The sequence below is a fragment of the Peribacillus kribbensis DSM 17871 genome (assembly GCF_000430765.1).
Classification (GTDB): Bacteria; Bacillota; Bacilli; order Bacillales; family DSM-1321; genus Paraperibacillus; species Paraperibacillus kribbensis.
In genome coordinates, this window is the sequence record NZ_AUMQ01000029.1 from 1 (window position 1) to 57,671 (window position 57,671).

The window sequence follows — 57,671 nt, forward strand, 5'->3', positions numbered from 1 at the left end:
CTCCCGCAGCTGTTGAAGCTCCTTTTCATGTTGTTTCTTTAACTTTTCCAGCTCGCCGGGAGTCATATAGTTTTCTTTGTTGACCTGTCTATTTGCTTTCTCTTTGTAGGCACTCGCCCACTTTCTAATGGTTGAGTAGGGGATCTCAAGCTCGAAAGCAAGCTCCTTGGCGACCCGCCCCTCTTCAACAATTAGTTTCGCAACATACTCTTTATATTCATGATCAAAATGTTTCCCCATAAGAACACGTCCTCTTTAAAGTTAATTCAAGTATATGAATTACCGTTTTAACGTGTCCACTTTTGAGACTAACTCAACAAGCCCGCATAATCCACAGTATTTGCCATGATGACCTCAAGCTCCTCTTCACTTGCTTAAAATGAGATGTCATGCTTTTCCTCAGCTCAAACAGCTCTTCGTGGTATTCTCCTTTAATGGATGGGACCAGGAAAACCCCGTTAAAAAAGAGATCATAGATCCTTTGGGGATTAAATAAAAATGGAGACCAGCAGTGAAAGCTAATCTCCATTGCTTGCGTGAGTATTTGCGATTAGCCGGGAGCGGATTATTTGACTGTTACACTGGTTTTGTTTTCTAAATCTGCGCCATTTGATTCAATGACCTGCTTAAACCAGTCAAAGCTTTGCTTTTTGTATCTCTTTAAATCTCTCAAATCAATCTCGCCGCGGTTTACATAGACGAAGCCGTACCGCTTTTCAAACTGGCCGCCGGAGCTGATGATATCGGTTGAGCCCCATGTCAGATACCCAAAGACGTCTACTCCTTCTTCCATGGCAAGCTTCACCTGCTTGATGTGCTCACTTAGATACTCAATGCGGTAATCATCTTCAACCGTGTTGTTTTCGTTCAGTTCTTCCCGGACGCCGATTCCATTTTCCGTAATGAAGATCGGCAGCCTGTATCTTGCATACATATCTTTCAGGCATACTCTCAGCCCAATCGGGTCAATCGCCCAGCCCCACTCATTGGTCTCCAAGTTAGGATTTGGCGTAACACCGGAAATGAGCCGCTTTTCATCTGTTTTTTCTGCGCTGACTGTCTGGCTTTGATAATAGCTGATGCTTAGATAGTCCACGGTGTTTTCCTTCAGCAGTTCTGCATCGCCCTCTTCAAAGACTGGCATAATGCCTTTTTTCTTTAGATTGCTGGTAACATAGGTAGGATATTCTCCATGCGCGAAAACATCAAAATAGAAATCTGCCAGAAGCTCCTTCGCTTTCAAGTTGGCTATTGCATCCTCCGGCTTGCACGTATTCGGGTAAGTCGTCATATAGGTGACCATTCCTGCCATCTGGCCCCCCGGCACGAGTTCATGCAGGGATTTAACCGCTTTCGCATGGGCGACAAAGGCATGATGAGTCACCTGGTATCTCAGTGCTTCTTCATTTTCAACACCCTTAATGTCCACACCCCAGAAATCCGGGTTTGTCAGGACGAGGTTCTGTTCGTTAAAAGTCAGCCAGTATTTCACCTTTTCTCCGTAGCGTTTAAATACGGTTCTTGCATAACGGCCGAATAAATCGACTACTTCCCTTGAGGCGAATCCATTATATTTTTTCTGCAGTGCAAGCGGCAGGTCGAAATGGTAAAGAGTGATGACCGGCTGGATGCCATTTGCGAGCATTTCATCAAATAGATCATCATAGAACTTCAGGCCTTCCTCGTTGGCTTCCCCTTCGCCATCCGGGAAGATTCTGGACCAGGAGATGCTTGTCCGGTATGCGTTAAAGCCCATCTCCTTAAACAGGGCAATGTCTTCCTTATAGCGGTGATAGAAATCGACTGCGGTTGTCCAGTCAGATTGCCCTTCCTTCACAGGACGTGCATCGACGATCGAAGGTCCTTTCCCGCCTTCATTCCAGGCACCTTCCGTCTGAAAAGAGGTAACGGCTCCTCCCCACAAAAATCCTTCCGGAATGATATTTCCATTTGTTTTTTCCATTTCCCTACCTCTCTCGCATCGCTTTTATAAAGTCACAACTTTCGGATTTTCTCCCTGGATTCCTTTTTCAAGGATTTCAAGAACTGTAAGGATTTCCTCATTACTTACTAATTTGTTTTTCCCGTGAATGATGGTTTCATAGAGTTCATCATAGATTCTTCCGTAGTCTCCCTTTGGTGTAGGGATTACTTCTTCCTCCACACTTTCAGCAATGCTTAAAACTCCAAAGTTTTCTTCAGGATCTAAACCGAAGCCCGGTTCATCAGGGGACATTCCCGCTTTTAAGCACTCTTCCTGCTTATCGATCCCATATTTCACAAAGCTGCCCTTTGTTCCGTGCAGGATGAATGTAGGATAAGGCGTTTCCACTAAATGACTGGTTTTCACAATTGCTTTAAATCCTTTGTAGAAAAGCTCCACATGATAATAATCATCCGGATTATTTGGGTTCCGGATCGATCGGATGTCGTAATATACCTTTTCAGGACGCCCGAAGAGAGATACCAACTGGTCGATGGTATGGACGCCGAGCCCGAAGAAGTCGCCATCATAGGATTTTCCTTTATGCTCCTGGAAATCGGGCCTGAAATAATCAAAGTGAGATTCGATTTCGACGATCTCACCTGCTCCTTTATGCTGAATCACCTTTTTCAATGCGAGGAAATCGCTGTCAAATCTTCTATTTTGAAACGGCATTAGAATTAATTGATTCTTATCCGCAAGATGAATAAGCTCTCTTGCTTCTTCCAGGGTCGTGGTAAAAGGTTTTTCCACCAGTACATGCTTCTTATTCTCGAGGCAGAGCTTTGCCAGCTCAAAATGAGAGGCATGGGAGGTGCAGATTGAGACGAGCTGGATATCCGGGTCATGCAGGATTTCATCCAGCTTGTCCGTGAATACAATGCCAGAGTCCAGATATTTGCTCTCTAAATCCCGCTTCCTTGTTCTGGAATAGATCATTTTGACCTCAAGGCGGTCCCTTAGCAGAACATATGGCAGATGATACCTGTTGGCGCTTTTACCAAATCCGATAAAACCTACTTTTAATATCATATTTTCCTCCATACCGACTATGAGATTTATTCAAATTTTTTACCAGATTGGAACAAAGCCATTGATTTCTTCTAAAACAGAGTTAATTTCTTCTATAATGGACCCTTCAAGCTGGATATCTACTGCTTTGACATTCTCTTCAATCTGCTCAGGGCGGCTCGCTCCAATAATGGCCGAGCTCACCCCAGGCTGTCTAAGGACCCATGCAAGGGCCAAATGGGAAAGCTCTGCCCCCATGTTTTCAGCTATGTTTTCAAGCTTTTGAACCCTGCTTAACACCTCGTCGTTCAAATAGCTGTTGATCCAGGTATTGGTGTCTTTGTTTGCTGCTCTTGTCCCTTCAGGCACCGGCTGCCCCGGCTTATATTTCCCTGTTAAGATCCCCTGTGCAAGAGGTGAGAAGACCACCTGGCCAAGTCCCTCTTTTTCCGATACTGGCAATACTTCTTTTTCTATATAGCGGACAAGCATATTATAAATCGGCTGATTCGAGACGAGAGGACGAAGATTCTTCTGCCTGCTGATATGCGCCGCATCGGTAATCTGTGCAGCTGACCACTCACTGACTCCTGCATATAAGATCTTTCCCTGTGAGGTCAAATCATCAAGGGCCCTCAGCGATTCCTCTACAGGGGTTTCCGGATCGTAACGGTGGCATTGATATAAATCAATATAATCCGTGCCCAGTCGTTTAAGGCTGGCTTCGCATTGCTCGATGATGTGCTTTCTTGACAGCCCCCTGTCATTCGGGCCCTTCCCCATCGGAAAATAGACCTTGGTAGCCAGTACATAGCTTGAACGCGGGTATTCTTTTAACGCCTGCCCCAGCACCTCTTCAGCCGCACCTTTATTATAGGCATTGGCTGTATCAAAGAAATTGATTCCGAGGTCATAAGCTTTATGTACACAGGCGGCCGATTTTTCCTGTTCAACAGCCGTCCCATATGTCAGCCAGCTTCCTAATGCGATTTCACTGACTTTTAATCCTGAACTTCCAAGCTTACGATACTTCATGTGCGTCTCTCCTTGTTCAATTTTTATATAAAAGATGGTTTCCGCACCAATGGAGAAATAATCCACTAGTGCGGAAATTCAGATTGTAAAACGCTTTCAACTCTTATTATATAATGTTTTTAAAATATATCTATTACTTTTAAATAAAAGTATAGACATTTAGATAAAAAGACTCTTCAGAGATATTAACCGATTACATTACTAAGTTATTGTAAGCGGTGATTTTCCTTGATACAATTTTATCAACGTTACTTACGAAAGGGTTTTCACAAGAGCCCATCATCCTTTAGGAGGAATAAAATGAGTAATTATATGGTTTTTGATGCAGGCGGAAGCAAAGTGAAATATGCGGTAATTAATCATCATGGAGATTTTTTAACAAAGGGCGGCCTCCCTTCTTCCCCTCATGATTGGGAAAAGTTCAGCAGCGATATCATTGCAGTCACTCTTGAAAATCAGGAGAAATACAATGTTGAGGGTATAGCCTTCAGCTGTCCTGGAGGAGTGGACAGCGACACTGGAATCATCGGAGGTGCCAGTGCCCTTCCATGTATACATGGTCCAAATTTCAAAGAGTTTTTCGGCCTTGCAACCGGACTCCAGGTTGAATTAGAGAATGATGCAAACTGCGCTGCGCTTGGCGAGGTCTGGAAAGGTGCCGCCAAAGACAATCAAAATGTCCTTTTTACGATCATCGGGACAGGGATCGGGGGAGCCATCATCAAGGACCGTAAAATCCATAAGGGGGCCAACCTTCATGGAGGGGAAATCGGCTATATGATCCTTCAGGTTATAGAGGAAGATGGAAGCCTGGACTTTAAAACCTTCAGCCAGCTGGCTGCAACAGGGGCCCTCGTCCGCAATGTAGCCAAAATGAAAGGAGACCCTGTTGAAGAATGGAACGGGCAGATGATTTTTGAGGCCTCTGAAGCTGGCGACGAGGACTGCAGGAGGGCTATTGAGCGGTTCTACCTCTCCCTGGCTCATGGAATCTACAATATCCAGTATGTGTATGATCCTGAGAAAATCATTATCGGGGGAGCCATCTCAAGCCGCGAGGATCTGCTTGATCAGATTAATGAACGGCTTGATCAGATTCTCGGCTCAATTGGAAACGCAAAAGTCCGTCCTGTCATTGAAGCATGCCACTTTAAAAATGATGCCAATCTGCTTGGAGCCCTGTATCATTTCCTCCAGCGGCAGGTTTACGCTGCCGAAAGTGCCTGAAGTAGAAATTAGACTGGGAACAATGTCATTCCCAGCTTTTTTCTACTTTAGTTTCCTTACCGAACTGCCATATGAAATTTTTCCCTTTTATAAAGGTTCTGCCATATTTCTTATGTGGGTTCTTTAATTTTCCCCTAATAAACGTAACGGCTGTCTTTGACATTTCCTCCATATCCACTTCTACGGTTGTCAGCTGCATATTTGTCAAAACCTGAGTAGATGACCAATGTTCCTATACAGCTATCAATGAAATATACAAAGAGCAGATTCCGTTGTGGTTTTATCTTCTCCTTCTTTTTAAGGATGAGATACAATCAGCTGGCAATTTCCATCAATCTCGAATCCCCCCAGCCCTGCCGGGAGAATGAAGTGAGTTCCTTTATAAAGGGAATGATTTTCACCGTTATAGACGAGTGTTCCTTCCCCATCAATTACACTTAGAAGCAGGTATTGATCCTCTGCGGAGAAAGCTGCTTTCCCCTGGATTACCCACTTATAGACTGAAAAGAACTCTGACTCTACAAAAGTAGTAATCTCTGCATGATCATTTTGAACAACGGATGGCTTGCTTTTGGCATCCTTATGTGGAATTGTTGTCACTTCAATCGCTTTATCTAAATGGAGCTCCCTGAGGTTCCCCTGGTCGTCTTTCCGGTCGTAATCATAAACCCTGTACGTAGTATCCGAGCTCTGCTGCGTTTCTAGGACCAGTGTGCCTTCACAGAGCGCGTGGATCGTCCCGCTCGGCACGTAGAAAAAGTCGCCCGGCTTGATTTTCACGCGGCGCAGCAGGCCGTCCCAATCTCCATCATCTACCTTCTTTATCAGCTCTTCCTTTGTGCCGGCATTATGCCCAAAAATCATGTAAGCGTCATCTTTACAGTCGATGATATACCAGCATTCGGTTTTTCCTAGCTCTCCATTCTCATTGACCTTTGCATAGCTGTCATCTGGATGGACCTGGACGGATAAATCCATATTGGCGTCCAGGATCTTGGTCAAGAGCGGGAATGCTTCTCCGTCCGGATTGCCAAACAGTTCAGGATGCTCCTTCCACAGCTGATCAAGTGTCACGCCGGCATAAGGGCCATTTTCCACTGCGGACGGCCCGTTCGGGTGGGCGGATATGGCCCAGCACTCTCCTGTTTTATCAAAAGGGATCTCATAGCCAAATTCTTCTTTCAGGGCATTCCCTCCCCAGATTCGATCTTTAAATACGGGTTTTAAAAATAACGGCTGCACCACAAGGACCTCCATCTGTGTATTATTGCTTTTGATAGTTCAATGTCTTTTCTTTCTCTGACAATGCTTCCTGGGCGAGCATGAGGGACCCTGTTATCCCTGCACGGTCAGAAAGACCCGGGGAGACGATATACTCGGACAACTCTGGCATGGCTACATATTCATTCATCATTTCTGTTAGATATTTATGGACGGAAGGAAAAATCTGCTTTTGATTCATCACTCCGCCGCCAAGGATGACTTTTTGAGGTGAAAGAACCAAAATATACTGCATCAAAGCCTGTGCGATATAATAAGCTTCCAAATCCCACACTTCAGGACGGCCTGCAAGCTCTATGCCTTTCGCTCCCCATCTTTCCTCGATCGCCGGCCCTGCAGCCAACCCTTCAAGACAATCGCTGTGGTACGGGCATTTTCCCTTATAAGAGTCATCAGGATGACGGCGGACCAGAATATGCCCCATCTCTGGATGGGACAGCCCCTGGACAAGCTTTCCCTGGACAATGGCTCCCGCGCCGATTCCTGTCCCAATCGTCATGTACATGCAGCTGTTAAGGCCCTTGGCCGCTCCAAGCTCCAGCTCACCGAGTGCAGCGGCATTCACGTCCGTATTAAAGCCTACAGGTACAGGAAAAGCCTCCTTCACAGCCTGCACAAGTCCATAATGCCTCCAGCCGGGTTTTGGCGTAGAGGTAATATATCCATAGGAAGGGCTTTCAAGATTGATATCTATCGGGCCAAAAGAGCCTATCCCGATCGCTTCTATATCATGTTTTCGAAAAAAATCGATTACCAGAGGCATGGTCTCCTCAGGCACCGTCGTGGGAATCTGTATGGAATCCAAAATAGTACCTTCCTTATCTCCTACAGCACAGACAAATTTCGTTCCGCCTGCTTCTATTGCACCAAGCATGTTCCTATCCCCTCTCTTAATTTCTTACATTGACCGTCGTCACTTCGAACTTATCGTATCGGTGTCTTGAAAAGGAGTATTCGAAGGGAACTCCGTTATTTAAAAATCCGACATGCTCTACCTCAAGGATCGGATCGTCATGCTTACATTCCAAGTGCTCCTGGTCGAGTTCATCCGACTTGCATGCCCTGATTTTCCTGTGGGAGCCCGCTATCGTTAATTCAAGCTCCTTCAGAATATATTCATAAATCGAGGAGTGGAGAATTTCATCATTCAATCCTGGAATCATGTTTGTCGGCATATAGGTCTTCTCAAGAACATAGGGTTCTCCCTCCACGAGCCTCAGCCTCACTAAGTAATAGACGGGTGTTTTGGTATCAATGGCCAGATGTACCGCAACCTCTTCTGTCGGAAACTGGACTTCAAAGGTAACAACCTTGCTTGTGATTGTTTTATCAGTGATCAGCCTGGATAAGCCGAGCACCTCATTGCTCACAACATTGACCCGGCTATCCCGGATGGCGGATTGGACGATAAAGGTGCCATGCCCTCTTTTGCGGTAGAGAAGCCCTTCCATAACCAGAATATCGAGCGCCCTTTTCATGGTCATCCTGCTGCATTCAAACTCCTTCGCCAAAGATTTCTCATCCGGGATCGGCTGATCGGGATTATAATGTTTTTCCTTTATCCGATGTCTCATTTCCGCAGAGATAGCTTCATATTTGTTCATGAATGGACCACCTTAAAAATTGATTGATTATTCTAACTAAATTATAATCGAAGAGGCTGTTAAATTTATACAGGTTATTTTGCAGGCTATTATAATTTTCCCCATTATTATTATCCTCCTTGGCAGTTTAGCAGTTTAAGGGTTTTATAAAAACGCTTACATTTTTTATTTTAATTAAATAATTATAGATGTCTAGACATTTATTAAAGATTTTTTACTGATGGTTCCAGGTGTTTATATTCACGGACTGCCTGTCCTGTTGTATTGCTGAAGGCATCGATGGTGAAAAACATAAAAAAAGACTGCCTCATATTAAGAGACAGCCTGATCGTCATTTTCATTGTTTCCAAAAGGCTCTTTGTTCCAAAGCCACAAAGTTTGCGAAAATAGTAAAAAGAGAGAATCAATATTGCTTATACACATATTCTTCTGCTGGTTTTGAGATATGCTTCCATGAATCCACCTGCAGAACAGGAACATTTTTTTGGAACGGCTGATAATAAACCGTACTTAGTTTTCCGCTTGCCTGTATCCATTGATCATTCGGCATATTCATGTTCTTTGGAAATTGCACCATCATTCCATATACCCCGGAATCAGCCAGGCAGTGAACGATTCCGAAGAGGAACAGGAATAGCTGATCTGGCTGAAGGTCTTTATTATTATACGAAAAGCCCTGGAATTCAATGGTCTTCCCCATGAATTCGCCTGGATAATTATAAATCAGCTCCATGACCTCGAGATAATTTTTATCATTGATGACAACGGAATCGTCCTTGTCAAAATGCTTCAATGATTTATTCATCCTCGCCGCATAGTCCTCGCTTCCATAGTAGTAACTGGTGTTCGGCGCCAGGAACTGATGGATGCTGGACGGATCTTTGTCCTGAAGGATTGGAAAATTAAATCCCTTCGCTTCGATGGCATTAGAATTCAGCGTGGCAATCGGGATAAACAACACTGAAAAAATAGGAAAAACCATCAGCACCGTAGACCAAAGCTTGCCGTACCAGGTTTTTTCGCCATGGCTGTGATCGTGGCCGTGGTCATGATCGTGGTCATGCTGATGATCATGTTCGTGATGATGACCATGGCTGTGGTTTGGATCGCCGCATTGACAATGTACATATCCCTCTTCCCCATCTTTATCCTTCTTTGAAGTGAGATACCACTGATACAAGGTTAAAAAGAATAAAACAAACATGGCAAACAGAGAAATATTCGCATATCTCATATTAATATATTTAGAGATATGCCCTGTAGCATGCAGGTGCATAAATATAAAAGCAAACCCTATTAATATAAACACTCGTGTCATACATCTGCTTCCTTTCCAAACTGCTTTTTCCGGATCCTGTTTCTTTATTTGTTATCAAACTTTCCCCCGGCCAGAGTCCTCAGTCCATTTAGAACAGGAGAACAGCCCCGGCGAAGGTAACAATGACCGTGTACATCAACAGCATAAGTACCAGCTTATTCTTAAATGTGCCAAGGAGCATTAAAAGGTTCTTGATATCAAAAATCGGTCCGAAAACTAAAAAAGCTACAATGGATCCTGTACCAAACGTGCTCCTGAAAGAGGACGCGATAAAGGCATCTGCTGATGAGCAGATAGAAAGAATGAAAGCGAGAACCATCATTAACAATACAGCGCTGACTTTGCCATGGCCGATGGAAACCAGTGTAGACGTCTTAATATAAGTCTGCATGGCCGCAGCAATTAAGCCGCCCATGATCAGATACTTACCAACGGAAAAAAATTCGCCGATCGAATGCTCGATCATAGCATCAAACTTCGTCTTAAAACTTACCTTTTTCAAGTTCATGTTTGGGGCAGCGGCATGCTTTAAGCCATTATCCTTAAACTGGAAAGACAGAGCGACACTGGTGCAGAAGGAAACCAGACAGGACAGGCCGCAGCGGTACGCTACCATCCGCCAGCTGTTTCCAAATGCCGCGTATGTGCTTATGACAACGACCGGGTTAATGACCGGGGCTGTCATCATGAAAGCCACACCAGCAGGCATGGGAACTCCCTTAGCAATCAAGCGCTTTGTTAACGGAACAATTCCGCATTCACACGCAGGGAATAAAATCCCCAAAAACATCGTTACAATAATCGAAAGATAACGGTTCTTCGGGATGATTTTTGCCAGCATCTCCTCTGTGACAAAAATCTGAATCACACCAGAAATCAAAACCGCCAGCAATATAAATGGAATAGCTTCAATTAATATACTAATAAAAACCGTATTCATCTGTAAAAAAGATTGACTCATCTCAAAAACTCATCTCCAAATTTACAACGTACACTCAAAAACTGCTTAACTAGTATATCAGAATTACAAAAACTAAAAAAGCATGCCTCCAAGAATACCTTCCTATTCTTAACTTATCCTTAATACCGGGGGAAATGGGGAGGGACCCTTGTTTCTTATTTAGTTTGTATACAAATTATATTTACACAAATAATAATTAGGAGTATACTTATTAGAGTTTGATACAGGAGCTGAGTGTGCAGATGTTAAAGGATGATATTGGATTTACGGCTTCTTCGACAAGTAAGCTGATGAGGGGGCAGGTGAATGTTGTTCTTAAGCCTTACGGGATTACGGCTGAGCAGTGGACAGTGCTGAAGCATCTTTCGTTTGAGAAGCATTTGAATCAAAAGGACTTATCCCAGAGGACAGATAAGGATCAGGCAACACTGACAAAGATTCTGGATTTGCTGGAGCATCGCGGACTTGCTGCGAGGATTGTCAATCCTGATGATAGAAGATCTTTTCTCGTGGAAATTACCACTCAGGGAAAAGAGCTCGTCCAAACCGTGCTTCCTCTCATTGAAACCATATATGAAGATATTCTTCACGGACTTTCTTCCGCACAGCTTGATGAATTCATGAAAATCATGAAACAGATCCAACAAAATATCAAGCATATACGCGAAGAGAAAAGCCGTAAATGATTACGGTACATTATACTTAATTAGAAAGAAGGAAATACAAGTTGATACAACAAGAAAAAACAAAATTATGGACCTGGCAGTTTACCATTATTATTTTGACCACTTTTATCTTTTTCTTGGGTCTCCAGGCACTGATGGGCGGTTTTCCGGCATTCGTTACCGGAATCACACATGTACCATCAAAAGGAGGCCTCATGACAACTGCCTTCATGCTTGCAGCCATCATCACCCGTCCATTCATCGGGATTCTGATGCATAAACTGAACATCAAAAAAACTCTCATTATTACGCTTTTGTTTGTAATAATTACAATCGTCCTAAGCTTTGGGATGGAGTCATTTCCGGCCCTGATTCTTCTAAGAATCCTGCAGGGTATGGGATTCGGGATTATTACGACACTGCTCGCCACCCTGGCAACGAATTTAATTCCCTCTGAACGGTTAGGGGAAGGAATTGGGTATTTTGGTATGGCGACGAGCCTAGGCACTACCTTTGGGCCTATGATTGCCCTGACGGTGGTCCATTCATTTTCATTTCAAAACCTGCTTCTGTTTACATTCATCCTGATCATTATCGCAGTACTGGGCAGCTTTTTTATCAAAAGCAGGAAGAATGACCCTGCGGTTCGCCCCGTACAGGGAAAAAAATCAGTATTAGATTATGCCTTCGAGAAACAAGCCCTTCTGCCATGCTTATTAGTGTGTTTGTTTTACATTACATTCTCAGGGATTGTAAACTTTATTGACGGCCTTGGCAGTGAATATCATTTTGGCGGAAAAGTCTCTTTATTTTTCCTTATTATAGCCGGCATGATGATTCTTACCCGGCCGCTCTCAGGAAGAATTTATGACAGACATGGACATAAATTCCTCATCTATCCTGCCAGTGTTTCCGGAATCATAGGATTAATCCTGCTGACACTGACTCACAGCTTCCCTATGCTGTGTGCTTCTGCCCTATTTTATGGGGTAGCCTACAGCGTTATGCAGCCAACCTTCCAGGCATGGGCGGTCAGCCGTGTAAGCCCTGATAAAAAGGGAACCGCCAATGCCATGTCCCTAAGCTTCATGGACCTTGGAATGGCCATCGGCGCCGGTACACTCGGAAATCTTGCAAGCTTTGTTGGATATAATGCGACATTCGGCTACTCAGGAATTTTACTCTTACTTTTGCTCGGCATTTATTTAGCCGGCCATATTGCAGCTTCTGCTGTTAATAAATCTATGAAAACAAGCGCATAATTCAAAGAGGCTGTCTCAAGGGATCAGATTCCATTCATTGAATAGGATGGAATCTCTGACCCAATGAGGCAGCCTTTTTTCGTTAAGAAAAAAACAGAGTCTATTAAAAGCCATAAGAAAAGACAGCCTATCAAGACTGTCTTCCATCTACCCCTATTGTTCAGCAGGTTTTGCTGTTTTTACTGCCCCTGGCTCGGCAGAGTGATTTTTTATAAAGAAGGAGCTCAACAGAGCCGCAATGCTTCCCACAAAACCAAAGATAAACAGGCGGTGAATTCCGGTCATGTAATCATGCGGGACACTCGTCAATAAAGCACCCATAATGGTAACACCAATGGCGGTGCCCATATTCCGGCAGAACATAAAGAAAGACGTGGAGATTCCCTTTTCATGTGCACCCACCAGCTGCTGCGATCCGATCATGCCGACAGTAGATAGCAGGCCGAAGGATAGTCCCTGAATAATCATAACGAAGAACACATAAACAAAGCCTTCGTTCTTATTCAGCAGCAGGAGGAAAATCCCCGATATCAGAAGCAGGATATTCCCAATGATTAATAAGATGCGATAGCCGTATTTTAGAATCCACTTTCCTGCCGGAACAGCTGCGATCATCCATCCGATCGCGGAACCCAGCAGTGCAACCCCGCTGACGAACAGTGACAGGCCGGCTATTTTTTGCAAGAACAGAGGGATAAAGCTGGATGCTCCAAACAAGGCCAATGTCCCAATAAAAGCATTGATATTGATCCAGGAAATGGTTTTATTTTTAAACATGCCAAGCGGGACAATCGGTGATACCTGCCGTCTTTCCCAGAAATAAAACACAATGATAAGCAGGATTCCCGCTGCCCCATAGATCACCCTATTGCTTTCCACGACGGTTACGAGCAGGATGAAGGTGATTCCGGCTGCAAACAATAGGGCTCCAAAATAGTCCACACGTGCCTTCTTTGGTTCATACTTTTCCTTATAAGGAAGCAGGGTGAAAAACGAGATCAGGCAGATTGGAAGATTGATGAAGAAGATCCATCTCCATGTCATATATTCTACAAAGAACGCTCCCAGAAGAGGAGCCAATATGGCGGATAGCCCCCACATCCCGGTGAAGAGCGCCTGGATCTTCCCTCTTTTTTCTACCGAAAATAAATCTCCTGCAATGATGGCAGGAAACGGCATCATAAATCCGGCCCCTATTCCCTGGATGGCACGGAAAATGACAAGCTGCACCATCGTCTGGGATAATCCGCAAAGAAGCGAGCCGACTAAAAATAGAAGGATACCCGAAGCGAATACCCGCTTCCTTCCGAACATATCCGACAGTCTCCCGGCAACCGGGGAGAGGATGGTGGTTGTAATCATATAGGCGGCAAATGCCCATGCATAAAGACCAAATCCGCCTAATTCCTTAGCAATGGCAGGCATCGTCGTATTCATGATTGTCGTATCGATCGATGCCACCAGCATCGCAAGGACGATACTGACTAAAACGGTGTTACGGCTTTTCATCTATTAATCCCCTTTTTTTCAAATTGAACATGTAATTATATCACAGCATCTTGCAGGAACTAAATAGAATGTACTGTTCTTTTCCTTAAATACATACCATGATGTGCCGGATAAAGGAGCTTTTTTTTGCCACACACCGGTCAACAATTTCAAACCCGGCTTTCTGTATCATTTCATCAATGAGATCTGTAGAAATTATGACCGTTCTCGATGAAAAACGCCGTGCCTCCTTCAGAATGGAGAACTGGTCCTCTGGTGTTGCCTTTGTAAAGAGATTATAGGGAAGGTCAATGATGGCTGCATCATAAAGTTCTTCCACCTCAGAAATCGGTCCGGTTGTCACTTCCCCTTCCAAACCAAAATAAGCAAGATTTTCACGCGAACCATCCGTCACGAGCGGATTGATGTCCCTGCCCACCATATCGATGCCCATGGAACGGGCTTCCACCAGCACAGTCCCTATTCCGCAGCAAGGGTCGATTGCCTTCTTCCCTTCCGGATGCGGAACAGCAATATTGGCACACGTCCTCGCGACACGGGTGCTCAGCGCCGTAGAATATTCCCTCGGTTTTTTTAGGTGGCGGAGCCATATTGCTTCACTCTTGGCATATTCCCCAAAATACCACCGTCCCTCGAAGGGGATGATCCCAAAGATTCTGTCTGGGTTTTTCAGATCTGCTTCTCCCTCTATCACCCAGCCGATATCCCGTTCTGCCTTTATCCGCTCCTTAAATCGGTATTCTCCATCGTACACTTTCGCAAAGTCAATTCGGAAGGTTTCTGTTCCAAGATGTAAAGAAGCGGCCTGCTGGACAATATCCTCCACCGTTTCCCCCTCAAATATAACAGCGATCCGTTCTTTCATAAAAGGGCTTCTGCTCGGGTCGATTTTGACCTGGCTTTTAATCATATTCTTTTCGCTGTCTTCCCCAAAGAATGAACGCATTTCCAAATGACATAAAGAACGTTCTTCTTCAAAGCAGACAAAAGTATAAATATAGTGCTGATTCACAATTTCCCATCCTTTATAAGACCCTGAGGCCTTTTATCTCGTCTTACTCTACCATCTTCTTCTTCCCAGTGTAAAGGCAGGGAAGGAGGCGTTCCAGTTTTTTAATATAAGCGCATATGTGATTATAGGAGCGGCTCCTGAGGAGAAAAGAGGGGAAAAATAGAGGCAGGCAAGAGATCACGATACCTTCCTTTAACGCACGTTCACATTTATCATCACACTTGCTCATCCATTTCATATGCAAAAAGTTCCACAGGTTATCACTGACCCATTTAGTCATTCTAGATTTTAGAGTCACTATCAAGGAGGTATTTCGGCCCACAGCAGCCAGGATTAAAGGAAGGCTAACTGCCCTTTTTCATAAGCAGCATGAGGCGCATACTCTCCTTTTGGAAAAATAAACGTCCAGGGCATACTCACTTTTTGGGGGATTGTAAGCGAAGGCAGAGTGAACATATAATCGGCAATGGTTTCGCCTTGAACGCTGTAAACTAATCTTGCCTGCTGAAAAGTCAGTTCATGTTCTGTGAAATTATGGACTAATACCGATACCAGGAGTGCCTCTTTATGATTGATTGCCTCCTGTATCGGGGAGCAAAGAATGCCAAAGTTGTCCAAATCTTTTGTTTCCTCGAAGATTCGTTCAATATTCTCCCGGTCACGGGGAGCTAACGCTTTGTCCCAGGATGCTTCAAATTGTAATGTTTGCATGATTAAAAACCACCTCTCGAGGGTTAAGTGTATCATAAATGAGAGAAAGACTTGGATATATTGAAAACCATTTAAATTTAAAAAACAACTATCCTTTAGAAAAGAGCAAAAAAAATAAACACCCTTTTAGGATGCTCTAAGACCTGTTCCAAAAGGATGTCTTTTACCTTTACTGCACTTTTATATTGCTGGGTTTACTTTTGTTATTTGACGCATCAACTGCATAAAGGGTTAGAAGAGTACCCGCTTTTTGCTTTGGAATGGCAATTTTAAAGTTTCCTGCGGATGCTGCTTTTCCTGAAGCAATCTTTGATGTACCTTTGTATACTAAAACACTTGCGCCCTTCTCGGCATGTCCTGTCACATAAACAGAGCTTACCGTAACCTTATTTATAGAAGGCGGAGACGGCGGCTGTTTGTCCAGCACCTTTACCCCAAGGCTCGTATAGCGGACTCCTTTGGCGGTAGTTTCGATTACCTTTATTTCCTTCCCTGCTGTCTGCTTTGGAATGGTGATTTTGTATGTTCCCTTTGAATCCGCCTTGCCCTTCTTAATGTATACGCCATTCGAGTAGACTTTCAGCGTGCTCTTTGGGATAGATTTTCCTGAGACATATATGGAAACATTGCTAATGGGCTGCAAGGACGGTACATAAAGTACTTTTTTTATAGAAGCGCTGCCCATATTCCCTGCCCGATCTGTCGCCTGGACGGAGATACTGCTGCCTGCCGCTTGTTTAGGGATCGGGATGGAAAACTGGCCCATTGAGTTTATTTTTCCTGAAGCGAGATACTTTCCATTCTTAAAAACTTTTACAGCAGAGTAAGCTTCCGTTTTTCCACTGACCGAAACAGATTCAGTATAAATGGCTGCAAGCACTGGAGCGGCAGGTTTTTTTCTGTCAATCACAAACTTGATGGATTTGTTTGATGATGACGGGCTGATAGAACTTGGCTGCCTCAACGGAGAAAGATTATATCCGCTGGGTGTTCTGACTCCGCTTGTACTTACCTGATAGGAGCCGTCGGATGTTACGGTTGCGGCAGATGAAAGATTCTTCACTGTTTTCCCGTCTGATAAGCTTATTGTACTGTTGGACGGTACTCCAATCTTCACATTTTCATTAAAATAAGCTGTGTCGGTAACCGGACCTGGCGGCTGCTCGTCGTTTACTGTTAACCATCTATAAGAATTATAATAGTAAGTCCCTGTGTTTGAATTCATCACAGGAAAACGCAGGCTCGGCACTGAGTATGTGAGTAAGTAGATGCCATTTACATTAGAATCTACTGAACCCTTCATTACTATATCCTTTGTCCTGTCCCCCTCCGCATTTGAAAAGGCTCTGACACCCTCCATCGGATTAAAGGCAGTCCCTCTCTGGAGAAGCCTCGATTGTACCCCTGTATAAAAAGGCAGGATCTTTACAACCGGCAAAGAAGAACTGGGGTTTATGAAGGTTGAATTGCTGACGTGGTCTTCTAAATAAATTTGACTCATATAATACAGGCCCTCTGAAGCATAAGCAGGAACCTCCAGCTTTCCTTTCCATTGCTTATTTGTGCCTGCTTCTTTAAGATGGCCCCAAAAATGATCACTTGAAAGCAGTGAATCCTTGCGTGTGAATGATGCAGTTACATCGCTAATTCCGGAGCCGGCGTCCTCTCCATTTACAACCACGTCTAGTGAATCTCCGGGGTAAAGCTCCTTCTGTCCGACACTGGCAGAAGCGAATACCGGGCCTGCATTATCCGTAATCCCCCCTGATACTGTCAATTGAGCTTTCGCAAGCAGGGTTTCGCTTTTGGCCCAATAACTAATTTCATTTCCCGCTTTATCAGTGAGAGAAATATAACCGATATCATACAGTCCATTCCGGGCATTCTTTGGTATGGTTATTTCAGTTTCAAAATTCTTAGTTGATGTATTGTAGTAAAAGTTCCCGAAAAAAGGGTAATTATCTGTTTCAATATGCCTAAAACTCATAGAACCATGGGATAAGCCGCTTTCATCCTTATACCCTATAGACACGATTACCTTGTCACCCGGCTTTGCTGAAGATTTACTAAGCTTTACGGCTGTTAGGTCCGGTGCAGAAGTATCCGTTCCTCCGTCCATCATCCGAAAGCGCAAATCGGAGAGCAAAGACGATCCGCTCCCATACGAGCAGCTATTTCCAGCTTGATCATACAAGGTTATATCTCCTATATTCCAGTCTCCCTGAAGTAAATCATCAATACGATAGGAAAACTCATAGGTATTATTCCCGACATAAGGCATCATGGAGTATATGGTCCGGCCCGAACTGTGGCTTAAAGTGATGTCCGCATCCGGGGCAGGGCCGGATTCAACATCATCCTCAATCGTAAATCTCATTTTAATGGTTTCCCCGGTGTGGAATTCCTTCTGGTTGATGGAGGCTGACTTAAGAATAAGGGGGGTGGTATCACTATCGGCACTTGCAGGAACAACGCCCGCCAGGCATAAAGCGAGCATAAACATAACTATTAAACTTTTTCTTACCATTCATCAAAAACCTCTCTTAGAGTATATTTATTTTTTTGCTTCATTTTAATAGAAAAACAGGAAAAAATATATGAAAATAACAAAAAAAGGTAGTAAACAATTTATTCCAATTTTTCTTTACTATTCATTCTGGCCACACGCTAAAGAGAGCGGATAAACTGAACTCCGCTCCCTTTCCCTTTCCATCCTTTTCGGACTCCTTCTTACAATCCGCTTTCTCGTAGATAATCCTCAAGTCTGATCCCGGATTTTTGGGCTGTCCGGGGACAGCTCATATTATGGTCCATTACTTTTTTGTTAATACTTTTGATGGTGCGCTCTATATTGTATGTATCATCAAACAGGGTTAATTCGTGCTTTAAATGGTCAATTTCACGCCCGAGCTCTACCCATCTGGGCAAAAAACCATTATCCTTCAGGACTTTATTCAGCTGCCTCTCTGGATTATAGGTAAGATCCGGATCGAGAGCCATTCCCTTCCCTTTCACGGTTTCAAACTGCCCTTCCCTTTCTGCCCTCCTAACAATGGAAGTGATATGATCCTCATAATCCCAAGTGAATTTGCTTATAGATTGATCGCCCATTGCAATATTCTTCGCAGTTTGATTTTTCCTCATTTCATCAAAAGCCATTTTACCACCCCTTTAGATATATTAATCTTCAGAAATGCCAGTTTATGGACCCTTAGCTGTATTTTAATGGTAAGCGATGGCTGATGAGGGAGCAATGGAAAACAGAAAAAAAGCAATGGAACCCCATTGCTTCTAACACAAAATTCATTTTTCCGTCTAAAACCGCCGGCTGTTATCCTGTTTTTTTGTGTGTCCCTGGTACATAAAATAATGAGCAAACACCTTATTCCACTTGTCTTTTTCTTTTTTATTCAATGATAATAATTCACCCAATTTAATAGCATTTATTTTTAAGTTCATGGCGGCACACTCACTTTTCTATTTACTATTTATAAAATCCTTGGGGTGTGAGACAAGCTGTTTCTGCAAATTTCCTGCCAATTCGTTCTTCTGGTTTACTCACTCTGCTGCTTTTGTTTTTCCAGCATTTCACGCATTTTCTTTAAATACTCAGGAGCATCCATGGACTCGGATGTCTGCAGTTCGATAATCGCTAATTGATCCTGCTGTTCTGCTGCTTCAATGGCGCTGTCCAGTTCGCCCATTGTCTTGACGGCGGCCGTATAGGCCTCTCCGCCAAACACTTCGGTGAGCTTCGTATAATTCCATAATGGAATATCATTATAATCTTGTTTTTCTATTTCAACCTGAACATTAAGGTACTTTTCAATGGTATATCCTTGATTGTTCAGGACAAAAATAATGGGTTTACAGCCATTGGCCAGCATGGAGCTGATTTCCTGCACGGTGAGCTGCAGCGAGCCGTCACCTGTAAACAGGATGACCCGGCGGTCTTTTGCTGCGACCGAAGCCCCAAAGGCCGCGGGAGTAGCATAGCCAATGCTCTGCCATCCACCCTGGGCTATATAATCCGCACCCTTCGGAAGCCTGATCTGTGACATGCCATATGTGAATGTCCCCGTTTCTACCACTAAGATGTCTTGACTTTTAAGCATTTTTTGAATTCTTGGATAGTAATATTTTGCTTGGATGGGTTCCTCTTGAAATTCGGTAACTTCTTCGTATGGAAATCTGGCCGGTTCAGGTGCTTCCTGGGTGAATTTGATACCTGCAAGTGCCTCCAGCATATCCTCCGCCATCAGATTCATATATTGCGCTGCGCCAATCTTTGTAAATTCCGGGTGGATATCGATCATCCTGGCAGAATCCAGGCTGGCAGTGTACTTTGCCATATTCATATCCGATCTTATAAGCCCCACTGAAATGATTACATCTGCTTCTTCTACAATCCTGCGGACATTTTCATCGCCAAACTCCCCGCTGTATACTCCAATAAAAAACGGATGTGTTTCATCAAACCCTCCTTTTCCCTGCATGAGGGCCGCTACCGGGGCATTCATGCCTTCCGCAAGCTCCTTCACCTTTCCTCCCAGCCTTTTGCGGTAGGCCATATTATCTGTTAAAATGACCGCATTTTTTGCTTGACTTAACAGAGCCTGTGCATGCTCTCCCGCCTGGTGTAAAGAAGCGCTGCTGGTCGTCTTGGCGTCCTCCTCTGCCTCTAGATGAGGGACCACCTTCTCTGTGACCTGATCAATGGCCATCACCAGATAGACAGGCTTTTGGTGTACCTTCGCCATGTTGATAGCTTTCGGGATTTCCAGTGCAGCATTTTCAGGAGTCACCTTTGCAGAATAAATGGTGATCTGTTCATACATCCTGTGAAACACGTCAAAGTCGCCGTCCATCAATGTATGATGAAGCAGTTTTTTCTCCTGCTGTTCCTGCGATTTCGGAGAGCCTGCAATATGTATCAAAGGCACGTTTTCACTGTAGGCCCCTGCTACAGAATTGCAGGCGCTCATTTCCCCGACCCCAAAGGTTGTAATCATCGCCGACAGCCCTCTCAGCCTTGCGTAGGCATCAGCAGCATAGCCTGCATTCAGCTCATTCCTGCCATTTATAAATTGGATATCTTCATATTTTTCAAGCGTATCGAGGAGGGAGAAGTTAAAATCACCGGGAACGCCGAATATTTCCGTAACCCCTTCATTCTTTAAGCAATCAAAAAGAAATTCTCCCACCGTTTTGTTTTCCAGCTCCATCTTTTGATTCATTGCCACTTTCCTTCACCTCTCGAGCATAAATTTATTTCCAATTTGTTTATACCCTTCCTGATTTCATTTAGACGTTTTTTTGAGAAATTTGCCGGATGACAAAAGGCAGCCCCTGATGATCAGGTCTGCCTTTAATCCCACTGTTACCCGTGAGCAGGTTTATCCAGGGAGTCTTTTAATTCCTGCCTATAGGAAAGCCAGTAGGCCATCGCTACAAAAACAGCGCCTCCGATTGCATTGCCAATAAAAACCGGAATGAAGTTCATGATGAAGTCCCCCCATGTGGCTCCCCCGCCAAAGATGGCAGCCGGGATCACGAACATATTGGCGACAACGTGCTGGAAGCCGATGGCGACAAAGCCCATGATCGGGAACCAGATGCCGAGGATCTTGCCGCTCATTTCCTCTGCCCCATAGGCAAGCCAGACCGCAAGCCCGACCAGCCAGTTGCAGCCCACAGCGGAAACCATTGCCTGAATAAAGTTATCATGAATCTTCACCTGTGCAATGGCAATGGTTTTATGGAGATACGGTCCATTCTCAGTAAGGCCTACTACATGCCCAAAAAAGTAAGCGACAAATAATGCACCTATAAAATTAGCAATGGTAATGATGACCCAGTTTTTGACCAGGCTCCCAAAGGAAACCTTTTTTGCAAGAAACGCCATCGGCACTGCCATCATATTCCCTGTAAGCAGCTCACCCCCTGCCAAAACGATCAGCACAAGGCCCAGCGGGAATACCGCAGCCCCAAGGAACGCACCAAAAGTTCCCCATTCCTTTGGAAGATCTGCCGTGACACGAATATCAAGAAGAAAACCTATAGAAATAAATGCACCCGCCAAAAACCCGAGAACCATCATGCTCACGAACGGGATTGAAACCTTCTTCGTCCCAGTTTGGACTGCAATTTCAGCTATCTGCTTCGGACTATGATACGCCATTTTCACAACCTCCTAATATCTGCCTGTTTACTATTACCCAAAATAGTAAAAATATAAGTCTCCTTGAAGATATTAACTATATTCACTATTTTCAAACCTCTTTATTTTTTGGAAATCTGTCCCCGGTTCTCCATTATTCCCTGTGCTGGACAAATAAAAAAGGCTGAAACTGAAAGCGTTTCAGCCCCGGGAAATGGGGACGGATCCCACTTCCCTTTTCCCCTTCAAGGAGAGCACGATCGATAAGATCGGAAGGATCCAGAGAAAGACTGCATAAGGCAGGTATGCACGGAGGGGGACATTCAGGACGGTGCTGCACATGATGGCCAGTACACTCCAGGGAACCATGGCCGGGAAGAGCATGGTAGTGTCCCCCATCAGCCGAGAAAGGCGGGCTTTGCCATAGCGGTTCTGCCAGTGGGGAAGGAAGGATCTTCCTGTCAGAATGATGGGCAGGGTCTGGTTTGCAGCGATACAGGATATAAGCAGGGACAACGCGACAACTTTTAAACTATCAGTAAAGTATGTTTTCGAGGCCTGCAGCCATTTATCAAGATACGGCTGTATCACATTCATTTCATCGAGGATTCCATTATAGGCTCCCGCGAAGACAATGAAGATGAGCAGCCAGTACATATGGCTCAATCCCCCGCCTAAGCCTTCGATCCCAAACCAGCAGCCCTTAACGATTGCAATGAACGAAACACCATTTATTAAGGCAATGACAGAAGCGGCAGCAATTCCTGCCATAAAGGCCTTGACAATCCCAGCCCTGAATAGCACTATAGCCATCAAAACTAGAGGCGGCACAAAAGGAAGGAAGGAAAGCTTCCCTGTATGGTGATCAATAGACAAGGTATGCTGGATGCCCCACTTCATATCCATCCCCGCATAAAACAGGATCCCTCCTGATACAGCCAGGAGAGTGGTAAAAAACATCGCCCTCTGCTGATCTCTGACCGATATTTCAACTGTGTGCGACAGGAGCTGGTGTGCGCTTGAAAAGGGAGAAGTCCGGTCCCCCACAAAGGCACCTGAAATAAGCGCCCCAGCTGTTATAGCAGCAGGCAGATGAAGAAGAAGCGCTGAACTGATGATAGGAACCCCTATCGCACTCAGGGTTCCGACAGAGGTACCGAGCAAAAGCGAAAATACCATGGCCGCTATAAACGTTAAAACAAAAAAATGCCCGGGGGTAATCGATTCCAGCGTCACCGCTACCATCTGGGAGATGGTACCCGACAGCTGCCAGGAAGGCAGGAGAAAACTGACGAAAAGCAGAATCAAAATGACCACCCTGGTTTTGGAAGCACCTCTCACACACATGGTCAGAATTTTCCCCGCCCCGGCATTTTTCTTTAAAGTAAAGAAAATTAATGCCGCAAAGCCTGGCAAAAACCCAAGTGCAAGGGGAAACTTGCCGATAACAGAGGCAGCTACCCCCGCCAGGGTGATAAAGATTACTAAAAATACTTCCGTTCCTCTAAACTCCATCTCTTCATCTCCTGAAAAGCATTTAAACATCTTCATTCTATTATAGTTCCAGACCTCCAGAGACTAAAATCTTTTTCGCAAAAATTCTAAAAGTTGCAGGAATGATCTTCGATAACTAGAAGTAATATTAGAACTAATCGACCGTACTCTTTCATAAGAACGATCCTCCACCCCCGCTTTGTAACACCCAGCCCTAAAAAAACATCTCCATTTTAATTATAATTATTATAAATAAATATTGATTTTTAAGTGAAAAATGCTATCATTTATCCATAGCACAAAAAAACAGATAAAGGCGGGGAATGTGAATTGAGTACAAATAATAGACTGACAACCAGCTGGGGAGCACCAGTCGGTGACAATCAAAACTCTCAGACTGCGGGACAGAGGGGCCCTACATTAATTCAGGATGTTCATCTCCTGGAGAAGCTTGCGCACTTTAACAGAGAGCGTGTGCCTGAGCGGGTTGTCCATGCAAAAGGTGCGGGTGCACATGGGTATTTTGAAGTAACCAATGATATGTCAAAGTATACAAAAGCGAAGCTGTTTCATTCTGAAGGAAAACGTACACCTATGTTCATCCGTTTTTCTACAGTTGCCGGTGAACTGGGTTCTGCAGATACAGTACGCGACCCAAGGGGCTTTGCTGTCAAGTTTTATACCGAAGACGGAAATTATGATATCGTCGGCAACAATACACCGGTATTCTTTATCCGGGATGCCATTAAATTTCCTGATTTTATACATACACAAAAAAGAGATCCCAGAACACACTTGAAAAATCCTGACGCGGTGTGGGACTTCTGGTCCCTTTCACCTGAATCCCTTCATCAGGTGACCATCCTCATGTCTGACAGGGGAATTCCTGCGACCCTCCGACATATGCACGGCTTCGGGAGCCATACCTTTAAATGGGTCAACGAGCAGGGGGAAGGCGCATGGGTTAAATATCACTTTAAAACCGAACAAGGTATCAAAAACCTGGATGTAAATCTTGCCGCACGGCTTGCAGGAGAGAATCCGGATTATCATACAGAGGATCTGTTCAACGCGATCGAAGCGGGAGATTTCCCTGCATGGAAGCTGTATGTGCAGATCATGCCGCTTGAGGATGCAAATACCTATCGTTTTGATCCGTTTGATGTTACCAAGGTCTGGTCCCAAAAAGACTATCCGCTGATTGAAGCAGGCAGAATGGTCCTAGACCGCAATCCAGAAAACTATTTTGCTGAAGTCGAGCAGGCTACCTTTTCTCCTGGAAACCTTGTTCCGGGTGTCGAAGTATCTCCTGATAAAATGCTTCAAGGACGTTTATTTGCCTACTCTGATGCCCATCGTTACCGTGTCGGGGCCAACCATAATTCACTGCCGATCAACCGGCCGAAATCAGATGTGAATAATTATCAGCGTGACGGACAGATGCGTTTCGATACCAATGGCGGAGGTTCTGTCTATTATGAGCCGAATTCCTTTGGAGGGCCGGCCGAAACTCCTGAAAATAAGCCAGCGTCATTTGAGGTGGCCGGAGCAGCACAGAGCGTTCCTTATGACCATAATGATCATTATACCCAGGCTGGAGATCTCTACCGCCTCATGAGCGAGGACGAAAAATCACGATTAGTGAACAATATTGTGACTGCGATGACGCCTGTGTCCTATGATGAAATCAAACTCCGCCAGGTGGAACACTTCCGTAAAGCAGATCCTGAATTTGGAGAGAGAATTGCTGAAGGTCTTGGCATATCTCTCACTCAAAACATCTAATTTATTCTCAATTAAATATTTTTATTATCAACTAAAAAAGGATCTGCCCTGTAATTGGGCGGATCCTTTTTGTAGAGCAGACTGGCTTCCTTCTATGATTCTTGGGAAGGTTCATTTTTCCTCGTAGGGTTTTCAGCAGTCCCCGGGTCAAAAGCCGAGATGTCATATCCTTCCGGAAGCTGCTCTGCCCTCTCAATTTTCGTCCCCAGCGTCTGCTGGTACGATACCGGACGTTTTTCTTTTCTCATTGCGGCACCTCCACTCCTAGTATCCCCTTTCCTCTGGAGTTTGATTAACATTTACACAACTCCCTGTTTAATGTTCCGTGGAATTACTTTTTGGCGATATGAACCTTAAGAACTTTTCCCTTTACGGTCCTGTTTTTCATTTCCTCAAGGACTCTCTGGCCCTTCCCGTTTAAAATGTCCACAAAGGATGCCTGCTCCTGGATGGAAATGATCCCAATATCCTCTGCTGTAATGCCGGGAATGCTGGTTATCGTTCCCACAAAATCGACCGGACGGATTTTTTTCTTTTTACCGCCATTAAAATACAATTTACTGATATTTTTATTTATTTCCTCGTCTCTGGCCTTTTTGATATCCGGCCTTGCATATATTTTTTTCTCAAAGGAAGCTCTTTTTCCAGCAGCCTGTTCTTCTGTTGGAGCTTCCATCAATGGGATGGAGAAGCCTATATACGCTTCAATATCTTGAAGAAATGGTTCCTCACCGGGATTTACAAAGGTAAAGGCCTTCCCTGACCTTCCGGCACGGCCTGTCCGGCCTGTGCGATGCACATAGCCTTCCGTTTCCATAGGAATATCATAATTCACCACCATGCTGATATTCTCAATATCAAGCCCTCTCGCAGCTACATCCGTCGCCACCAGATAGCGGAAAAGACCGAGTTTAAAATCATCCATGACCGCAAAACGGTCCTCCTGTCTCATGCCTCCATGCAGCATATCCACTGGATATCCCTCAGATTCAAGACGGTCATATAAGGTTCCTACTCTTTCCTGGGTGCGGCAGAAGATGATGCAGCTATCGGGATTTTCAAGGACGGTAAGATTCTTCAAAATAGAAAGCTTCTCATCCTGCTCTGTCCTGATAAAGGCGTGCTCGATCGATGGTACTGTAAGAGAAGCCTCCAGCTCAATTTTCAAGGGCATATGCATATAATCCCGGCTTAAGCTTTCAATATCGGGCGGGATCGTTGCTGAAAAAAGCATGTTTACCCTGCTTTCTGGAAGATAGGAAATAATGCCCTCCACTTGATCAATAAAACCCATATTAAGCATTTCATCTGCTTCATCAATGACAAGATGAGACAAATTCTCCATCCTTAATGTTCCTTTTTGAAGATGATCCAGAATTCTTCCCGGTGTACCTACGACTACATGGTTTTTTTGCTTTAATTCAATCTTTTGCTTTTCAAAGGATGCTTTCCCATATAAAGCGAGGGCCTTCACACGCTTAAAGCGGCCGATACGGCTGATTTCCTGCTGCACCTGGACGGCAAGCTCCCTTGTAGGAGTCAGGACCAGTGCCTGTGGTTTATTTTCTTCCCACCGAAGACATTCACAGATTGGAATGGCAAAGGACGCCGTTTTTCCGCTTCCGGTCTGAGACTTCACTACTAAATCCCGCTTTTCCATGGCAGGCGGAATCACTTTTTCCTGAATTTTTGTCGGACTCGTATAACGCAGCCCCTCAAGCGCCTTTAGAATTTCTGGGCTGAGGCTGTAATTATTAAAGCTTGTTTTGCTCATGAACTACCCTCTTCTACTAAATAATGATATCATTATACCCTAAAATGCACACAGCACATCTTACTCTAAAAATTAAAAAAGACAGGAAATGACAATCCATTTCCTGTCTTTCTTCTTAGTCTTTCGGCACTGAACAAGAATCATCCGTACAGCTTGCATCAAGGGCATCACTGCCTGACAGATCCTGAAGCTTCACGGCTGGATTTTCCTCCTGCCATACTTTAAGAAGTGCGTTATCAAAGGTTTCCTTTGGCTGTGCACCAGAAATCGCGTACTTTTGGTTGATCACAAAGAAAGGCACGCCCGTTACTCCATACTGCTGGGCAAGGGCTTCATCAATGCGGACATCGTTCCTGAAAGCGGCAGGATCATTCAATGCACCCGCGGCCTCCTCCCGATCAAGTCCCGCTGATTCGGCAATATCAGCAAGGACCTCCGCATCCCCAAGATCCCTGGATTCAGTGAAATAGGCAAAAAGAAGTTTTTCTGTGACCTCTGCTTCCTTCCCTTTGGATTTCGCAAACTTGGCCAGCCTGTGAGCATCGAAAGTGTTCGTCGGCTTCATTCCTTCAAAATGATAGGTCAAGCCCACACTCTCTGCCTGTCTGCCAACCCCGGCATTCGCTTCCTTAGCCTGTTCAACGGTCATGCCATATTTTGCGGCAAGGGTTTCGTGAATGGAACGTCCCATATATTTTTCAGCGTTTGGATCCAGCTCAAAGCTCTTGAATTCCACTTCCACGGAATCGCTGTATGGAAAATCAACCAGCGCCTGTTCAAGCCTTCGTTTTCCTATATAACAAAATGGACATACAAAGTCAGACCATACTTCTATTTTCATAAAAAACACCCCTTTTTTCTAACTAAAGACCTATCATAGCACATTGATTGTAAATCCACATTTCTAGTGCTTATGGTTCCTCACCTAAGACAGAGCAGCTAAGCCCTCATGTGCTCCCTGCTCCCTTACGGTTATTATAAGGCCTCTTAAATATATATGTAAGAAGCTTGTATACAATCTTTTTTAAAAAAAGAAGGATTTCCTGATGTAAGGAAACCCTATTTCCTGTATTACTTATAAAGTAAATATTTTTTTCGGATTTTCATAAAATTATCCAATCCGCCCTGCCATTCTGCTTTCATTTCTGCCACAGTTTTTCCTTCCTCTATGCCTTTTCGGATCAAGCCGCTGCCAGTCAGGTTATCGAAATAGGATATATTATTTGCGGCCGGTGTTCTGAAGGCAAACTGTCCTGGATACATATCGTGGATTGTCTTTACAATCTGAAGTCCAGTTTCAAACGATTTATAGTATCTCCGATCGGTCACATGGATCTGGATTCCGTGGGTCAGGAGATTGACATGCTTGGAAAAAGTCGGGATGAAGGAAGCAGATCTGAACTCCACTCCAGGAAGATCCAGCGCATTCAATGTATCGGCCAATTTATCTCCGTCAATAAAGGGAGCGCCAATGAGTTCAAACGGCTTTGTTGTGCCTCTTCCCTCGGAGATATTCGTTCCTTCGATCAAGGCTGCTCCAGGATATACTTCCGCCGTGTCAAGAGTCGGCATATTCGGTGAAGGAAGCACCCATTGAAGAGGAGTATTATCATAATACATTTCCCGCTTCCAGCCTTCCATTTTTACAACGGTAAGATCCGCCCCTATGCCGAATTCCTTGTTGAATAAATCAGCCAGCTCTCCGACCGTCATCCCATGACGGACCGGTATCGCGTATTCCCCGATAAAGGATGAATACTTTTCTTCAAGCACCGGGCCTTCCACTTTTTCTCCGCCTAGAGGGTTCGGCCGATCAAGAACAATGATGGGAATGTGATTTTCCTTGGCAGCCTCCATCGCAAGGGCCATGGTATAGATATAGGTATAATATCTTGCACCGGCATCCTGGATATCGAACACAAGGACATCCACATTCTTCAGCATTTCGGAAGTAGGCTTCTTCGTTTTTCCGTATAAGCTGTAAACCGGAAGACCCGTCTTTTCGTCTGTATAATATTCCACATAATCTCCTGCCTGGGCACTTCCTCTCACTCCATGTTCCGGACCATACAGGGCTGTAAGATTGACATTAGGATTTTTCCAAAAAAGATCCACAATGCTTGTCAGCTTTTGGTCCACTCCAGTTGGATTTGTAATCAGGCCTACCCTTTTTCCTTTAAGAAGATTTAATTTATCCTGGAGCAGCACCTCGACTCCAAGCCTGAATTTGGTATGTTTCTTCAATGTTCCCCTCTTGCTGTAGCTGTCGTTATCTGCCATGGCAGCAGTAATGGAAGAGCAGGCAAGCAGAAAAATGAGAATTCCCGTAAGCCATTTTCTCATGATAAGGCCCTCCTTAAATTTGGTCGGTTAATCACTTCATAAAGTTTAGGGAAGCTGGCCCTCTAGAAAAGGCCAGCCCGTAAATTAGTAGCTTAAACCATGGCCATACCCGTACAGGATCCCTCCAGCTCCATCATAAATTGTGACAGGCAGTTTTCCTGAAGGGTGATTTTCTCCAAAAATAGTATCGACAGAAGCCTCAAAGCTGGCCGTCCTGAAGCCATATTGGGCGATATAAGCATCCACATCGGGATATGCCATGATATCATAAGGATTCCTGATTCCAATCGCGATGACAGGTATAGTTCCTGAGACCAGCTGGCCCGCCAGTTTCATCTGGTCACTCTGCGGCGACCTTCCGGACACTGTTGAAGTTACCGTGCCTAGGATGATATATTTAGCATCCGAAATGGAAGACAACTGTGCCTGGGTCAGCGGCTTGGAAGCTGAGATAACGGTTACATTGTCATGATGCTTTTTCACTTGTGCCTCAAGGTCAGCAAGATAAGAGCTGCCCACGACCGCTATTTTATCCTCTTTTGCTGCTTTTACAGGGAGCACGGAGTTGTTCTTAACAAGGGTGATTGATTTTGCGGCTGCTTCTTTTTCGACCTGCTTATGTTCAGCGGATCCCACCACTTGCTGTGCATTTTGGACGATCTCTGAAATATTCCCTGCCTGCTCAGTTTGAATAATGCCCCTGTTAATTTTGAGAGTAAGCAGTCTCTCCACAGACTTCTCAATTCTTTTCTCGGGAATCTCCCCTGAACGGACCGCCTTATAAAGGCCTTCTGCCACCTCTTTTAATCCGACCGGCATCAAAACTATATCGGTTCCAGCCTTAACTGCACGGATGGCGGCGTCTACCGGACCGAAATGATCACTGATGGCCTGCATATTCATCGCATCTGTGATGATAACACCTTTAAAGCCCATATCCTCTCTCATCAGCCCTGTTAAAACCTTTTCCGAAAGAGTGGCCGGAATGGAGATCTCCGTGCCATCCTTTTTAGAAATGGCTTTAGTACTGTCAATCTTAGGGAAGGTTACATGCGCCGTCATAATAGCATCAATTCCGGCATCCATGGCCTGCTGGAACGGGTAGAGCTCCACCTTTTTCAGCCGTTCCAAATCATAAGGAACCTCCGGGAGCCCGAGGTGTGAATCCACAGCTGTATCGCCGTGGCCAGGAAAATGCTTTCCGGTTGCGGCAATGCCGCTTTCTTGAATTCCTTTTACATATGCTTTCCCCATCGCAGCCACAAGGGCCGGGTTTTCACCAAAAGATCTTACGCCAATAACCGGGTTATCGGGATTATTGTTCGTATCCAGCACTGGAGCAAGGTTCATGTTAATTCCAAGCGCCTTAAGCTCTTCCCCGATCACTAATCCTGCTTTTCTAGTTAGTTCCTCACTCCGCGCAGCACCTAGTGCCATATTGCCCGGCATGTCTGTACCCGATTGAAGCCGGGTAACGATCCCTCCCTCCTGGTCGATCGCCATCAGCAGACCATACTTTTCAGAGGCTTCCTGATAAGCATGCACAAGCTTTGCTGTCTGTTCCGTCGTCACCACATTCTCCCTGAATAAAATGACTCCGCCAAGATGGTAATCCTTTACCTGCTGCTCGATTTCCGGCAGCATGTCTGTTACAGCCTTTCCATTCCATGTCCGATAGTCAGGCATGAGCATCTGGCCGACTTTTTCCTTCATGGTCATATGGCTGATGGCATTTGAAATGACGTTATACCGGGAATAGGATTTCCTTTTTACCTGGATCTTTTCTGCTGCATGATCATTAAATTGGATAGCGATTCTGTCGCTTTTCCTTCCATCAGTCACTGTAATGAACGTATTTCCGTTATGGCCTTCCAGGGTGACGATTCCATTCTCATCCACAGAAGCTACATTCTTATTGGTGGATTTCCAATATAAATGCTGCTCTTGCTCAGTAAAGTGCCCGTCCTTGTAGATATGCAGGGCATTTAAATCCAGCTTATTGTTGGTAAAATTCTTGCTGACCTGGGGAATATTCAGGTCAATAACCAGGTCATTGATTCCGGTATCCTTTGTTTCAGCTGCTTGAACCGGCAGAACCCCGATCATAAGGGCTGCCGCTGCTGCAGAAGCAGCAAGAATCTTTATCCTCTTTTTCATCATTTTAAAAACCTCCCGCCACAGATTTTTTAATAGTTCCTTGTCTGCCAATCATTCGATGAGAAGTTCAGCTTTTTATGATCAATCTCGGCATCCATTACATACCATCCCCGTCCATTCACGGATCCGTCCGTCTTGTAAACAAAACGGATCTTTTCTGTTCCTTGGGGCAGGGTGAGCTGCTTTTTCTGCCAGCTGCTGCTTGTCCCCGTCACTTCATAAAGGCTCTGCCAGCTTCCGTCCTTCCATATTTCCACTTTCCCTGTATCTGCCCCATTTTCGAGACTGTACCAGGTTGAGAAGGTTAATTGTACAGCCTTTTTAATATGGACCTCTGCTTCCATTGCTTTGTTAAGGTTATCTCCATAGCCGGAAAACCAGGCAGCCTTCCTTCCAGGTATTGAAACCGGGATCGAATCCGCTACCTGCCTCGCGAACAGCCTCCGTGTCTGATTGGTTGAGACCGTATTACGTGAGGGATGAACTCTGTTTGTCAAAAGAATCGCAATCGTTTTCTGGCTCGGGCTGACCACGATGGAGGTTCCGGTGTAGCCGGTATGGCCAAAGCTTGCAGAATCAGATAAGGCATCCATATACCATCCCTGCCCCAGCTCCCAGCCTAATCCATGATCATTTCCTGGAAATGCAGCATTTTGGTTTTCCAGAAGCAGCTTCACCGTTTCAGGTTTTAGGATCTGTTTTCCTCCATACCTTCCATTATTGATAAAGATATAGGCAAACTTTGCAAGGTCTTCGGCAGTTGAGAAAACACCTGCGTGGCCAGCCACTCCGTCAAGGGACCATGCATTCTCATCATGCACCTGACCCCATACCAGTCCTCTTGCCGGTGTTTTCTGGTATTCCGTTGCGGCAATCCGGGCTTTAAGGGATGCGGGCGGATTATACATGGTATCCTTCATTTTCAGCGGTCCTGTTATATATTCCTTTACAAAATCATCAAGTCTCTTGCCTGACAGCCTCTCTACAATCGCCCCAAGCGTGATCATATTTAAATCACTATAGGTATAAACAGTTCCGGGCTTATTAAGGAGGGGCTGTTTAAAAACAAGCTGGAGCCTGTCTTCCCGTGATGCTCCCATCGTGTAAAGGGGAATCCAGGCTGTAAAACCGGATGTGTGAGTCAGAAGCTGCCTTATGGTCACCTGGCTCTTTCCACTCTGGGCAAACTCAGGGATATAGTCAGCAACAGGAGCATCCAGGTTAATCCGGCCCTTTTCATAAAGCATCATGATGGCGGTTGAGGTAAAAATCTTGCTGATGGAAGCAAGGTCGAAAATCGTATCCTCTTTCATCTTAACCGGCTGATCCATTGGCGTTAATGAATCATCCTGGTATTGCGCGGCATACCCGTAAGCATCCTGCTTTACAATATGTCCTGCCCTGGCAACTAAAGCAACAGCTCCCGGCATGACCTTTTCAGAAATAGCCTTATTCAGGATGCCATCCAAATCATTCAGCGGCTTTTCAACCATTCCAGCACTCCTTGGCGAACCCGGATGAAGGACACCCGGCATCGGCAGTATTTGCGAATCCCATGAAAAAACCGGGGAAGGCGGCAGAGACTCATCCGTGCTTTTGTGTACGGCTTTTTCCATCGAGACGGGAGATTCTCCGCTTGCTGATGCTATAGAACTGCCTAATAGGACCGAACTGATGGATGAGAACAAAATGATATTTTTTTTCATAGTGCCTCCTAAACTACAAATAGTCTGAATTTAGCAAACGACATTACTTGACATCGTTTACATATTATTACAAGACTATATGATGATAGATTAAGCCGTCTATGCCGCCTAAGCCCTATCTGGCATTTATCTTATGCTTTTTCAGGGTTGTTAGTCTGAGTTCGAAAGTAGCATTTTTTGAAACAACCCAATATTATAATGCTCCAATAATAATTTAACAGTGAAAAAAGCAGAGGCTGATTGGAACGGAGGGACCTGCTCGTACCTTCCGTACCTTTCTGCCTGTTTACCAAAATAGTAAGTACGCAAACTTACTGAAAACTAAAAAGAGCCTGCTGCAGGAACAGGCTCTAGGCTGCAAATTATGTTCACTCGTTAAATTCCCAAAACATTTGGTATACATATACTTCCGAATCCCCCTGTTCAGCTGGGGACAGGATCCATAAACAGTCTTTAAGCGTAAGCCTGGCCGCCGATATAGGCATAGGTAACAAGCTCTATATTCTTCGCCCCGAGATAGGGTTTCCAATCTTCACGGGTCAATATGGAAAGTTCCCTTACCCGCTGAACATTATAGGAGCTCCCAGACAGGATTCCTTCATCAAGATAAGCTGGATGGGTCATGATTTCGGCCGTTTCATAGCTCCGGGTTTTTTCCAGGACTTCCTTCAGCCTGTCTGACGATAAATCGTCTCCATAGAAATCAGGGCTGAAATATTGAACTCCCGGATGGACAGGATCGCTGCCCTCTAATAGATCCTCAGCCACAGGACGATAAGGAATAGCATACTTGGCTGCAAGCCTTGAAACGATTCCAAAGGTTTTTTCATATCCATGGATATGATGGTGGCTGTCAAAATGGGTAGGCTTTATTCCGAAGGAAATCACTTTCTCTATTTGTGCGGAGAGTTCCCTTTCTATTTCTTCCGGATTACCGCTTGAAACAATTTCTGAAGCTTTTAAGAAAGTTCCCCTTTCATCCATCAGAGAATGGACGTTGTCACAGACAGGGGAACCACAGTCAAGAACAAGATGGACCCCAACTCCCAGACCAGGGTTTTCAAGGGCCAGCGCTGCCGCATGGGCAGCTCCCGGCATGTTGGCCATAAGTGTGGCTGACGTCACAATTCCATTTTGATAGGCTTCGATTATCCCCAGATTCACTCCTTTTGAATATCCAAAATCATCTGCATTGATAACGACCTTTACCATAATTTCCTCCTATGCCTGAAGCTTCTTAGCAGCAGTAATGTCCAATGCTCCCTGTTCTTCAGCGTATTTTTGATTATCCCAGATCCTAAAGAATGGATAATAAATTCCAAATGCCAGCGCAAAGTTAATCAATTGAAGTACAGCTCCTGATATCTTCCCTCCTGCTGCGAGATATCCCCCGATGATAGGCGGCATTGTCCAAGGCACCGCAATTCCTGCGGGCTTTGCCACAAGGCCGGTCCTCATCGCTATATAGGTTACAATGACCATCACCATCGGTGTCAGGATGAACGGCACAATCATTAAGGGATTCATCACTATAGGCATCCCAAAAGTGATCGGTTCATTGATATTAAACAGCCCCGGCCCGATGGCAAGGCCGCCAAGCTGCTTCATCTGCCTGCTCCTCGAACGCAGGACCATGGCAATCACCAGCGCCAGGGTTGCACCGCTTCCGCCGATGTATATAAAAATATCAAAGAACTGCTGGGTAAAGATATTGGGCAGAGTCTGATCAGCCTGGAAAGCAACCCGGTTGGCATCCATGGCGGACAGCCAGATCGGGCCCATGACTCCTCCCACGATGGAAGCTCCATGAAGGCCGCAGGACCAGAGCAGCTGGATCAGGAATACGGCAAAAAGGCTTCCTATCAAACTGCCTCCAAGTATGCCAAGAGGTTTTCCAAGCAATTCACCAACAATATTATGCAGGCTTTCAAAACTTGTCTGTTCCACGATCAATCGAAGAATCCATATAAGTGCGATTACGGCAAATCCCGGAATGAGGGCTACAAATGATTTGGCTACAGCCGGCGGAACACCATCAGGCATTTTAATGATGATATTTTTCTGGATGATAAAGCGGTATATTTCCGTTGAAAGCATGGCAATCAGCATGGCCACAAAGAGCCCCTTGCTTCCCATGAGGGCTGAAGGAATCGCTCCGCCTACCATTACTGCTTTTGAGGCTCCCTCAGGAGTGAAAGGCACCTGGTACGGAGTTGCCAGCAAAAAAGCGGCAACAGAGATGGCTCCGGCTGTCAGCGCATCCACATTATATTTTTCGGCCAGCCTGTACGCAATGCCAAATGCGGCAATCAGCGCCATGATATCGAACGTTGCACCCACCGGGTATGTAAGCTTGGTCAGCCAGGCATCCCCAAATATTCCAGCCATAAAATCTGCGTATCCTGGAATCGGAAGGTAGCCAAGAATCAGGAATAACGATCCAACAATAATCAGGGGCATAGTCAGAATAATTCCATCACGCAAAGCTTGAAGGTGCCTCTGTGCGGCAATCCTTCCAGCAGCAGGCATGACACGATACTCCAGAAAATCATTCAACTTGCTCATTTGCTCACTCCTTTATTTTCCTGTTAATTGCACTGCAATCTTACGTTAATTCCCCTGATGCATGCTGCCCGGCTGCCCCTGCCCCGCTTTTACGAATTTAGAAGCAGAGAGTGTTATTTGTGTCCGCCTTGGGATCTCCTCCCTTCACCATTTCGTTAAGTTGTCAAAATTTTCTCTCTTTATTAGATTTTATATTGAAAGCGTTTGCAAGTACAGATAAATTTTAATCTTTTTCCATTGTTTTTAGCCAGAAATCCCTCTTTCCTCAACACTGTCTCTATAAAGCAACATTGATTGAAATAGATATAAAAAAACCCCCTCTGTATCAGAAGGAGTCTGGAAACCGCTTCATAAAATAGTGAAGCAGCTCCTCCCTGCTGTCTTGAAAATACGTACAAAGCTGATGGCCATAAGGTGCCGGGTAAATGGTTTTATTGCACAGCCTGCAGGGTTCCTTTTTTGAAAAATGATGCTTTACATGAAGCGGAAAAGGGTCCTTTCGATTCCCTGCCATGAAATGAAAGGCCTGGCCTTCAATCGAAAAAAATATATCATACCCGTCAAAGCCGGAATTTTCATTAATTTTTACTGAATTCATATCAGGATTAAAGATGGTCCCTGCCATTGCCGTTCTCCTCCTAATAATGTTTTTGTCATATATATATAGAAAAGTATATACCTATCTTTCGAATTGGACACGTATTATTGATTAAAAAGGACGTAGTAAGAAATAAGCAAAAGGTCCGTTGCCCACTGTAAAATCAGGACAAAATTACCATTTTTTTATGCACCGAGTTCGTTTTTAATTTCATTTGTTGCAAAATGGAGCGCTTTCTGTTATTCTTTAATAGAATTATTTTTGTTCGTACATAAGATTGATAAGTTTTATAGCTTTCTGTCTTGGATCAGAGCAAGGATAGTAACACAATGTATGCAAAGCATACGGGGAGGCAACACACATGGAACAAGGTAAAGTAAAATGGTTTAACGCAGAAAAAGGTTTTGGATTCATCGAGCGCGAAGGCGGAGACGATGTATTCGTACACTTCTCAGCTATCCAAGGAGACGGCTTCAAGACTCTTGAAGAAGGTCAAGACGTTTCTTTCGACGTTGAACAAGGTCAACGCGGACCACAAGCAACTAACGTTGTAAAATTATAATATTTGTACAACATACAATGGACAGGTTCTCTTTAGAGCCTGTCTTTTCTTTTTACAGGGATCGTCTTCCGGCAGCTGGTAAGTCACGGAGTCTTGCCAGGACCAGTTTGGAAAGAAGCTCTGTATTACGGGTGACTGCGATAAACGGCAAAAAGACTGCAGGGAAAACACGATTCTCACCGCGCTTATCTGCAGTCTGGTAACTACTCATTCTAAGAATCTTTGATACTACTTTCTAATCTTATCAATTTCATCCGCTACAAATTGAACCGAAGTTCCCACAATAACCTGAATGCTGTGAGGCCCGACTACATTGATTCCTGGAACGCCTGTGGATTTAATTTTTTCTTTATCCACTGTATCCATATCTTTGACTTCCACCCGCAAACGGGTTACACAGTTGTCTACAGATGTAACGTTCTCGTCTCCCCCAAGTCCCTCATAAATGCGGGCAGCCATGATGGCAAATCTATCATTACCCGCCGCTGTCGGTTCTGCAGCATCTGCAGCTTCAGCTTCCTCCGACCGTCCAGGAGTGGATAAGTTGAACTTCGTGATCAGGAATCTGAACAAGAAATAATAAATCACAGCAAATACCAGACCCTGTACAATCAGCATATACGGCTTATTGGCCAGAGGGAGCCTTGAGCTGAGTACGAAGTCGATGAAACCTGCACTGAACCCAAATCCTGCCGTCCAGTGGAATAGAGATGCAATCGCTAAAGAAATTCCTGTCAAGACCGCATGGACCACATATAGCGCCGGTGCAGCAAACATGAATGAAAATTCAAGCGGCTCAGTGACTCCGGTAAAGAAGGATGCGAACCCTGCTGCAAGCATGAGGGAAGCCACCTGTTTTTTCTGTTTGGTTTTTGCGGTATGATACATGGCCAGCGCCGCAGCAGGCAGGCCGAACATCATCACAGGGAAGTATCCTGCCTGATACATGCCTGTAACCCCTTTTGTACCTTTCCCGGCCCAGAAGTTTCCGATGTCATTAATTCCAGCGACATCAAACCAGAATACCGAGTTCAGTGCGTGGTGGAGTCCCGTTGGAATCAAAAGCCTGTTGAAGAATCCATATAATCCTGCGCCTGCAAAGCCCATTTTACTGATTGCCTCTCCGAATGAAACCAGAGCCGTGAAGATCGCCGGCCATACAAAGAGCATAACCAACGAAACAACCAGCATGGAAACGGCTGACATGATTGGGACAAGGCGCTTTCCGCTGAAAAACGCCAGTGCGTCGGGCAGTTTAACATGGCTGAAGCGGTTGTACATCATGGAAGCGACGAGCCCTGATAAAATACCCACAAAAGGATTTTTAATCTTTTCAAATGCAGGGTTTACATCCCCAGCCTTGATGCCCTTTAACATCGCCACACTATCAGTTGATAAAATCGTAGTAATGACCAGGAACGCCACGAGCCCGGCTAGCGCAGCGGAGCCGTCTTTTTGCTTTGCCATTCCAAGGGCGACACCTACAGCAAAAAGAATAGGCAGATTATCGATTATGGAAGATCCTGCTTTGATCAAAAAGGCGGCAACAGAGTTTTCAGCCCCCCACCCAGTTGGGTCGATCCAGTAGCCAATCCCCATCAGGATGGCTGCAGCAGGGAGCACTGCAACCGGCAGCATCAATGACCTGCCGATCCGTTGTAAATAATTCATCATATTAGATTTCCTCCTGTAACTTGCTTAATGCACTGTCAATCCTGCAGTCTTATCGCTCCCTCCTTTACCATGTTGATTGAATCGAAGCCATTTTTTAATACCAGCCTGGTGGAAAAAATTACGAATAAGAACCAAAAGTGGGATAGGCTTCCTATTTTCATTATAGTTGCTAAGTTTGCAATTATTCAATATGTCAGTTAATTTTACAAAAAATAAAAACCAGTCCGGAGACTGGTTTTTTAGCCGCATATGCCGTTTCTAATAAGAAAGTTCTAAACCACCACTCCTCAAAGTGGGTGTTTGCAGAAACGATCCTGTATGTCCTTCCGGTCGTATAGACGAAGGCCTGCCATTCCTGTTTCAATATAAAACTCCCTATTACAGCTTAAAGGTTAAAACTTTATTATGAATATCGCACAAAGCAGCTTATGAATATATTCTATGCTAAAACGCGGGAATAATCAATGGAAATGCCTGGAGGTAAAAAATAAAAAAGGAATCATTTCTGCTCTGCGGCGGCAAATGATTCCTTTTCTTATATTTTTTCTCCAGCTTTGTTATTCTTTCACGTTTTGTTGGTGTCCATTTTGTGATGGGCGATATTCCGCACCAGTCTGTTCTGCTGTTTATTGGATTTCTATGCCCTTCCCTGACTTTTTTGTCCCGGATTTTTCGAGCTCTGCTCTTGGCCATACTTCATGCCTCCTTATGGTATCTTTCTTATTCTATTCTTAAACTTTAAAAACGGCTATAAGAAGAGGGCTCTTATCCCGGGTATCGTACAAAGGATAAAAACCCTGGTGGATCAGTGAGCTGTTTTGGGAGGAAGATTCCCTGCCAGCTTTTCACGAAACTTTTTATATTGCATATACATGGCAACTCTCCATGGCAGAATCATGCTGAATGCCAATAGAAAGAACATGCCGCTCAGCTGTCCAACTTCAATGGTGCTGCTTAGTATCACTTTGGCAGCGATTCTTATGATCAATAATCCTACGAGGATAAAGATAAACGCCTTTGATCTTTTTAGATAGATCTCATTGTCCCTGATCTCAAAGGTCGACGTTTTGATTAATAATATAGAGAACAATAATCCGGCAATAACGGTTTCCAATATTTCTGAGTGGGTCACTCTAAACACAGGACTAAAATACATAAATGCTCCTGTACTCATAAAGATGGGAGGCAAAATAATCTTTCTGCCGGATACCGGCCGTTTAGCAGCCTTCATCCGTACGATGATCACAAAAGATGCCATTACCGCAGCCAGGATAGTTGAAATAATGATCGTCAAGATTTGTTCCACCCTTTACAAAGAAAGTTCTTCCTATTCTCTATATTATATTTCCTGCTGAAAAAATCAAGCTTGGACGGAGGAGATTTTTTCGAATGACTCGAGGATGTCTGTTCGCAGGTCAATCAGGAGTCTCACACCTTTCGCTCCAAACAACATGTTGTAACCATTGAAACCATGCCTCATAAAATTTTTGTAAGAAGCAACTTTTTAGAAAAAGGCAAAAATAAAGAGCCAGTCCCCCTATATGAAACTATGCTCCTTTTAATTTTAGTATGCCAGTCAGTTCAAAACCCGGTTAACAGCTTCCATGACCCGTGATTCGTCAAATGGTTTAACAATAAAATCCTTCGCACCTGCTTCAATGGATTCCACCACCATTTTCTGCTGACCCATTGCAGAACACATAATAATTTTCGTCTCGGGACAGTCTCTCCTTATTTCCCTGACCGCTTCAATCCCGCTCATTTGCGGCATGGTAATATCCATGATCACCAAATCGGGACGGAGTTCTTTCGCAAGCTTTACTGCTTCAGGGCCGTTTTCTGCTTCGCCTGCAATCTCATGGCTGGCATGCACTAAGATAGCAGAGAGAGTCATCCTCATAAATTTTGCATCATCGACTACTAAAATTCTAGCCATTTTTCGTTCCTCCCCCATATAGCAAAGCCTGGAGCTTTTTCTATTATTTAGTAAGATATACTTTAACTATATCGGACTTTTTGACTATTTTCAATTCCTTTGATGAGACAAAAGACAGGACTGTTTTCGCAAACTTAGTTGCTTGGGTACAAGGTGGTTGATTTCCCCTCATAACTCTTTCTTTAAAAAAACAACATCTTTAGAAAAGAGCCAAAAATATATTTCCCTTTAAAAAAATTAAAAGCCCTGAAAACCTCCAAACACTCCTGAAAGGAAGGATGTCAACCTGGTCATCCAGTCGAAAAACAGTACGATTCCCATAAAAATCATGATAAGCCCGCCCGCTTTGACAATCACAGGGCTGTGTTTCTTCATCCATTTCATTCGTCCTATAAAGAAGGATAAGATAAAAAACGGAACTGCAAAACCAAGAGTGTACGACAGCATATAAATGACACTTGATTCAGGATGTGTACCCGCCAGGCCAAGGACTGTCATTAAAATAGGTCCGGTGCATGGCGTCCACCCGGCAGCAAAGGCCAAGCCGATCAGAACAGAACCTGCATATCCTCCTGGACGGTTTTTAAATTCGAATCTACGTTCTGCCATCAGGAATTTGAACTGAACGAAGCCCGCAATGACAAGGCCGAAAAATACCATTAGAATGGCTCCGAGCTGCCGGATTAAATCCTTATATGCATAGAAAAACGAGCCAATCAGCGTGGAGCCATACCCCAGCGCAACGAAAATAACAGAAAAACCTGCTAAAAAGAAAAGGGTATGCAAAAAGCTTCGCTTATTATACATTCCTTTGTCCGTTTTAAGTTCACCGACGCTCATGCCGGTTATGTATGATAAAAAAGCTGGATATAATGGCAGGCAGCATGGAGAAACAAAGCTTAAAAAGCCTGCCCCGCCGGCAATCAGAATATTTACGTCGCTCACTGTACCAACTCCTATGTATTTTTAATCCCTGCAAACCAATTTTAACGCATTGAAATTTAAATGGACACTCCTATTACTACTCCTTCTTCAAGGATTTCAATCATATAACATTTTTTATTTTGAAATTGAGATGTTTTGTTTGAATTTATTTCCATCCTGTTTTATACTTTTTTATACTAATACATTTCTTGTTTGTTAGAAAGGATTTCCAATCGTGAGAAGAGATGACCTTTTAACTCAAATAGAACAAAAAAGGACTGAAATGATCTTTACCGCCGCAAAGTATGGTCTTTGTTCTGTTCCAGCCTTGAAAAGAAGCCAGGAGCTGGACAGACTGTTGAATCAATACAGCCAATACACTTTAAAAAGCAAATTGCAGACTGCCACTTCCTTCCTATAAAAAACCGGCATACAGCGGGATTCCCTCCTGCATGCCGGTTTTTTACGTTAATTGACCCTTTCCTCTATCCGGTGCGCCAATCCATTCTGCAGCAGATACATTTTATAATAAAGGCCCTGCAGGGAAAGAAGCTCCTGATGAGTGCCTCTCTCAACAATTTCCCCTTGATGCAGGACGAGAATTTGATCTGCATCCTGGATCGTGGAAAGACGGTGGGCGATCGAAATCGTGGTTCTTCCTTTTCTCATTTCCTCAAGCGCTTTTTGGATGGATTCCTCGGTTTCAGTATCAATGTTTGCCGTCGCTTCATCCAGCACCAGAATTTTCGGATTGGCGGCAATGGTCCGCGCAAACGCAATCAGCTGCCGCTGCCCGCTTGAGAAGGTTGAACCCCTCTCCACTACTTCATGATCATATGCTTCCGGCAGCTTCTCAATAAATGTATGTGCCTGGACAAACCGTGCGGCAGCTTCTATCCCGGAATCTGTGATGTCCGGATTATGCAGTCTGATGTTATCCTTAATGCTTCCATAAAAAAGAAAGGCATCCTGCAGCACCAGTCCCAGCTGCTTTCTTAATTCAGTATCCTGATAATCCTTGATGGAGACGCCATCTATTAAAATCTCCCCGCGTTCAAACTCATAAAAGCGCATCATTAAATTAATGATCGAGCTTTTGCCGCTTCCGGTGTGCCCGACCAACGCCACGGTTTCACCCGGCCGTGCTGTAAAACTGATATTTTTTAGAACATCCCGCCTTCCATCGTAGGAGAAGCTGACATTTCTAAATTCTACTTCCCCTTCCCGAATAGAGTTTGCCATACCTCCAGCCTGCCCTGGTGCAAGCTCAGTCTCGTCGATGATTTTAAACACCCGCTCTCCGGCAATAAGCGCCTGCTGGAACAGGGATAACCGCATCATGACTTGATTAAGGGGTTCAAAAAAACGGTCGATATAATTGACGAAGGCATAGATCACCCCGATCTGGATCGAGCTGTCAATGGAAGAAAGTCCGAAAAAGCTCAGCACAATGATAAGTGCTAACGCATAAATAAGATCGATGGCCGGGCGGAGGAGAAGTCCATCCACTTTTATATTCTTCATCCCCGCCTCAAAGTGCTTTTCATTGATATCTTCAAATTCCTTACGGAGACGTTTTTCCTGCCTGAATACCTGAATAATCGCCATACCCTGCAGCGATTCATTGATTTTCGCATTCAGCTGGCTCAGCCTCTCGCGCATATCCTGATAATAAATCGAGCTATATTTGCGGTAGGCAACGATGACAAGGAAAATGATCGGCAGGATGACCAAACAGAAAAACGCGAGTTTCACATTCAGGATAAACATCGCGATAAAAATGCCAGTAAGCTGGAAGGCACTTTGAATGAAGGTGCTTATGACACTTACAAACATATCTTTGATCGCTTCTGTATCGTTCGTGATCCTGGAAACCAGGCTTCCTCCCGGAGTTTTGTCAAAATACTTCATTCCAAGCATCTGGACTTTTGAAAAGATATCAATACGAAGGTGCTGAATAATTTTCAAGGCGATTTCCTGGAATTTCAGCAGCTGGAAGTACAGGAAAAAAATCATGGCCACCTGGATGCTGATATAGGCAGCAGCCAGCCGTGTGATTGCCTGTACATCCATATTTCTCGGCCTTAAATGGTTATCGATAAATACCTTAATAATGATGGGACCGTATATATTGCCCAGTGTCATCATCAGAAGACAGAAAAAAGCGATGACAATGGTCTTTTTATACGGCTTTGCATAGCCAAGAAGACGGAAAAGAATGTCACGCTGTTCTTTTCCGGTCAATTTCCGGTTATTTGTATCCATATTACCCTCCATGCTCCACAAGCTCTTCAAGCTGCTGCTGTATATACATTGCTTTATACCAGCCATCCTTTTTCATCAAGGATTCATGGGTGCCCTGTTCAATGATTTCTCCATCATCAAGGACGATGATTAACTCTGCATGCTGAATGGCACTTAACCTGTGGGCAGTAATAATTGTCGTTTTTCCTGCCCGGTTTTCCTTCAAATTCCCAAGAATAATTTCTTCCGTCTTGGCATCTACGGCAGAAAGTGAATCATCCAGGATCAAAACTTCAGGTTCAGTGATTAATGCCCTGGCAATCGAAATCCGCTGCTTCTGCCCCCCTGAGAGGGATACTCCTCTTTCGCCTACGATGGTTTCATATCCATCCGGGAATTGCAGGATATCTTCATGGATATAGGCGCTTTTCGCTGCGCCGATGACCTGTTCATAAGAAGCCTCCGAGGAGGCAAAAGCAATATTATCGGCAACCGTCGCCGAAAATAGAAAATGATCCTGAGGAACATAGCCGATGGATTTCCGGAGCGCTTCAAGCGTGAAGTCGCTGAGCTTATGTCCGCCAAAGCTGATTTCTCCCTGGATCCCATCGAATTCCCGAATGAGGAGCTTTAAAAGCGTCGTTTTTCCTGACCCTGTCCTTCCTACGATTCCAAGCGTATCCCCGGGTCTTAAGATAAAGTGGATATTTATTAGTACTGGAGAATCCTCATTCGGATAATAAAAGGAATCAATATCATATTGAATGGCTCCCCGTGCCTCGGGAACAACGGAATGCTCCGGCTCTGAAATATCTATTTTTTCTGCCATCAGCGCCATTACTCTGTCATAGGAGGCCCTTCCTCTTTCTACGATATTAAAAAGCCAGCCAAAGGCAAGCATGGGCCATATCAAAAGTCCCAGATAGGTCGTGAAAGAGACTAAATCACCTATGGACAGGCTGCCTTCAATCACATATTTTGAGCCAAAGGAAACAGAAAGAAAGAAGGAAACAGCGACGATGATGGAAATGGTAGGATCAAATAATGAGTCGATTCTGGCTACTGTCATATTTTTAGTAACCACATCCTCTGACTGCTTCCTGAACGCCTCAATATCCTCTCTTTCCTGTCCGAAGGTCTTAATGACTTTAATCCCATTGATGCTTTCCTGAGTTTTATCATTCAGGCTCGAGAATGCCTCCTGTGCCTTATGGAAGCTCTTATGGAGAAGCGAGCCGTAATAACTCGTTAAATACGCCATCACCGGCATAGGAATCAGGCAGATAAGAGTCAGCTTCCAGCTGATAAAAGCCATGGCGATAATCACAGTACCGCCTGTTGTCAGCGAGTCTACCAGTGTTAATACCCCGGAGCCTGCAGTCTGCTGGATGGCCTGGAGGTCATTCGTGGCATGCGCCATTAAATCGCCGATTCTTCTTCTCTGATAAAAGCCCTGTGACATCTTCGTAAAGTGATCATACAGAGAATTTCTCATCTGTCTGGCCAGCCTGACAGCAGATCCGAAAATCATAATTCTCCAATAATAACGCAAAACATACATTCCAAGAGCCGCTACTGCCAGGAGTCCGAGCCACTTATACAGATCTTCAGTTTTAAAGGTCCCCTTTTCAATTAAATCAACCACTATGCCGATAACCCTCGGCGGAATCAGCTGAAGCAGGGCCACAAAAACCAGCATCACTACCCCAGTCAGGTAGGCTCTCCTTTCCTGTTTAAAAAACCATTTTAAATCTAGGAATAACTTCATCTTGGTTTCCTCCGCTGCTTAACAATTCATCATTCGCCTAACTAGTGTACCAAAGTTTTCCTGTGCCAAAAAGAAATTATTAGGAATTTTGGAAATTTTTTAAATTGGCAGATTGTTTGCCAGACTGTGTATATACATGACCCTAAAATAAAAAGCCACTTTTCGATAATGGAAAAGTGGCTTTTCTTAGAAGGCAGAGTTTCTGCCTTTATAAAAATACAAATGAAACTTATTTCATTTGTTTATTCATTGCGCTCATCATTTGATTAATTTTCTTCTGAGATGGCTTCATACCCATTTGCATCATCATCATTTTGAGCATTTGTTCGTTAATTGGCGGATTTTTCTTCAGGTATGTCATCATATAGCGACGTGCTATGAAAAATCCTAGTGCTACTCCGACGATCAGCGCCAGAATACCAACTAGTATTGTTGCCCACATACTATTTCCTCCTTCATGTTGTCTACCCTTAGTCTACTTGACCAAGGGTTATTATACAATATCCGAATAATAATTTCCTTCTTTTAAGCGAAATTTTCTTTCTTTAATCGGTTTCAGCCAGCCATATCGGCGATTGCTGAGATCCAGCGCAAGGAAACTGGATTCCATTTTCCGCAGGCATTCAAAAAATTCCGTCTCCGCCTCAAGTGTTCCCCTTGATTCAATCTTTATTTCATGATCATTGGCAGCCAAAATCGCACTGCTTTGACCATCATTTTTCTCAATGGAATATACCCTTTTTCCCCCTGAAAATTCCTTATGATTCCGGATATGCTGATCCAGCACCCTTTGCAGACGCAGCAGGTTAAAGGGCTTGGTTATGAATTGAATTTGTTTTTGAAGAATCTCTCTTAATTCACCGGATGATTGGGAGTAATCTAAAAACAGGTTGTACAACATACGCTCACGGCCAAAGTAATGTCTTGCTACATCATCTTCTATCAAATATAAGTCGTATATTCTCACTCCAACCACTCCAATCATATTCTCTTTTTTCTATTATATAGGCCGTAAGAAAAGAAATATGTTGATTAATGGAGAAAAATTCAGTTAGTTTTGTCGAAACTATTGATTTTACTAAGGATTATCTCCTGAAGCCAGAACATCTGAACCGGTGCTAGATACAATTATAGTACTAATATCCATTACCTGACCTTCTGAAACTTCTTTTCAAAATAGCAGAGCAGCTGGAGCTCGAGAATAAAAAACTGCCTCCAAGAAAACCAGCCGATCCTGTATAGGGAAAAAGGCTGATACTTTAGAGACAGTGTTTACGATGATTATTTGTTTTGAAGAAGGCCTTTCACTTTGGATACTACATTATCAACGGTAAAGCCATATTCTTCAATTACTTTTCCACCAGCAGCAGATGCACCGAATTTATCAATTCCAAGCACATCCCCGCCATCTCCCACATATTTATGCCAGCCGAAGGAAGATCCCATTTCAATCGCAAGGCGTGCTTTTACAGCTGGAGAAATAACGCTCTGCTTATATTCTTTGGACTGCATTTCGAACAGATCCATGGACGGCATGCTGACCACTGAAGCCTGAATTCCTTCTTCAGCCAGCTTCTGCTGGGCCTTAACAGCAAGATGAACCTCTGAACCTGTAGCAATCAACAGGGCATCTGGCTGTTCTTTGCCGGCTGGTGAAATGATATAAGCACCTCTTCTGACACCTTCTGCTGCATTTTTGTCCGTATCCTTCATGGTAGGAAGGCCCTGCCTTGTCAGTACAAGCGCTGTCGGGCGGTCTTTACTTTCCACTGCCACCCTCCAGGCCGCAGCTACTTCATTGCCGTCAGCCGGTCTAATGATCGTGAGCAGCGGAGTGGATCTCAAGGATGCAAGCTGCTCGATCGGCTCATGGGTAGGCCCGTCCTCACCGACCGCAATGCTGTCATGTGTGAATACATATGTTACCGGGAGGCCCATCAAAGCTGCCAGGCGGATTGCAGGGCGCAGGTAATCTGAGAATACAAAGAATGTACCGCCGAATACTTTTAGACCGCCGTGAAGGGCCATGCCATTCATGGCTGCTCCCATTCCAAATTCCCTTACTCCAAACCATATATTGCGTCCTTCATACTCGTCGGCAGAGAAATCGCCAGAATCCTTAATGCCAGTATTATTGGAACCTTGAAGGTCTGCAGAACCGCCGACCAAGTATGGAACCTGCTTCGCAATTCCGTTTAACACTTCCCCGCTTGAAGCACGGCTTGCAAGGGACTTTCCTTCTTCGTAAATAGGGATGGATTGATCCCAATTCTCCGGAAGATCTCCTTTTATGGCCTGCTCGAGCTGTGCAGCAAGCTCTGGGTTCGCTTTTTTATAATCGCCGAACATCCTGTTCCATTCTTCCTCTTTTTTCATTCCAGCATTTACAATCGTTTCTTCGAAATGAGCATAGACCTCTTCAGGAACATAAAAGTCTTCTTCAAATGTCCATTTATAGAATTCTTTTGTCAGTTTCATTTCATCCTCACCAAGCGGTGCCCCATGAACCTTGGAAGTACCGGAACGGTTAGGAGATCCATATCCGATGATGGTTTTTACTTCGATCATCGTCGGCCTGTTCAGGTCACTTTGGGCTTCTTTGATGGCTCTTGCAACTTCCTCCACATTATTGCCGTCTTCAACCCTGATATACTGCCAGCCGTAGCCTTTATATCGCTGCTCAACACTTTCAGTCATAGATTTATCCAATTTGCCGTCAAGAGAAATATCATTGGAATCGTATAAAACGACAAGACGTCCCAGCTTCAGGTGGCCAGCCAGTGAAGAAGCCTCAGCAGAAACACCCTCCATTAAATCACCGTCGCCGCATATGGCGTATGTGAAATGGTTGACTACTTCATACTGATCCTTATTATACGTGGAAGCTAGATGACGCTCAGCCATTGCCATCCCGACAGCCATTGCGATACCCTGTCCCAGCGGACCTGTTGTTGCCTCCACTCCTCTGGTATGCTTATATTCCGGATGCCCGGGAGTTTTGCTGCCCCATTGGCGGAAGCCCTTCAAGTCATCGATTGTCAGTCCATACCCCGCTAAATGAAGCAGACTGTATAACAGCATGGAGCCGTGGCCAGCAGATAACACAAAACGGTCTCTGTTGAACCAGTCCGGATTCTTTGGATTGTGATTCATAAATTGCGTCCATAATGTGTAAGCCATAGGAGCTGCGCCCATTGGCAATCCTGGATGACCTGAGTTTGCTTTTTCAATGGCATCAATCGATAGTGTACGAATCGTATTAATAGAAAGTGCATCAATTTTTTCCATCATTTTGTAACTCTTCCTCCAATATGTAAATTTTTATTTCTTTTAATATTATAGTGCCTAAAATCGAAAAACAAATAATATCCCCTGAACTAAGTAATTACCCTTTTTAGCAGCTCATTAAAAGTTATTTTGCGTAAAAAAAAAGAATACATTCACTATGCATTCTTTTTTATGGATGAAATCCACTGTATATTAATCAAGGATATACCTTAATGAATCTTCTTATTGGCCTTGATTCTTTTTAGTTTTTCCGGGGTCACATCGTTTCCTTCCGGGTCGATCACTGTAACATTTTCAAGTGTATTGGCCATGGAGCTTCTAAACGTCTCTAGATATTCCCTCCGAAGCTTTGACTGTTCTCTTGCTTCTTCGGCAGTGAGGCTGTTTTCCTTTGCTTTTTTGGCTAATTGATTAATTCTTGCAAGCTTTTCTTTTGAAACCATATTTAAATCTCCTTCATTGTAAGTCCTTTTACAATGGTATAAAAATTGCTCCAAAATAACAAGCTTTATGAACTATTTTCACTATTAATATGTTCAAGAAACCTCCGATGCACGGTTGCCCTGGAGATATTATAGCCAAAACCTTTAAGGGTTGCCGCAATTTCCTCGAAAGTTAGACCATTTTCCCTGAGCCGTATAATTTCACTCACAGGGACTGTCTTGCGCTCCCTTCCGCCAAGATTCCCCTGGTTCTTGAGATTTTTCTGAGGTTTATAGCCTTTCCTTACAGCTTCAAGCATCCCGCGTTTAATTTTCAGATTATGGATCTTTCTCTGATACTCTTCCACAATGGCAACGATCTGCAGGACCATTGAATCCGAATCTGATATCTCGAGCTCCCCTTTATTCGTCAGAGTGTAGAGGACCGCTGATTCCTTCAATAGGAAATGCAGGAGCGCAACCTTCGCGTTTCCTCTGCCAAGCCTGGTCTCGTCCTGAATTAATACAGCCCCTGCTTTCTTTTCTTTCAAAAGGGAAAGCATTTCAAAGATTCCATCCCGATCCAGATCATAGCCGCTTGCCTTTTCGCTGATAACAGCTTCTATATCGAAGCCGAGCCTTTCAGCAAGCTCAAGAAGCTCCTTTTCCTGCCTCATCAGAGACGTTTCCTGTTCTGCCTTTTCTGTGCTGACCCGGCAATAGATAATTGCTCTCATGGTTACTTCCGTCCTCATTATGTAAAATTCTTGCTAGATTCCTAATGTACCAGATCGGCCTTTAAAAATCACTTGCAAGTACTCCCGTATCTTCCTTGATGGTTGATGGCACAATCAGTTTGTCACCTGCCCGGATCATTCCATTTTCAAGCTTATTGTGCTCCTGGATCCATCCGACCAGTTTTTCCTGGGGAAGCTTGTCCGTTTTAAATCTTTGGGCAATCGTCCATACCGTATCGCCTTCAGCCACTGTAACTGTCGTTTGTTTAATGGGTTCTTCGGTTTTATGCAGGGAAATCAGGGAGAAGACAATAATGCTAAGCAGGAATAATAGAGTATAAGGGTATTTTTTGCAAAGTTTTTTCATTTTCAAATCCTCCCGAATGTTTGTTCGATTTACCTTGATTATAAGACGAACGTTTGTTTTGTGTCAACAAAATATTCGAACTTATGTTTGTATCAGTATTCCTTACATGGTATAATCAGGACAAGAACATTTATATGATAGGGTGCGTGAGAAAATGACTAAACTTTCGAAAAGGCAGCTCGATATTCTGGATTTTATCAAGCGGGAGGTTAAATCGAAGGGCTATCCGCCGAGCGTCAGGGAAATCGGGGAAGCTGTAGGGCTTGCTTCAAGCTCAACCGTACATGGGCATCTGGCCAGGCTGGAAAGCAAAGGGCTGATCAGAAGGGATCCTACTAAGCCAAGGGCCATCGAGATCCTGGAAATTGATGAGGCTTCCCATATACCAAAAAGCAATGTTGTGAACGTTCCCCTCCTTGGTAAGGTCACAGCAGGGCTCCCGATTACTGCAATCGAGAACATCGAAGAATATTTCCCGCTTCCTGAGCATCTCGTTCCGCATGATGATCATGTATTTATGCTCGAGATTATGGGTGACAGTATGATCGAAGCCGGCATCCATGATGGCGATAATGTAATTGTCCGCCAGCAGAAAACGGCTAATAATGGAGATATCGTCGTAGCTATGACAGATGAGGATGAGGCTACAGTAAAAAGATTCTTTAAGGAAAAAGACTTCTTCCGCCTTCAGCCTGAAAACTCCTCCATGGAACCGATCATCCTCCAGAATGTGACCATCCTGGGCAAAGTGATCGGTCTGTACAGACAGATCCACTGATGGTCCAATAGCTTCATATATTAAAAGAACCTTTTCATCGATGAAAAGGTTCTTTTTTCGAATGATAATGGTCATCCTCTAAAAACGCCCTGATAATTGCTGCGAATTTCTCCGGCTCTTCCGGGTGAAGATAATGGGCACTCTCCGAAAATAGTTCAAATTTAGCAGACTCAAGGTTCCTATACACATCCCTTGCCATTTCCAGGCCGGTATTGCAGTCATACAGCCCTGCAGCCGCGGTATGCTCGAGAATCCATTGATGCCCGCCGGCCTCCATGAATGGCCAGGATAGGGTGCATCACGGTACTTTCTCCCTTTATCCAGTGCATGACACCGTTCACTTCTATCATCTTCTCTTCTTTTCTCATGGCTTTCCCCTTCCATTATAGAAAGACGCCTGATAAAAACTGACTATATTTATTTTATTTCCAAGTTAAGTTTCAACGGCCCCAGGAAAACTACATCAGATCAAAAGGTGTACGTCCTTGAAAACAGACAAAACCCCTGATACCGCAGTATCAGGGGTTTTTAAAGGGATTAGAACATGGACATGTACTGTTCTCTTTCCCAAGGATGGACCTGTGTTCTGAACATATCCCACTCAATTTCCTTTGCTTCGATAAAGTGCTCAAGAAGGTGCTCTCCAAGGGCAGCTTTGATTACTTCATCAGATTTCAAGTTCTCGAGCGCGGCATAAAGAGTTGCTGGAAGATCCACAATTCCTTCTTCTTCACGCTCTTCCTTGCTCATAACGTAGATGTTGCGGTTTACAGGAGCTGGAGGAGTCAAATTGTTCTTAATTCCATCCAGACCAGCGCTTAATAAGGCAGCCATTGCCAAGTAAGGGTTAGCAGCAGGGTCTACGCTGCGGACCTCAACGCGTGTGCTCAGCCCTCTTGAAGCTGGGATACGGATCAACGGGCTTCTGTTACGGGCAGACCATGCCACATAACAAGGAGCTTCGTATCCAGGAACAAGGCGCTTATACGAGTTTACCGTCGGGTTTGTAACCGCAGTGAAGTTTGGAGCGTGTTTGATGACGCCTGCAATGAACTGGCGTGCTGTTTCACTCAGCTCAAGCTCTGCACCTGTGTCATAGAATGCATTTTCTTTTCCGCTGAACAGGGAAACGTTGCAGTGCATTCCTGAACCATTCACACCAAATAGCGGCTTCGGCATGAATGTAGCATGCAGGCCGTGTTTACGGGCAATCGTTTTTACTACTAATTTAAACGTTTGGATATTGTCACATGCTGTAACGGCATCCGCATATTTGAAATCAATTTCATGCTGTCCTGGAGCTACTTCATGGTGGGATGCTTCGATTTCAAAGCCCATTTCTTCAAGCTCTAGAACGATATCGCGGCGGCAGTTTTCTCCAAGATCTGTCGGGGCAAGGTCGAAGTATCCACCCTTGTCATTCAGTTCCAGTGTCGGTTCGCCTTTTTCATCTAATTTAAATAGGAAGAACTCTGGCTCAGGCCCAAGGTTGAAGTTGGTGAAGCCAAGCTCCTGCATTTCTTTAAGGATTCTTTTTAGGTTTGCACGCGGATCTCCTTCGAATGGAGTTCCATCTGGATTATAAATATCACAGATCAAACGGGCAACTTTGCCTTTTTCCGCTGTCCAAGGGAATACGACCCATGTATCCAGGTCTGGAAATAAATACATGTCAGATTCTTCAATGCGTACAAATCCTTCAATGGAAGAACCATCAAACATCATTTTGTTATCAAGCGCTTTTCCAAGCTGGCTTGCTGGAATTTCCACGTTTTTGATTGTTCCTAGTATATCCGTAAATTGAAGGCGGATGTACTTTACATTTTCTTCTTTAGCTAAACGCTCAATGTCTTCACGAGTGTATTTTGCCATTGCTTTTTATTTCCTCCCCAAACTTTTAAATAGTGTATAAGCAGTTTATGTTAATGGAAAAAACGGGACATATCGCCCTGACGCAGGGAAGATCTATGCTTTCCTGCCTGCATGAGCTCGTTCCGGAGCAATTTTCTTAATTCTTGCTCTGAAAGATCCCTCTTTGCTTTTTCCTCTTGCTTAACTTCAGCCTGTGTTTCCTGTTGATGAACAACTTCTATTAATTTCTTGATTCCTGCAAGGTTTATCCCCTGCTCAAGCAATTCTTTGATTTCTAAAAGCCGGTCTATATCATTCAGCGAAAATAGACGTCGGTTTCCCTCTGTCCTTTGAGGGAAGATCAGTTCATGCTCTTCATAATATCGGATTTGGCGCGCTGACAGCTCTGTCAATTGCATTACTGATCCGATAGAAAAGATAGGCAATGAACGTCGTAACTGGCTGCCTCCCACCTGTTTTCCTCCTTTATGAAGTTCTTGACTTAATTATATTCACCGTTAGGTAATATGTCAAATAAATGTTAGGTTTTCTTACATTATTTTTTCTTCGTGTTAACGTGTTTATTATCGGTTGCTTCTAAAGAAAAAAATAGGTATCGCAGCTGCTTTTCCATTGGTAATAAAGATTCTTCTAAGAAAAGGCGTCGTTTATGCCGGGAACAAAAAGTACCGCCCCTCCTGGAGGATTCAGCAGTAGAGACGGCATCATGACGACCCTATTATATAAATCCTTTTTCCATTAAATCATCCAAAGCGGTCAGCACAGCAATTTTGACATGTGAATAGGTCAGGCCGCCCTGTACGTAAGCTGTATATGGAGCTCTTAAAGGTCCATCCGCTGTCAGTTCAATGCTGGCTCCCTGGATGAAGGTCCCCGCTGCCATTATTACATCGTCCTCATATCCCGGCATATAATTGGGATATGGAGTCACATGTGAATTGACAGGGGATGCATACTGGACAGCCTGGCAGAATGCCACCATCTTGTCCCGGTCATCGAATTGGACAGATTGAATCAAATCGGTACGTTTCGCATCCCAAGACGGATGTGTGTTCATTCCCAGCTCATCCAGCACCGCAGAAGTAAAAATGGCACCCTTGACTGCCTGTCCGGCTACATGGGGGGCGAGGAAGAATCCCTGGTACATTTCCTGCAGCGTGTACAGCGATGCCCCTGCTTCAGCCCCGATACCAGGGGATGTCAAACGGTAAGAGCAGGCTTCGACCAAGTCCTTCTTCCCGACAATATAGCCCCCTGTTTTGGCCAGGCCGCCTCCCGGATTTTTAATGAGAGACCCTGCCATAAGATCAGCCCCGACATGACACGGCTCCCGGTCTTCCACAAATTCTCCGTAGCAATTATCGACAAAAACAATCACATCAGGCTTGATTTCTTTTACAAATGAAATCATTTCTGAAATCTGTTCAATGGTAAAGGACGGGCGGTTTGCATATCCTTTTGAACGCTGAATGCCAATCATTTTCGTCTCGGGCTTGATCCGGTCTTTCAATGCCTCATAATCGACAATGCCATCCCGGGTTAAATCAATGGCCGAATAACCGATATTGAATTCCTTCAGTGAACCGACGCCATTTCCTCTGATCCCCACGATTTCCTCCAGGGTGTCATATGGCCTTCCTGTTATATAAAGAAGTTCATCTCCCGGCCGCAGCACGCCAAAAAGGACGGTGGAAATGGCATGTGTGCCCGAGATGATCTGCGGCCTGACCAGCCCCGACTCTCCTCCGAACACATCGGCATAGACTGACTCAAGGGTATCACGCCCTGCGTCATCGTAGCCGTATCCAGTCGAAGGAATGAAGTGCGAATCACTTACTTTATGCTTCTGAAAGCTCTTCAGGACACGGAACTGATTGGCATCAATCATTTCATCCGCCTTTTTGTGGAACGGGATAATTTTTTTCTCTATTTGTTCTGCAAGCTGTTTAAGCTTCTCGCTGTTTTTTAAATACTCGTACATTCCAGGTGCTCCTTTTACTCTTGTGAATAGTTCTTCAGCATTCCCGAGAGAGGATGATCACTGAGGCAGTAGCCTCTGCATTCGTACATTTCCTCGGCTTCGATGAACGTCAGTGACCGAAGGATGCTTTCATTCTTCAGCTGGGCCAGGATTTTCCCTTCGCCCGATGGCAGCATTACATGATAAGGCTCCATAGCCTGAATAACCTGTTCCTCGATCTGCGCTTTAAGCCTATCCCTATCCTCAGGGTCAAGGGCGCTTATCAGGAGGGATTTCCCCTTTGAAACAGGAACGAAATCCTGGTGCTGCTGATCTCTTTTGTTATACACGGTAAGCTGCGGGATTTTATCTGCCTCAAGATCCTCCAGCAGCCCATTGACTGTTTTCTCATGGTTAAAATAGTCCGGATTGGACGAATCCACGATATGTAGAAGCAAATCTGCCTCCTTCGTTTCCTCAAGCGTTGAACGGAATGCGGCAATCAAGGAGGTAGGCAGGTCCTGGATAAATCCTACTGTATCAGTCAGGAGCACGGTATATCCGCTTGGCAGGACCACTTTCCTCGTTGTTGGATCAAGGGTAGCAAACAGAAGATCTTCTTCAAATGTGCCCGCCTCTGTCAATCGATTGAACAATGTGGATTTGCCAGCATTCGTATAGCCCACAAGGGCAGCCTGAAAGGTCTTATTTCTCTTTCTTCTGTCGCGGTAGCGCTCGCGGTGGTGGACAATGGACGCCAGCTGCCCTTTGATATCATCCAGGCGCCTTCTGATGTGGCGCCGGTCGGTTTCAAGCTTCGTTTCACCCGGCCCCCTTGTCCCGATCCCTCCTCCGAGACGGGATAATTCAATTCCTTTTCCAACGAGACGCGGAAGCAGATACTGCAGCTGCGCAAGCTCTACCTGGAGCTTCCCTTCCCTTGATTGGGCTCTCTGGGCAAAAATATCCAAAATCAGCTGGGTCCTGTCGATCACCCTCGCCTCCAGAATTCCGGAAAGATTCCGGATCTGGCTGGGGGTCAATTCATCATTAAAGATAATAACATCCGGCTCAAGCTCTTCCTCCAGGGTTTTTAATTCTTCCACCTTGCCTTTCCCGATATAAGTCGCAGGATGGGCACGGTCTCTTTTTTGGGAAATGGTAATCAGTACTTCTCCTTGAGCAGTCTTAGTCAAAGAAGCAAGCTCTTCAAGAGAATATTCAAATTTTAAGTCATCATCAGTAAATTGACATCCGACCAAAATGGCACGTTCTTTTGGATTTTGGTTTTGTTCCAAAGGCGGTTACTTCCTTCCAATATATAGTCCGGACTTAAAGCCCACTGTATGGTTACAATCCTTCATCTAACCGAATAAAACCTGTTTCTAGAACATCATACCAAAAGTAGCGGGAATAAGCGAAAAAGCCAAATTTTTTCTTCCATCTGTATTGTAAAATTTTTAAATTCTGATAAAATCAATCTGGTTTACCAAATTAAAAACATATTGAACCGAAACAAGGCTGTCAAATACACTATACCGCAAGAGGATGGATCATCATGACATGGGAGTTATTAAGCATCATTGGGACCATTGCCTTCGCAGTGAGCGGGGCTATTGTTGCCATGGAAGAAGAATATGACATCTTGGGTGTTTATATATTGGGAATTGTAACCGCCTTCGGGGGAGGAGCGATACGGAACTTATTAATCGGGCTGCCTGTTACTGCCCTCTGGAATCAAAGCACATCCTTTATCATCGCCCTGATGTCGATCACCCTTGTCTTCCTTTTTCCGAACAATCTGCTGAAGCATTGGCGGATCTGGGGAAACTTTACGGACGCAATCGGTTTGGCGGCTTTTGCGATTCAAGGGGCATTATACGCGGTGAAGATGCAGATGCCGCTAAGCGGGATTATTGTCGCCGCTGTATTAACAGGAAGCGGAGGAGGAATTATCCGCGACCTCCTGGCAGGAAGAAAGCCGCTCGTATTCAAGGATGAAATTTACGCGGTGTGGGCGATCCTGTGCGGTGCCCTGATCGGCTGGGGATTGGCCGAAAAACCGTGGGAGCTCTACTTCTTATTTCTGGCTATTACTCTGCTCAGAATTCTTTCTTATAAATATAAATGGCGTCTCCCTTACCGGGCTTACTCAAAAAAAGAGAGGCTGTCTCCCTAAAGAAACAGCCCCCTTCCTATTTAAGTCCTGATTAAAGGACATCCTGCCTTACAAACGTCATGATTGCCTCGGGATCAAAGCCCAATACCCAATTCCCATTTATATTAATCTGGGGTACTCCCATCTGCCCGGTTTCCTCCACCAGGCGCTGTGCTGCCTCTACATCTTCCTGAACATTAATTTCTTTGTACTCAAGCCCCTGATCGTTTAAAAAATTCTTGGCATGAATGCAGTAAGGGCAGGTATTGGTTGTATAGACCGTTATACTGTTATCCATATCTCTTCCTCCTTTAACTTTAACTGCTCTCTTCTTCCATTTCCAATGAAAGATCCACACTCCGAAGGGTCAATAGTTCCGTTTTATCAAAGCTGTCTCCAAGAAGAATCCTCATGGCCTGAGCCCGGATGGCTTTCTCGATAATATTGCGGATATACCTGCCATTTGAAAAAGTAATGGGATTCACTACATTTTTGACATAAGCTAAATGGGATGTGAGTTTTCTTTCAGCATCCGAACTCAATATATACTCCTTTTCCCCCAGCATTTTATGTGCGATTTCCATCAGCTCAGGTATGGAGTAGTCCGGAAAGTCGACCACAATGGGAAATCTGGAATGCAAACCTGGATTCAGGGACAAAAAGAACGACATTTCCCTTGAATAACCGGCCAGGATCAGAACAAATTCATGCTGCCTGTCTTCCATATGCTTCACAAGCGTATCGATGGCTTCCTTGCCAAAGTCCTTTTCCCCGCCGCGGCCAAGGGAGTACGCTTCGTCAATAAACAGGATTCCCCCA

Annotated in this window: 55 protein-coding genes and 1 other RNA gene (1 of these 56 running past the window's edge); 8 read left to right on the forward strand and 48 right to left on the reverse strand. The window is 44.5% G+C overall.

The window, feature by feature from the left end:
* From H539_RS0103370 to H539_RS0103385, 4 genes are all read right to left on the reverse strand, one after another.
* Window positions 1-240: transposase (locus H539_RS0103370; RefSeq protein WP_026692342.1), on the reverse strand; the 240-nt coding region annotated here is incomplete at its 3' end.
* Window positions 241-565: 325 nt separating this feature from the next.
* Window positions 566-1,963, reverse strand: coding sequence for a glycoside hydrolase family 1 protein (locus H539_RS0103375; protein ID WP_026692343.1), 1,398 nt, complete (start codon window positions 1,961-1,963; stop codon window positions 566-568).
* A 24-nt stretch (window positions 1,964-1,987) separates the two neighbouring features.
* Entirely contained in the window at window positions 1,988-3,016 is a 1,029-nt protein-coding gene (locus H539_RS0103380) for an oxidoreductase (protein WP_026692344.1), read from the reverse strand.
* Window positions 3,017-3,055: 39 nt separating this feature from the next.
* The gene (locus tag H539_RS0103385) at window positions 3,056-4,030 is read right to left on the reverse strand and encodes an aldo/keto reductase family protein (RefSeq protein ID WP_026692345.1); all 975 of its coding nucleotides are present in this window, start codon (window positions 4,028-4,030) and stop codon (window positions 3,056-3,058) included.
* Between the two features lie 300 nt (window positions 4,031-4,330).
* Between H539_RS0103385 and H539_RS0103390 the strand changes: the two genes are divergently transcribed.
* The gene (locus tag H539_RS0103390; RefSeq protein ID WP_026692346.1) at window positions 4,331-5,257 is read left to right on the forward strand and encodes an ROK family protein; all 927 of its coding nucleotides are present in this window, start codon (window positions 4,331-4,333) and stop codon (window positions 5,255-5,257) included.
* A 297-nt stretch (window positions 5,258-5,554) separates the two neighbouring features.
* Here the strand turns inward: H539_RS0103390 and manA are convergent, their stop codons facing one another.
* From manA to H539_RS0103425, 5 genes are all read right to left on the reverse strand, one after another.
* Window positions 5,555-6,502 (reverse strand): mannose-6-phosphate isomerase, class I, encoded by a 948-nt coding sequence (gene manA / locus H539_RS0103400; protein ID WP_026692347.1) that lies wholly within the window; start codon window positions 6,500-6,502, stop codon window positions 5,555-5,557.
* A gap of 19 nt (window positions 6,503-6,521) precedes the next feature.
* Window positions 6,522-7,412, reverse strand: a complete 891-nt coding sequence (locus H539_RS0103405) for an ROK family protein (RefSeq protein WP_026692348.1) — start codon at window positions 7,410-7,412, stop codon at window positions 6,522-6,524.
* 16 nt (window positions 7,413-7,428) lie between these two features.
* Window positions 7,429-8,142, reverse strand: a complete 714-nt coding sequence (locus H539_RS0103410; protein ID WP_026692349.1) for a GntR family transcriptional regulator — start codon at window positions 8,140-8,142, stop codon at window positions 7,429-7,431.
* A gap of 403 nt (window positions 8,143-8,545) precedes the next feature.
* Complete coding sequence (locus tag H539_RS0103420) at window positions 8,546-9,460, reverse strand: TIGR03943 family putative permease subunit (protein ID WP_026692350.1); 915 nt, start codon at window positions 9,458-9,460, stop codon at window positions 8,546-8,548.
* 88 nt (window positions 9,461-9,548) lie between these two features.
* Window positions 9,549-10,421: a permease gene (locus tag H539_RS0103425; protein ID WP_026692351.1), complete on the reverse strand. Its 873-nt coding sequence runs from the start codon at window positions 10,419-10,421 to the stop codon at window positions 9,549-9,551.
* 242 nt (window positions 10,422-10,663) lie between these two features.
* Between H539_RS0103425 and H539_RS0103430 the strand changes: the two genes are divergently transcribed.
* The gene (locus tag H539_RS0103430) at window positions 10,664-11,107 is read left to right on the forward strand and encodes a MarR family winged helix-turn-helix transcriptional regulator (RefSeq protein ID WP_026692352.1); all 444 of its coding nucleotides are present in this window, start codon (window positions 10,664-10,666) and stop codon (window positions 11,105-11,107) included.
* Window positions 11,108-11,148: 41 nt separating this feature from the next.
* Window positions 11,149-12,348, forward strand: a complete 1,200-nt coding sequence (locus H539_RS27695) for an MFS transporter (RefSeq protein ID WP_245602120.1) — start codon at window positions 11,149-11,151, stop codon at window positions 12,346-12,348.
* 153 nt (window positions 12,349-12,501) lie between these two features.
* Here H539_RS27695 and H539_RS0103440 read toward each other — a convergent pair whose 3' ends face one another.
* The 8 genes from H539_RS0103440 to H539_RS27700 all read right to left on the reverse strand — a co-directional run bounded on the left by H539_RS0103440 (window position 12,502) and on the right by H539_RS27700 (window position 23,255).
* Window positions 12,502-13,857, reverse strand: a complete 1,356-nt coding sequence (locus H539_RS0103440; RefSeq protein WP_026692353.1) for an MFS transporter — start codon at window positions 13,855-13,857, stop codon at window positions 12,502-12,504.
* Window positions 13,858-13,942: 85 nt separating this feature from the next.
* Entirely contained in the window at window positions 13,943-14,869 is a 927-nt protein-coding gene (locus H539_RS0103445) for a TRM11 family SAM-dependent methyltransferase (RefSeq protein ID WP_245602121.1), read from the reverse strand.
* A 333-nt stretch (window positions 14,870-15,202) separates the two neighbouring features.
* Window positions 15,203-15,580, reverse strand: coding sequence for an SLAP domain-containing protein (locus tag H539_RS0103450; RefSeq protein WP_035321875.1), 378 nt, complete (start codon window positions 15,578-15,580; stop codon window positions 15,203-15,205).
* Between the two features lie 169 nt (window positions 15,581-15,749).
* Entirely contained in the window at window positions 15,750-18,107 is a 2,358-nt protein-coding gene (locus H539_RS0103455; protein ID WP_026692356.1) for an Ig-like domain-containing protein, read from the reverse strand.
* A gap of 203 nt (window positions 18,108-18,310) precedes the next feature.
* Entirely contained in the window at window positions 18,311-18,739 is a 429-nt protein-coding gene (locus tag H539_RS0103460) for a DnaJ family domain-containing protein (RefSeq protein WP_026692357.1), read from the reverse strand.
* Between the two features lie 395 nt (window positions 18,740-19,134).
* The gene (locus H539_RS0103470) at window positions 19,135-20,817 is read right to left on the reverse strand and encodes an alpha-keto acid decarboxylase family protein (protein WP_026692358.1); all 1,683 of its coding nucleotides are present in this window, start codon (window positions 20,815-20,817) and stop codon (window positions 19,135-19,137) included.
* 143 nt (window positions 20,818-20,960) lie between these two features.
* Window positions 20,961-21,761, reverse strand: a complete 801-nt coding sequence (locus H539_RS0103475) for a formate/nitrite transporter family protein (RefSeq protein WP_026692359.1) — start codon at window positions 21,759-21,761, stop codon at window positions 20,961-20,963.
* A gap of 180 nt (window positions 21,762-21,941) precedes the next feature.
* Complete coding sequence (locus H539_RS27700) at window positions 21,942-23,255, reverse strand: Na+/H+ antiporter NhaC family protein (RefSeq protein ID WP_081415780.1); 1,314 nt, start codon at window positions 23,253-23,255, stop codon at window positions 21,942-21,944.
* A gap of 309 nt (window positions 23,256-23,564) precedes the next feature.
* On the opposite strand from H539_RS27700, the gene katA reads away from it, so the two are divergent.
* The gene (gene katA, locus H539_RS0103485; protein WP_026692360.1) at window positions 23,565-25,019 is read left to right on the forward strand and encodes a catalase KatA; all 1,455 of its coding nucleotides are present in this window, start codon (window positions 23,565-23,567) and stop codon (window positions 25,017-25,019) included.
* A 92-nt stretch (window positions 25,020-25,111) separates the two neighbouring features.
* On the opposite strand, the gene H539_RS31320 is transcribed toward katA, so the two are convergent.
* The 9 genes from H539_RS31320 to H539_RS0103530 form a co-directional block, all read right to left on the reverse strand.
* A complete protein-coding gene (locus H539_RS31320; RefSeq protein WP_155889936.1) occupies window positions 25,112-25,267 on the reverse strand; it encodes a hypothetical protein in 156 nt (51 codons plus the stop codon).
* Window positions 25,268-25,350: 83 nt separating this feature from the next.
* Complete coding sequence (locus H539_RS0103495) at window positions 25,351-26,793, reverse strand: DEAD/DEAH box helicase (RefSeq protein WP_026692361.1); 1,443 nt, start codon at window positions 26,791-26,793, stop codon at window positions 25,351-25,353.
* A gap of 115 nt (window positions 26,794-26,908) precedes the next feature.
* Entirely contained in the window at window positions 26,909-27,634 is a 726-nt protein-coding gene (locus H539_RS0103500; RefSeq protein WP_026692362.1) for a DsbA family oxidoreductase, read from the reverse strand.
* A gap of 230 nt (window positions 27,635-27,864) precedes the next feature.
* Window positions 27,865-29,136, reverse strand: a complete 1,272-nt coding sequence (locus H539_RS0103505) for an exo-beta-N-acetylmuramidase NamZ family protein (RefSeq protein WP_026692363.1) — start codon at window positions 29,134-29,136, stop codon at window positions 27,865-27,867.
* An 84-nt stretch (window positions 29,137-29,220) separates the two neighbouring features.
* Window positions 29,221-31,296 (reverse strand): beta-N-acetylhexosaminidase, encoded by a 2,076-nt coding sequence (gene nagZ / locus H539_RS0103510; protein ID WP_155889937.1) that lies wholly within the window; start codon window positions 31,294-31,296, stop codon window positions 29,221-29,223.
* A gap of 26 nt (window positions 31,297-31,322) precedes the next feature.
* Entirely contained in the window at window positions 31,323-32,999 is a 1,677-nt protein-coding gene (locus H539_RS0103515) for a serine hydrolase domain-containing protein (RefSeq protein ID WP_026692365.1), read from the reverse strand.
* Between the two features lie 453 nt (window positions 33,000-33,452).
* Window positions 33,453-34,211: a chitin disaccharide deacetylase gene (chbG, locus tag H539_RS0103520; RefSeq protein WP_026692366.1), complete on the reverse strand. Its 759-nt coding sequence runs from the start codon at window positions 34,209-34,211 to the stop codon at window positions 33,453-33,455.
* A gap of 9 nt (window positions 34,212-34,220) precedes the next feature.
* Window positions 34,221-35,564 (reverse strand): PTS cellobiose transporter subunit IIC, encoded by a 1,344-nt coding sequence (celB, locus tag H539_RS0103525; protein ID WP_026692367.1) that lies wholly within the window; start codon window positions 35,562-35,564, stop codon window positions 34,221-34,223.
* A 325-nt stretch (window positions 35,565-35,889) separates the two neighbouring features.
* A complete protein-coding gene (locus H539_RS0103530) occupies window positions 35,890-36,189 on the reverse strand; it encodes a hypothetical protein (RefSeq protein ID WP_026692368.1) in 300 nt (99 codons plus the stop codon).
* 334 nt (window positions 36,190-36,523) lie between these two features.
* On the opposite strand from H539_RS0103530, the gene H539_RS0103535 reads away from it, so the two are divergent.
* Window positions 36,524-36,724, forward strand: a complete 201-nt coding sequence (locus H539_RS0103535; protein WP_026692369.1) for a cold-shock protein — start codon at window positions 36,524-36,526, stop codon at window positions 36,722-36,724.
* 52 nt (window positions 36,725-36,776) lie between these two features.
* Here the strand turns inward: H539_RS0103535 and H539_RS31325 are convergent, their stop codons facing one another.
* The 7 genes from H539_RS31325 to H539_RS0103565 all read right to left on the reverse strand — a co-directional run bounded on the left by H539_RS31325 (window position 36,777) and on the right by H539_RS0103565 (window position 41,279).
* On the reverse strand, window positions 36,777-36,935 hold the full coding sequence (locus tag H539_RS31325) for a hypothetical protein (RefSeq protein WP_155889938.1): 159 nt from the start codon (window positions 36,933-36,935) through the stop codon (window positions 36,777-36,779).
* A gap of 17 nt (window positions 36,936-36,952) precedes the next feature.
* Window positions 36,953-38,398 carry an N-acetylglucosamine-specific PTS transporter subunit IIBC gene (gene nagE, locus H539_RS0103540; protein ID WP_026692370.1) on the reverse strand — a complete coding sequence of 482 codons (1,446 nt, stop codon included), beginning with the start codon at window positions 38,396-38,398 and terminating at the stop codon, window positions 36,953-36,955.
* Between the two features lie 236 nt (window positions 38,399-38,634).
* A non-coding RNA gene (gene ssrS / locus H539_RS30595) (6S RNA) lies at window positions 38,635-38,829 on the reverse strand.
* A 13-nt stretch (window positions 38,830-38,842) separates the two neighbouring features.
* A complete protein-coding gene (locus H539_RS27705; RefSeq protein WP_051348426.1) occupies window positions 38,843-39,091 on the reverse strand; it encodes a hypothetical protein in 249 nt (82 codons plus the stop codon).
* 112 nt (window positions 39,092-39,203) lie between these two features.
* Window positions 39,204-39,692, reverse strand: coding sequence for a CcdC family protein (locus tag H539_RS0103555; protein WP_026692372.1), 489 nt, complete (start codon window positions 39,690-39,692; stop codon window positions 39,204-39,206).
* A gap of 282 nt (window positions 39,693-39,974) precedes the next feature.
* Window positions 39,975-40,334 carry a response regulator gene (locus H539_RS0103560; protein WP_026692373.1) on the reverse strand — a complete coding sequence of 120 codons (360 nt, stop codon included), beginning with the start codon at window positions 40,332-40,334 and terminating at the stop codon, window positions 39,975-39,977.
* A gap of 237 nt (window positions 40,335-40,571) precedes the next feature.
* Complete coding sequence (locus H539_RS0103565) at window positions 40,572-41,279, reverse strand: cytochrome c biogenesis CcdA family protein (RefSeq protein ID WP_026692374.1); 708 nt, start codon at window positions 41,277-41,279, stop codon at window positions 40,572-40,574.
* A 214-nt stretch (window positions 41,280-41,493) separates the two neighbouring features.
* On the opposite strand from H539_RS0103565, the gene H539_RS30600 reads away from it, so the two are divergent.
* The gene (locus tag H539_RS30600) at window positions 41,494-41,679 is read left to right on the forward strand and encodes an aspartyl-phosphate phosphatase Spo0E family protein (RefSeq protein ID WP_081415778.1); all 186 of its coding nucleotides are present in this window, start codon (window positions 41,494-41,496) and stop codon (window positions 41,677-41,679) included.
* A gap of 47 nt (window positions 41,680-41,726) precedes the next feature.
* Here H539_RS30600 and H539_RS0103570 read toward each other — a convergent pair whose 3' ends face one another.
* The 8 genes from H539_RS0103570 to yneA form a co-directional block, all read right to left on the reverse strand.
* Window positions 41,727-43,523 carry an ABC transporter ATP-binding protein gene (locus tag H539_RS0103570; protein ID WP_026692375.1) on the reverse strand — a complete coding sequence of 599 codons (1,797 nt, stop codon included), beginning with the start codon at window positions 43,521-43,523 and terminating at the stop codon, window positions 41,727-41,729.
* A 1-nt stretch (window position 43,524) separates the two neighbouring features.
* A complete protein-coding gene (locus H539_RS0103575) occupies window positions 43,525-45,270 on the reverse strand; it encodes an ABC transporter transmembrane domain-containing protein (protein ID WP_026692376.1) in 1,746 nt (581 codons plus the stop codon).
* 229 nt (window positions 45,271-45,499) lie between these two features.
* Window positions 45,500-45,712 carry a YneF family protein gene (locus H539_RS0103580; protein WP_026692377.1) on the reverse strand — a complete coding sequence of 71 codons (213 nt, stop codon included), beginning with the start codon at window positions 45,710-45,712 and terminating at the stop codon, window positions 45,500-45,502.
* A 51-nt stretch (window positions 45,713-45,763) separates the two neighbouring features.
* Entirely contained in the window at window positions 45,764-46,237 is a 474-nt protein-coding gene (gene sirA / locus H539_RS27710) for a sporulation inhibitor of replication protein SirA (protein ID WP_051348427.1), read from the reverse strand.
* A gap of 314 nt (window positions 46,238-46,551) precedes the next feature.
* The gene (gene tkt / locus H539_RS0103590; protein ID WP_026692378.1) at window positions 46,552-48,561 is read right to left on the reverse strand and encodes a transketolase; all 2,010 of its coding nucleotides are present in this window, start codon (window positions 48,559-48,561) and stop codon (window positions 46,552-46,554) included.
* A gap of 206 nt (window positions 48,562-48,767) precedes the next feature.
* Window positions 48,768-49,001, reverse strand: coding sequence for a DUF896 domain-containing protein (locus H539_RS0103595; protein WP_026692379.1), 234 nt, complete (start codon window positions 48,999-49,001; stop codon window positions 48,768-48,770).
* 65 nt (window positions 49,002-49,066) lie between these two features.
* Window positions 49,067-49,717, reverse strand: a complete 651-nt coding sequence (locus H539_RS0103600; RefSeq protein WP_026692380.1) for a YneB family resolvase-like protein — start codon at window positions 49,715-49,717, stop codon at window positions 49,067-49,069.
* Between the two features lie 61 nt (window positions 49,718-49,778).
* Window positions 49,779-50,084 carry a cell division suppressor protein YneA gene (yneA, locus tag H539_RS0103605; protein ID WP_026692381.1) on the reverse strand — a complete coding sequence of 102 codons (306 nt, stop codon included), beginning with the start codon at window positions 50,082-50,084 and terminating at the stop codon, window positions 49,779-49,781.
* Window positions 50,085-50,238: 154 nt separating this feature from the next.
* Here yneA and lexA point away from each other — a divergent pair, with 154 nt between their 5' ends.
* Window positions 50,239-50,862: a transcriptional repressor LexA gene (gene lexA / locus H539_RS0103610; RefSeq protein WP_026692382.1), complete on the forward strand. Its 624-nt coding sequence runs from the start codon at window positions 50,239-50,241 to the stop codon at window positions 50,860-50,862.
* Window positions 50,863-51,080: 218 nt separating this feature from the next.
* On the opposite strand, the gene H539_RS32570 is transcribed toward lexA, so the two are convergent.
* From H539_RS32570 to hflX, 5 genes are all read right to left on the reverse strand, one after another.
* Entirely contained in the window at window positions 51,081-51,230 is a 150-nt protein-coding gene (locus H539_RS32570; RefSeq protein WP_155889939.1) for a hypothetical protein, read from the reverse strand.
* Window positions 51,231-51,399: 169 nt separating this feature from the next.
* Window positions 51,400-52,734 (reverse strand): type I glutamate--ammonia ligase, encoded by a 1,335-nt coding sequence (glnA, locus tag H539_RS0103620; protein ID WP_026692384.1) that lies wholly within the window; start codon window positions 52,732-52,734, stop codon window positions 51,400-51,402.
* A gap of 50 nt (window positions 52,735-52,784) precedes the next feature.
* On the reverse strand, window positions 52,785-53,186 hold the full coding sequence (locus tag H539_RS0103625; RefSeq protein WP_026692385.1) for a MerR family transcriptional regulator: 402 nt from the start codon (window positions 53,184-53,186) through the stop codon (window positions 52,785-52,787).
* Between the two features lie 266 nt (window positions 53,187-53,452).
* A complete protein-coding gene (locus H539_RS0103630; RefSeq protein ID WP_026692386.1) occupies window positions 53,453-54,715 on the reverse strand; it encodes a methionine gamma-lyase family protein in 1,263 nt (420 codons plus the stop codon).
* Window positions 54,716-54,729: 14 nt separating this feature from the next.
* The gene (hflX, locus tag H539_RS0103635) at window positions 54,730-55,992 is read right to left on the reverse strand and encodes a GTPase HflX (protein ID WP_026692387.1); all 1,263 of its coding nucleotides are present in this window, start codon (window positions 55,990-55,992) and stop codon (window positions 54,730-54,732) included.
* 260 nt (window positions 55,993-56,252) lie between these two features.
* On the opposite strand from hflX, the gene H539_RS0103640 reads away from it, so the two are divergent.
* Entirely contained in the window at window positions 56,253-56,873 is a 621-nt protein-coding gene (locus H539_RS0103640; protein WP_026692388.1) for a trimeric intracellular cation channel family protein, read from the forward strand.
* 31 nt (window positions 56,874-56,904) lie between these two features.
* Here the strand turns inward: H539_RS0103640 and H539_RS0103645 are convergent, their stop codons facing one another.
* Both H539_RS0103645 and spoVK read right to left on the reverse strand, forming a co-directional pair.
* Window positions 56,905-57,150: a glutaredoxin family protein gene (locus H539_RS0103645; RefSeq protein WP_026692389.1), complete on the reverse strand. Its 246-nt coding sequence runs from the start codon at window positions 57,148-57,150 to the stop codon at window positions 56,905-56,907.
* A 19-nt stretch (window positions 57,151-57,169) separates the two neighbouring features.
* A protein-coding gene (gene spoVK, locus H539_RS0103650; RefSeq protein ID WP_026692390.1) for a stage V sporulation protein K crosses the window boundary here: on the reverse strand, window positions 57,170-57,671 show its 3' portion. The gene runs 455 nt beyond the window's last position; only the last 502 of its 957 coding nucleotides appear in the window; its start codon lies off the right edge, out of view — the gene reads right to left on this strand; it ends in the stop codon at window positions 57,170-57,172.

Coding starts and splice junctions, on each gene's coding strand:
- H539_RS0103375 (WP_026692343.1), bottom strand. CDS start 1,963: ATGGAAAAAACAAATGGAAATATCATTCCGGAAGGATTTTTGTGGGGA.
- H539_RS0103380 (WP_026692344.1), bottom strand. CDS start 3,016: ATGATATTAAAAGTAGGTTTTATCGGATTTGGTAAAAGCGCCAACAGG.
- H539_RS0103385 (WP_026692345.1), bottom strand. CDS start 4,030: ATGAAGTATCGTAAGCTTGGAAGTTCAGGATTAAAAGTCAGTGAAATC.
- H539_RS0103390 (WP_026692346.1), top strand. CDS start 4,331: ATGAGTAATTATATGGTTTTTGATGCAGGCGGAAGCAAAGTGAAATAT.
- H539_RS0103405 (WP_026692348.1), bottom strand. CDS start 7,412: ATGCTTGGTGCAATAGAAGCAGGCGGAACGAAATTTGTCTGTGCTGTA.
- H539_RS0103410 (WP_026692349.1), bottom strand. CDS start 8,142: ATGAACAAATATGAAGCTATCTCTGCGGAAATGAGACATCGGATAAAG.
- H539_RS0103420 (WP_026692350.1), bottom strand. CDS start 9,460: ATGACACGAGTGTTTATATTAATAGGGTTTGCTTTTATATTTATGCAC.
- H539_RS0103425 (WP_026692351.1), bottom strand. CDS start 10,421: ATGAGTCAATCTTTTTTACAGATGAATACGGTTTTTATTAGTATATTA.
- H539_RS0103430 (WP_026692352.1), top strand. CDS start 10,664: ATGTTAAAGGATGATATTGGATTTACGGCTTCTTCGACAAGTAAGCTG.
- H539_RS0103440 (WP_026692353.1), bottom strand. CDS start 13,857: ATGAAAAGCCGTAACACCGTTTTAGTCAGTATCGTCCTTGCGATGCTG.
- H539_RS0103450 (WP_035321875.1), bottom strand. CDS start 15,580: ATGCAAACATTACAATTTGAAGCATCCTGGGACAAAGCGTTAGCTCCC.
- H539_RS0103455 (WP_026692356.1), bottom strand. CDS start 18,107: ATGGTAAGAAAAAGTTTAATAGTTATGTTTATGCTCGCTTTATGCCTG.
- H539_RS0103460 (WP_026692357.1), bottom strand. CDS start 18,739: ATGGCTTTTGATGAAATGAGGAAAAATCAAACTGCGAAGAATATTGCA.
- H539_RS0103470 (WP_026692358.1), bottom strand. CDS start 20,817: ATGAATCAAAAGATGGAGCTGGAAAACAAAACGGTGGGAGAATTTCTT.
- H539_RS0103475 (WP_026692359.1), bottom strand. CDS start 21,761: ATGGCGTATCATAGTCCGAAGCAGATAGCTGAAATTGCAGTCCAAACT.
- H539_RS27700 (WP_081415780.1), bottom strand. CDS start 23,255: ATGGAGTTTAGAGGAACGGAAGTATTTTTAGTAATCTTTATCACCCTG.
- H539_RS31320 (WP_155889936.1), bottom strand. CDS start 25,267: ATGAGAAAAGAAAAACGTCCGGTATCGTACCAGCAGACGCTGGGGACG.
- H539_RS0103495 (WP_026692361.1), bottom strand. CDS start 26,793: ATGAGCAAAACAAGCTTTAATAATTACAGCCTCAGCCCAGAAATTCTA.
- H539_RS0103500 (WP_026692362.1), bottom strand. CDS start 27,634: ATGAAAATAGAAGTATGGTCTGACTTTGTATGTCCATTTTGTTATATA.
- H539_RS0103505 (WP_026692363.1), bottom strand. CDS start 29,136: ATGAGAAAATGGCTTACGGGAATTCTCATTTTTCTGCTTGCCTGCTCT.
- nagZ (WP_155889937.1), bottom strand. CDS start 31,296: ATGATGAAAAAGAGGATAAAGATTCTTGCTGCTTCTGCAGCAGCGGCA.
- H539_RS0103515 (WP_026692365.1), bottom strand. CDS start 32,999: ATGAAAAAAAATATCATTTTGTTCTCATCCATCAGTTCGGTCCTATTA.
- chbG (WP_026692366.1), bottom strand. CDS start 34,211: ATGGTAAAGGTCGTTATCAATGCAGATGATTTTGGATATTCAAAAGGA.
- celB (WP_026692367.1), bottom strand. CDS start 35,564: ATGAGCAAGTTGAATGATTTTCTGGAGTATCGTGTCATGCCTGCTGCT.
- H539_RS0103530 (WP_026692368.1), bottom strand. CDS start 36,189: ATGGCAGGGACCATCTTTAATCCTGATATGAATTCAGTAAAAATTAAT.
- H539_RS0103535 (WP_026692369.1), top strand. CDS start 36,524: ATGGAACAAGGTAAAGTAAAATGGTTTAACGCAGAAAAAGGTTTTGGA.
- H539_RS31325 (WP_155889938.1), bottom strand. CDS start 36,935: ATGAGTAGTTACCAGACTGCAGATAAGCGCGGTGAGAATCGTGTTTTC.
- nagE (WP_026692370.1), bottom strand. CDS start 38,398: ATGATGAATTATTTACAACGGATCGGCAGGTCATTGATGCTGCCGGTT.
- H539_RS27705 (WP_051348426.1), bottom strand. CDS start 39,091: ATGGCCAAGAGCAGAGCTCGAAAAATCCGGGACAAAAAAGTCAGGGAA.
- H539_RS0103560 (WP_026692373.1), bottom strand. CDS start 40,334: ATGGCTAGAATTTTAGTAGTCGATGATGCAAAATTTATGAGGATGACT.
- H539_RS0103570 (WP_026692375.1), bottom strand. CDS start 43,523: ATGGATACAAATAACCGGAAATTGACCGGAAAAGAACAGCGTGACATT.
- H539_RS0103575 (WP_026692376.1), bottom strand. CDS start 45,270: ATGAAGTTATTCCTAGATTTAAAATGGTTTTTTAAACAGGAAAGGAGA.
- H539_RS0103580 (WP_026692377.1), bottom strand. CDS start 45,712: ATGTGGGCAACAATACTAGTTGGTATTCTGGCGCTGATCGTCGGAGTA.
- tkt (WP_026692378.1), bottom strand. CDS start 48,561: ATGATGGAAAAAATTGATGCACTTTCTATTAATACGATTCGTACACTA.
- H539_RS0103595 (WP_026692379.1), bottom strand. CDS start 49,001: ATGGTTTCAAAAGAAAAGCTTGCAAGAATTAATCAATTAGCCAAAAAA.
- H539_RS0103600 (WP_026692380.1), bottom strand. CDS start 49,717: ATGAGAGCAATTATCTATTGCCGGGTCAGCACAGAAAAGGCAGAACAG.
- yneA (WP_026692381.1), bottom strand. CDS start 50,084: ATGAAAAAACTTTGCAAAAAATACCCTTATACTCTATTATTCCTGCTT.
- lexA (WP_026692382.1), top strand. CDS start 50,239: ATGACTAAACTTTCGAAAAGGCAGCTCGATATTCTGGATTTTATCAAG.
- H539_RS32570 (WP_155889939.1), bottom strand. CDS start 51,230: ATGAGAAAAGAAGAGAAGATGATAGAAGTGAACGGTGTCATGCACTGG.
- glnA (WP_026692384.1), bottom strand. CDS start 52,734: ATGGCAAAATACACTCGTGAAGACATTGAGCGTTTAGCTAAAGAAGAA.
- H539_RS0103630 (WP_026692386.1), bottom strand. CDS start 54,715: ATGTACGAGTATTTAAAAAACAGCGAGAAGCTTAAACAGCTTGCAGAA.
- H539_RS0103640 (WP_026692388.1), top strand. CDS start 56,253: ATGACATGGGAGTTATTAAGCATCATTGGGACCATTGCCTTCGCAGTG.
- H539_RS0103645 (WP_026692389.1), bottom strand. CDS start 57,150: ATGGATAACAGTATAACGGTCTATACAACCAATACCTGCCCTTACTGC.